This window comes from Koromonas soli (assembly GCF_059726265.1).
On the sequence record NZ_AP040872.1, the window covers coordinates 4,094,699 to 4,152,369 of the forward strand.

The following is a 57,671-nucleotide window of genomic DNA, read 5'->3' on the forward strand; positions in this document are numbered from 1 at the left end:
CTCGGCCGGAGCAGAAGCTTTTGGCAGCATGGCTTCCACTGTGCTGATGCGCTCCTGAAGTTCTTTCTTCAGAGCTTCCAGCTCGGCATGCAACTGTTTCAATTCCGCTTCCGACGGGCTCTTGGTGGCTCCCTTATCTACTGCTGTCGATGCCATTCTCAGTCTCCTCGCCGCGATTAGAGCGGAATCAGTCCGTGCTTCTTGGAAGGCCGCAGTTCGCGCTTGGTCTCGAGCGCATGCAGCGCCTGGGCCAACGAACGCCGCGTCTTCGAGGGCTCAATCACATCGTCCACCAGGCGACGCCCGGCGGCTACGAACGGATTGGCGAACGCATCGCGATACAGGCCAATCAGCTCCTGACGCTTTGCCTTCTTGTCTTCAGCCGCATCGATTTCCTTGCGGAACACGATCTCGGCCGCGCCTTCTGCGCCCATTACGGCGACTTCCGCAGTCGGCCATGCAAGCACGCGGTCAGCACCCAGGTCCTTGGAGCACATCGCCAGATACGCGCCGCCGTAAGCTTTGCGCAGAATGACGGTGATCTTCGGGCTGGTCGCCGCCGAGTACGCGAACAGCATTTTCGCGCCGTGGCGGATGATGCCGCCGTACTCTTGCTGCACGCCAGGCAGGAAGCCCGGAACGTCCACAAAGGTCACGATAGGAATATTGAAGGCATTCAGGAAGCGGATGAACCGTGCAGCCTTGTCGCTGGCATTGATATCCAGCGCGCCGGCAAGCACGCTCGGTTGGTTGGCGATGATTCCGATCGAGCGTCCCTCGATGCGGCCAAAGCCGATGACGATGTTCGGAGCAAAGCCCGGCTGCACTTCCATGAAATCGTTGTGATCCAGGATGCGAGTCAGGATTTCGCGCACATCGTATGCCTGCTTGCCCTCGACGGGAACAATGCCGTTCAGGGAAGCATCGTCTTCCATCGAGAACTCGTACTGCAAGCGCGGCGGATCTTCCAGGTTGTTCGAGGGTAGGAAGCTCAGCAACCGACGGCAGATGTAGATGGCGTCGGCATCGCTTTCGGCGACAAAGTGAACCACACCCGAGTTGTTCATCTGTGCAACAGGACCGCCGAGGGCCTCGCCAGTGACCACCTCGCCAGTGACCTGCTTGATAACCTGTGGTCCAGTGATAAACATCTGGGCCTGCTTGGTCTGGATGATGAAGTCGGTCAGCGCCGGGCTATAAACTGCACCGCCCGCGCACGGTCCGCAAATGAGTGAAATCTGCGGCACGATGCCGCTCAACATCACGTTGTTGTAGAACACGCGGCCGTAGCCACCCAGGGCGTCGATGCCTTCCTGAATGCGGGCTCCGCCTGAATCGTTGATGAAGACGAAGGGCGATCCGGTCTTCAACGCCAGCTTCATGACGTCAACAGCCTTATCATTGTGAACTTCACCGGCAGCGCCGCCCGCGACGGTGAAGTCCTGGCTGGCCAGGTGCACCAAGCGGCCGTCGATCTGCGCGCATCCGGTCACGATGCCGTCAGCAGGAAGCTCTTTGCCTTCCATGCCAAACAGCGTGGCGCGGTGCTGTGCGTAGGCGCCGATTTCCTCGAACGAATTCTTATCGACGAGTTTTTCGACGCGCTCGCGGGCGGTCAACTTGCCCTGCGAGTGTTGTTTTTCGATACGTTGTGCGCCGCCACCCTGCTCAACTTCCGCGCGCTTTGCGCGAAGGGCAGCTACGCGCTCTTCCATTGTCTTGCTATTCGGCTTGGCCGAAACTGAAGTAGCCATTCTGTACCTGATCCCTTTCCTTTATCGCCCCGCGGCGACGGTGACGTTGTGCGTCTGTCCATTGATGGTGACCGCGTACTTGACCGGGTCGGTTGGCTTCGCCGCTGCTGCTGCAGGCTTCGGCGCTCCCGCCGTGGCTGCCGCTGCTTGTGCTGCCGGATCCTTGCCCAGGTTCTTCGGTCCCTGCTCGCGCGTGCCGAAGAATTTCGGCGCGACCTGCGGGAACATCGCGTAGGTCAGTACGTCTTCGTCGGTGCCGTTGCAGCCTTTGAGCGCAAGAGCATCGGAACGCAGCGCCTCCCACTCCGGCTTGAGCAAGTCCGCCGGACGGTTGGTAATTGCGTCCTTCTTCGCGTGCGCCTTGGCCTTTTCGAGAACGTCGGGATTCTTCGGTCCGATCGTTTCGCCGTAGTAGCCAAGCATGAGGTCGGCAAACTCGCCGGTCAGCACCTTGTAATTGCCCATCAGCACGTTGAACACCGCCTGCGTGCCCACAATCTGTGAACTCGGCGTCACCAGCGGCGGATAGCCCGAAGCTTCGCGCACGCGCGGAACCTCGCGCAGCACTTCGTCGAGCTTGTCGCCCGCGCCCTGCTGCTTCAACTGGCTCTCCATGTTGCTGATCATGCCGCCAGGGATCTGGCTCTGGAAGATTTCCGTTTCGACGCCCGTGATGTCGCTGAGGAATTCCTTGTAACGAGGGCGAATGGTCTTGAAGTAGTTGCGAACCTTCAGAAGCCGATCCATGTCGAGCCGTGTTTCGACGCCGGTTCCTTCCAGCATTTCCACCAGGCTCTCGGTGGGATTGTGTCCCGGTCCGAGGGAGAGCGAGCTGATCGAGGTATCGACGATGTCCACTCCGGCCTCGATGGCCTTCATGTAGCTGACCAGCGTGACGCCGGTGGTCGAGTGGCAGTGCAGGTGGACCAGCGTGTCCTTGCCGCACTTTTCCTTGATGCCCTTGACGATGTCATAGGCCGGTTGCGGCTTCAGGAGGGCGGCCATGTCCTTGATGCAGATCGAGTCACAGCCCATCTCCTTCAGGTGCTGTGCCATGTCCACAAAGGCTTCGACCGTGTGCAGCGGGCTGACCGTATAGCAGATGGTGCCCTGTGCGTGCTTGCCGGCCTTTTTGACGGCGGCAATCGAGGTCTTCAGGTTGCGGATATCGTTCAGCGCGTCAAATACGCGGAACACATCCATGCCGTGTTCAGCTGCCTTGGCCACAAAGCGCTCGACGACCGAGTCCTCGTAGTGCCGATATCCAAGCAGGTTTTGACCGCGCAGCAGCATCTGCAGCTTGGTCTTCGGCAGCAGCTTGCGGAACATCTTCAGCCGCTCCCACGGATCCTCGTTGAGGAAACGGATGCAGGAGTCGAAGGTAGCTCCACCCCAGCACTCGAGCGACCAGTAACCGGCGTTGTCGAGATCTTCGCAGGCAGGGATCATGTCTTCCATGGCCATGCGAGTTGCGAGCAGCGACTGGTGCGCATCGCGGAGGATCAAGTCAGTGACTTCTAGTATTCGTGTCATAATTGCGTCGTTTTCCTTATTAGATACATCCCTGATTACAGGTAACGCCTGTGGTAGTGATCCCGGCTGTGATAAGGGTCACAAAAATGGGCGACATTCGTGCCTTAGTCCTTTGGAGCCATCACAAAGGAACGTTTAATTGGCGATGTTTCTTGCTTGAGACTCTACCACTGGATGGGTGATTCAGGGCTGGATTTGTACAAAAATCGAGCACTTTTCGCAGCTCCCCGTTCCAAAAAGCAGCTACTTTCCCCTCCGCCTCCGACGAACTTCGAACACCTCGTTGTCTAGCCCCACCCAACAAACAAAAACCGCGCCCCCGAAGGGACGCGGTCGTTTACGTCAGCCGGGCTACGGCACAGTCACGGTGATGGTCATCGGCGCGGGATCGGTCACGCTTCCGGTTCCGGTCGGCGTCACGGTGACGGTGTAGATGCGAGGCGTCTTCTGCGTTGAAGTGGAGGACGAGCCGCCTCCTCCACCGCAGGCCATGGCAAATCCAGCGAGACTGATGGCGGCTGCGGTCAGCAGTACCGCGAGCGCACGCTTGCGGCGCAGTGTGAAAGGCGCGCCGAGCAGTACGGTGCAGAACAGGATCGCGCCGCCGCTCTTCCACGGCGTGGCCGGAGGATGGGTCGCAGCGCTGGCTGTGGTCGTGATGGTCAAGTTGGCCGTTGCCGTGCCACCGCTGGCCAGCGTGACGGAAGGCACTGTGGCCGTCACGTTACCCGCCGGGCTCACCGATGCGGTGAATGAAACGGTTCCGGCGTAGCCGTTTACCGAGGTGATGGTCAGCGGAATGGTCCCGCTGCTGGAGGCACTGATGGTAGTAGTGGTCGAGGCCGCAGTTGCGGTATAGGTCGGCCCCGTGGCAACCGTCAGACTCGCGGTGCCACTGGAGGCGGCGTACGCGCTATCGCCGCTGTAGGTGGCCTTGATGGTGTCGGTGCCCGCGGAGAAGCCTTTTACGGCTGTGACTGCCACGCCGCTCAAAGTGGCTGTTCCGCTGGAGAGGGTAGCGGTTCCCAGCGTGGTGGTGCCGATGGTGAATGCAACGGTCCCGCTGAGCGTGCCAGGAGTGGCGGATGAGACAGTGGCAGTGAGGTTGATCGAGTCTCCAATGGTGACCGAACCGGCAGAAAGCGCAAGAGTCGTGGTGGTGGCAGCCAGAGTGTTTGACGAGCCAAGCGCTGTATCAAATGCTCCCGCATCCAGCGAGCCAAGTCCGGTGGCCAAGTCATAGCCGGATCCCGATGAATACCCGACCATTCCGCCTACGCAACCGGTTCCGGAGTTGCAAGGCTGCTTGTTATCGCCTGCTGTTACGTCGTGGAAGACCGTGGCATACGTAGTCGCATTCTTGGCGAGTGAATAGAACGTCGGGTTTAAGTTGCCGAGCTTGCCATACTTCTGAACCAGGAGGGTGACCAACCCTGCGAAGGACGGCGAGCCAGCGGAGGTTCCGCCAAAAACCGTCAGGCCATTGTTGGTGTTGGGATCGGTCGAGACATAACGGAAGCCGTTGACGCAGGAAGAGCCCGTGGACTGCGACGCGCTGGTGGCTCCGGTAGGGAACACCTGCGTGCAGACGAGGTATCCGTCGTGATCAGCCGAGGCTGCGAAGGAAATGTCAGGGATGTAACGCTTACCCGCTCCGGTGTAGTCGCTCTGCCAGCTTGGGAGACTGTAGATCTGGCTAACGCCGCCTCCGCCAGAAGCCAGTGTAGCGGTTGAATCTTTGCCCTGTTCGAAGGCGGTGTCGTTCCAACTCGTTTCCGGGATGTACTGCTGTGCGGAACTGATGATGTCTGAGCCTGAGGTGTAACTCCAGTATTGATTGGCTCCCGTCTGGGGACTGGCCGCTGTTCCATCGGCGCTGAAGGTCGTTCCACCTACACCGGTCACGTTGGGGCTGGAGGCCGGCCAATCGGCGATTGCGCCTTTATTGCCGAGCGTACTGTTCTGATCGCATCCTGCCGCACCCGCGTCTCCGGAGGAGTTCAGGATTGTCTGTCCCTGCGAAGCCGCCTGCGCCAGGTAAGTGTCCATCTGCTGCCGGAATGCTGTGGCTCCGTTGGTGGTTCCGATCAGATCGGTTTCGCAGTTGCCATAGCTCATGCTGATGACGGGCAACACGGCTCCGCTCACCTTGTAGGTGGTGATGCCGTAGATAAGCGCTTCATATACGCCCTGGTTGGCATCGGCCGCGCTGGCGTAGATGTAGTCCACGGTGGCATCCTTGGCGATGCCTCCCGCCCATTCCACGTCGAGGTCGGCCTCTCCCATGTCGCTCACGCTCTCGCCCGTAGTATTGGAGCAGTTGGCGCTGCTGATGCAGACGAAGGTGAGCTTAGTGGCGGGCAGCCCGGCGGCGGCACGGAACTTATCAATGTCGGTCTTCGGGAAATAAGTCTGTCCCACTATGCCGACGTGCATGCCCGTGCCTGTCGCGGTGCCGTACACCGACTTGACGTTGTAGATCGTCGCCCAGTCGGCCGGGGTTAGGAAATGGCTGCCCGAGGTGCCGGATGTAAACTCCGCGCTCGGCCTCTTGATGACGCCGTGAGGCTTGGGCCGGAAACTGCTCAGTCCGCCGACATTGTTCACGGCGCCGGAAAGGCTCTTCGGCAGCATGACCTCGGTGGAGTTGGCGATGTGCATCTCGCCATTGAGCTGGTACTGATGAATCTGCGTCCGGAATGCCGACTCGACCTGCGCCACGGTCCCCGAGAAGGTCACCAGGTTGCGCGAGGGCGACACACTCTTGACGGTGAAGCCCTGCCCTGTCAGCCATGCTGTGACCTTAGCGAGGTCGGCATCCGTCAGGCCGAAGCGCGTGCCGAACTCCTCCTGCGTGAGCCACTTATGGTATTGCGCCGACTTGGGGTTCTGCTGTGCGGCGAGCAAGGTTTCCAGCTCTGCCTTTTGTGCGTCGGAAAGGCCGACATTGAGTGACAGCGCTTCGAGATTTCTCTCGCCGCTTACCATGCCCAGGTCTGCTGCACGGCGCGTCCACGGATGCACGCTGCCAACGACCTTTACGGTGGAGACCGTATTCGCGTTGAGTTCTTCGCGAATGCGGTTCGCGCGCGGTGTCGTCTGCGAAACGAGTGTCGTCGAGCAGGCGGCCATGAGGGCAGCCAAAGCGCAGATGCTTGTCACCTTGCGGAGCGTGACATTGAGAAACGTCATCCCTCGCGAGAAAACTTTGTCAGTCATTAACAATCGGCCTCTTAATTTTTGGGGAATAGAGCACTTCGGCAGCCGCACAGGCGAGAGCTGCATGGCTAGAACACTACAGGGGTTTTGGATGAAAGGCAAAACGCAAACACCTTTTACGGCCAAAACGCAAGATGAAAGTAGCCGCTTCTGCCGGAAGCTGCACTTATGGCACTAAAGAGGGATTTTGAAGCAGTCACGCTCGATGAAGAAAGGGGCAGGCCCGCGGCCGTGCCCCCTGTGTTCTGTGAAGCCAGGCTCAGCAGTCGCAAGACTGGCTGCATTGCGTGTGGAGAGCGCAGGCGTCCTTGGTGCAATGCCGCATGTGATCGTGCTTCTGCCGCAGGGCGCTCAACTCGTCGCACATCATCGTCATTACCTGCATGCAGAGCGTTGGCCGCTCGCGCAGGATGTCATTGACCGCAGCGGTATCCAGAAAGATGATCTCGGCGCTGTCGAGAAGTTCGACGTTGAAGGAATATTTGGCGGAACAGAGCGCCGCCGGGAGTCCCAGTACGGATCGCGGTCCCGCGACGTAACAGGCCAATTCGCGGCCATTATCGCTTTCGAGCGAAACGCGCGCCGAGCCATTCACGATGAGATACACGCCAAGAGCAGTATCGCCGACCGAGAACAGACGGTCGCCGCGCTGCCGCGTTTGTTTTTGCCCGAAAGGTTCAAGGGCGCGCATCAACTCCTCTGCCGCCTCAAATGGAGAGCTCGGGCCGCCTTTTGCAATGGTTTCTAATGGATTCAAAACGCCTCACCCCTCCATCATTCCTACCAGCTGCACAAACATGATGGTGTGATGTGTATCACCAGCTCTTGTGATTCATTCTAAAGGGCTGAGAAGCGGATTTTTTCGTAGTCCGGCTGCGGGTGGTTCCCCCAGCGGTAACTTGTCTCGGCTGCCGTACCCGGCTACTCTGAACCAGCATGATCCGATTTTTGCGAGTACTGGCAAAGATGCTGGTGCTGATCATCGTGGCGCTGGCGTCAACGCTGATCAGTATGCGCTTTGCCATCCATGGACGCGAAGTTGCCGTTCCGGACTTTCGAGGCATGGCGCCATCGGAAGCCGAACGCGTGGCCTTTGAACGCGGCCTGGAACTCTCGCGCAGCGATCACTTTTACTCGGCGACGGTTCCCGCAGGACGCATCGTTTCCCAGCAGCCGGAGCCCGGAACCCGCGTTCGTCGCGGATGGCGCGTGCAGGCCGCCGAAAGCCTCGGCCCCCAGATGATCGACATTCCAGCAGTCGTGGGACTCAGTCCGCGCGCGGCAGAGATCAATATTCGACGCCGTGGTTTAGAGGTGGGAGCCGCAGCCGAGTTGCCGACCGAGACTGCCGCACCGCAGTCGATCATCGCTCAGACACCGGCTCCGGGAGCGCAGGGAGTAGCCGCGCCACGCGTGAGTTTGCTATTTGCCGGCGCGCCGGAGGAGGCCGCCTATGCGATGCCCGACCTGACGGGGATGAGTCTCGCGGAGGCTACCGGACTGATCACGCAATCCGGGCTGAAAACCAGTTCCGTTACCACGACCACCGATTCCAATATGAATGCTTCGGGCACCCCGGCTGTGGTTGGGCAATCGCCCGCCGCTGGCACTCGCGTCACCAAGGGTGCAAGCGTCGCACTCCAGGTCACGCGCTCCTGAGTCAGTGATGGCTTCGGAGCTATCTATCTCCTCTGCAGTATGGCTGCGAAGAATCCATCGCAAGGCAGCTTTCCTGGTAGGGTGCGCAGGAATCTTCCGCGTAGCAGATGCGTAGGGTCGGCGAGCAGTTCTCCGCGATGGCTCAACTCTTCGAGGATGCTCGCGCAATCGATGAGTTCGACAGAGTTGTCGGATCGCAGAACACTCTCCACGACGCTCTCGCCTTCTTCGGTCTCGAGCGAGCAGGTTGAATAAACGAGGCGTCCTCCGGGTGCGAGGGCGGCGAGTGCGGAGCGCAAGATTGATACTTGTAAATCTTGCAGCTTGGGGAGGTCGTCTGGTTGCAAGCGCCACTTGATTTCGGGATTAGCAGCGAGAGTCCCGGTGCCGCTGCAAGGCACGTCGGCCAGAACGGAATCGAATTTCTGGCTGAATTGCATCTGGCGCACGTCGCCTTGCAAGACCTCGACGTTTAGCCCAGCGACGCGATCCTTCAGCAGGCGAGCGCGATGCTCATAAAACTCGACGGCTGTGATCTGTGCCTCAGGATTTCGCGCGGCGATGGCGCCGGTCTTGCCGCCCGGAGCGGCACAGCAATCGAGGATGCGCGTTCCCGTTCCGACCAGTGCGGCGACAAGCTGCGAAGCCTCGTCCTGCACGGCTGCGCGATGCTCGCGAAACGCCTTACTATGCGCCAGGTCTCCGGCAATCAGGCGACGTGCGGAACGGAGCAGTGCTCCCGGCCCGAGTTGCACTCCGGCTTCGGTCAGTTCCTGTTCGACCTCGGGCGATAGGAGGCGGAGCGCGGGAACTGGAGCGTGTTGATCGGCGGCACAGATCGCCTGTGCGACGTCATATCCATATGTGTCGATCCATCGCGCGAGCATCCACTCGGGATGTGCGAATTCGATGGCGAGCGCCGATGTGCCCTGTGCGCTGCCTTCCGTGAGCGGAGTCCTCGCGGTGGTCACCAGCTTTCGCAGCACCGCATTGGCGAAAGGCGCAGCGGAGCGCTTGCCTGATTTCTTCACCAACTCCACGCTCTCGTGTACGGCGGCGTGTGCCGGGATGCGCTCAAGATGGTTGAGTTGGCAGGCGCCCATGCGCAGCGCGATCCGCACCTCGGCGTCGAGCCGGGCGAGCTTCTGCGACGAGAACTTGGCGATACGGGTGTCGAGTTCGGATTGCCACCGGAGGGTGCTCATCACAAGCTCGTAGGCAAGTGCGCGGTCCTCGCGCGAGAGGCGGTCCATGCGCGAGGAGTTCAGCAGCTCGGAGGCGTAGGCTTTATCGCGCTCTACTCGAAGCAAAATGTCAAAAGCAACCGTGCGCGCAGGCGATATCGCCATTTCTACTCCTTAATTATTTGTCACGACGAGTGAGAGGAGTCGCATGCTATGCGCCGAACGTCTCTCCTGCTTTGGGCTGATAGCCGTTGATGAACTCTTTGGCGCTCATGCGGCGCTTGCCTTCCATCTGTAGTTCGTCGATCACAATGGCCGTTCCCGCGCCGCATCCGGCAATCAGTTGCCCTTCGACAATCGCAATCTCGCCTGGGCTGAGTTTTTTCGCTGCCTCGACCGCCCTCAGCGCGTGCAGCGTGATCTGCTTTCCGCGAAAGGTGGTGAACGCACCTGGCCACGGCTGGAATCCGCGATGGCGATTGCGTATGGTGGCTGCCTCGAGCGAGAAATCCACGCGTCCGTCTTCACGCTTCAGGATGGGGGCGAGCGTTGCCTGCGAGTTGTCCTGCGGCTTCGGCTGGACGCTTCCGTTGGCCAGAGCGTCGAGGGTTTCGACGAGGAGTTCGGCACCCATCTGCGCCAGTCCTGGCGCGAGCGTAAGGCTGGTGTCGTCGGGGCCGATAGCCATCTCGCGTTGCAGCAGAATGTCTCCGGTGTCGAGTCCTTCGTCGATGCGCATTGTGGTATTGCCGGTTACGGTCTCGCCCATGGCAATCGCCCACTGGATGGGAGCCGCTCCGCGATACTTCGGCAGCAAGGATGCGTGCAGATTGATGTTGCCGTGGCGGGGAAGATCGAGCATCCAGCGTGGAATGATGCGTCCGTAGCCTACGACCACGATGCACTCGGGCGCGAGCGCATCGAGCTGTGCGCGAAACTCGGCGTTGTTCTTGATCTTTTCCGGCTGTGCGATGTTGAGCGACAGCTCAAGCGCCTTCTGCTTCACAGGCGACAGAGCGAGTTCCATGCCGCGCCCTTTGGGGCGGTCTGGCTGCGTCACAACAAGACGCACATCGTGGCCGGCACGTACCAATGCATCAAGCGGTGGCACGGCAAACATAGGAGTACCGCAATAAACGATCTTCACAATTTTGATTGTAGCCGCTGAGAAATCTGGAGGTAAGGGAAGGGGAGAGCTGAAGCCCACCCTGCGACTCGGTTTGAGTTCAGGGTGGGATCGTTATAGTTGCTCTACCACTCGCCTTGACGCTTTAGGCGGCGAATTTTTCGGCGGATGATGTCGCGCTTGAGCGCCGAGAGATGGTGAATGTAGAGCGTTCCGTTCAGGTGATCGATCTCGTGCTGGAAGGCGCGGGCGAGAAGGTCTTCGCCGGTCTTCTCGTACCATTCGCCGTTCACGTCCTGAGCTTTGATGGTCACGCGTTTGCCGCGAGTGAGGTTCTCGCGGAAATCCGGAATCGACAGGCAGCCCTCGCCACCATTCTGTTTTCCTTCGACGTTGATGACCTGCGGATTTGCCAACACCAGCTTCGCTTCCGGATCTTCTTTGAACGAAGTATCGATTACTGCGAGGTGCAGCGAGATGCCGATCTGGGGCGCAGCCAAGCCGACGCCCTGCGCTTCGTACATGGACTCAAACATGTCATCGACAAGCTTCTTCAGATTGTCGCCGAACTCTTTTACGGGTGCCGCAGGCGTTTCCAGCACAGGGTCGCCGTATTTCACAATTGGATAGATCATCGATGATTCCGGTCAAAAATATGAATTACGCTTCTCTAAGAAATGTCGCAGCTCAGTAGTTTCGAAGCTGCTCGCAGTATCCGTCATAGTTGCGGCGAAGCTCTACGAGTGAATCGCCACCAAATTTTTCCAGGGCCGACGCGGCCAGCGTCAACGCCACCATGGCCTCGCCCACGACGCCTGCCGCGGGCACCGCACAGACATCCGAACGCTCATAGGCGGCCTTGACCAGTTCGCGGGTGGCAAAATCCACCGAGCCCAAGGGACGCCGCAACGTCGAAATCGGCTTCAAATGTCCACGTACTACGATATCGCAGCCGTTGGAGATACCACCTTCGATGCCGCCCGCGTGATTGCCTGCCCGGGTGAAGTTCGTGAACTTCGAGCGTAAGACTCCGGTGCTGCTACTCTGTTCCGCGCTGTAGCCGATCTCATCTTGTGCTGCCGAACCGTATGAGGCGGCAGCGAGCACGCCGTCTCCGATCTCAACGGCCTTTACGGCCTGAATGGACATGACGGCTGCGGACAACTTCGCATCCAGACGCTCATCCCAGTTGGCATACGTTCCAAGGCCGGGTGGAACATTGCGCGCCACGACCTCGAAAACTCCACCGACGGTGTCGCCTGTGCGCAGCACGGCATCCACTTCGGCTTTCATGCGCTGCTCGGAATCCTGATCGGCGCAGTTGAGGAGGACCTCGTCTTTTTTCGCCAGAGCCTCGATTTCGGCCCACGTTACGGTGCGTCCCAGTCGTGCGGAGCCGACCTGAATGACGTGGCTCAGAACTTCGATATCGAGGGCTGCCAAAATCTGTTTTGCCACCGCTCCGGCGGCTACGCGGGCTGTTGTCTCGCGAGCGCTGGCACGCTCCAGAATGTAGCGCGCATCGGAGAGGTTGTACTTCAGGGCTCCGGCGAGATCGGCATGGCCGGGCCGGGGAGATTTCACGGCCTTATGCTTCGCCGGATCGCCCTCGCCAACGGGCAGCGATTCCGTCCAGTTTTGCCAGTCGCGATTTTCGATAAGCATGGCAATTGGGGAGCCGATGGTGTGTCCATGACGGACGCCACTCAGGATTCGGGCGTGGTCGCGCTCGATCTTCATGCGGCCTCCGCGTCCAAAGCCCTGCTGGCGACGCCAGAGCTCGCGGTCAATGTATGCCTCGGTGACAGAGATGCCTGCAGGCAATCCTGAGATGTTGGCTACCAGCGCTTCGCCATGCGACTCGCCAGCCGTAGAAAATCGCAGCATTACAGGATTGTAACGGAAGCTTAGGCTTTTGCCGCTGAAGGGATTGAGGGCGAGGAGCAGCTCGGCATGGTACACGTCTAAGGTGTTAAGGTAACGACTTTATAGACAGTTTCACCTAAGTTAGTGATTATTGAGTCAATCACGCGGTGGAATCAGCCAAATATCTAATGTTTATGCTTGTAACCTCTTCAACTTACCCGCTGTAAGCGCTTCATCGTAGGGTGTTTAGTTACTTGTTTCTACATACAAAGCTGCTGTTCCGTTCTGCATCTAAAAGGAGTCATGGTGTCGACCGTATTACCCATCCAGGAGTCGGTCCGAGAGTTGATCCTTGAGGCTACGAACGCCCTGCAGCCCCACTTTGCCGAAATGACCGCCAACTGGCGGCAGCGCATGTTCGAGGAGTTTCAGTTTGAGGGTCGCGCCATGGTCGCCCTCGAACGATTGAATCTAGGTGTGGGCTTTATGCTGTTCAGCCACTCGGACTTCAATCAGTTCACCGACAACCTGTATCACTACGGGCAGCGCCTGGCGAAACTAAGGGTCGATACCCGCGCTGTGGCCCGCGCATTGGAAATCTATCTACAGGTCTCCGCGCCGTTCATTGCCCAGGCATTTGGCGAGCGCCAATTCCAAGTGACGGCCGCTCTGGAAACGCTAGTATCCGCAAGCTTTGTTGCCGTATCGGGCGCGTATTTTGATGTGCAGCAGAGCGCCAGCGACGCGCTGCTGAAGGTTCTGGACGCTGAACTCTCGGCGAAGGATCTGAGCACACTGCTCGAACGAGTTCTGGTCGTCACGACGGGAATCTTTGGAGCCAACGTCGGGGTTGTTCTGCTCGCCGACTCGGAAACGAACAAGTTGCGCGTGTGTAGTGCAACGGGGTTGCCGGCTAATTTTGGCGAGGACGTTTCGATCGACGCAGGGCAGGGTTTTACAGGACACATCTTCGAAACCGGTGAGCCGGACATTCTTCCCGACCTTGCGCGCTCATCGGGTGTGCTGAATCCGGAGTTGCGCGGCAAGGCGGAGTCGCTGTGGGGAACGCCGCTGAAGATCAGTGATCGCGTGATCGGCGTCATCATCATCGGCTTCGAAAAGTCTTACCAGTGGCTTCCGACCGAACTGGAATTGTTCCGCGCTGTGGCAGACCGCTCGGCACTGGCCATTGATCGCGCGCGCATGACGGACGCTTTGCGAGAGCGCGAGATGCGCATCGTGGAGCTGAGTGGGCATTTGCTGAAGGCTCAGGAAGAGGAGCGGAAGCGCATCAGCCGCGAGCTGCATGACGAAACCGGACAGGCACTCATGGTGATTCGCCTGTACCTGGGAATGCTCGACGGCAGCGTGAAGACTCGCGAGGGTAAAGCCAAAATCGGCGAGCTGCTTGGCGTGGTCGATCGCACGATTGAGGGCATTCGCCGTATTATTGGCCGCCTGTCGCCGCTGGTGCTTCAGGAACTCGGGCTGATCTCGGCGATACGCAAAGAGGCCAAGGATCTGGCAAAGACCGCGGGCGTGAAGTCGCGCGTTGCCATTGGCGACGATGTGGGCCGCCTCGATCCCGTGATCGAAACCGCAATCTACCGCGTGGTGCAGGAGTGCCTGCACAATGTGGCAAAGCACGCACAGGCGCAGAACGTGAACATCCAGATGGAGCGCAGTGGCGGGAGCATCAAGCTTGTAATCGAGGATGACGGCGTCGGGATTCGTGCCGTTTCCAATCCTCTACGGCCTTCCTTTGGAATGGCCGGAATGCAGGAGCGCGTCAGCACGCTCGGCGGTCAGATGAAAGTGACATCCCGCAAAGGTGAGGGCACTAAGATCTCCGTCACCGTGCCGGTGGGGTCGCATATACAGGAATCCATGGAAAGCAATGCCAACGAAGGGCGCGCGCTGACGGGCACGCGAAATTAATTAGGTAACAAAAGAAGAATGAACATCAAAACAAATGTAGAAGTGTCGAGGGGTGAGGGCAATGCCGAAAATTAAGTGTCTGCTGGTGGACGACCATACATTGTTCCGGCAAGGCGTTCGCCGCCTGCTTGAGAGCGAAAGCGATTGCGAAGTAGTGGGCGAAAGCCCAGATGCCGGTGACGCCGTCGAAAAAGCGCGCGAGCTGCGCCCCGATATCGTTCTCATGGATATCGGAATGCCCGGCCTGTCTTCTTTTGAAGCTGCGCGGCACATTCGCAAGAATCGCCCCGAGACCAAGGTGCTTTTCCTGACGATGTATGAGGACGAAGACTACCTTGTGCAGTGCCTCGAAGTTGGCGCCTCAGGCTACGTTCTGAAGGACACCCCCGCACAGCAGCTTGTGACCGCCGTGCGCGATGTCTATAAGGGCGGCAAGTATCTGAGCTCGCAGGTGCTTGGCAAGCTGGTGGAAGATTTCCGCGCCCGCGTGCGCGACACCAAGATGCGGCCTCGCATTTCGACCCTCACGCCGCGTGAGCGCGAAATCCTGAAGCTGCTCGCGGAAGGCAATTCGGTCAAGGAAATCGCCGTCCTGCTCGGCCTCAGCGTGAAGACCGTCGAAGCGCACAAGTTTAATCTCATGCGCAAACTCGACATCCACAACAAGGCGCAACTCGTCACCTACGCGATCCAGAAAAAGATCATCAAGATCCCCGTAAACCAGTAGTGGACGTTAGATTAAAAAACGAAAGCCCGGAGCGATCCGGGCTTTCTGCTGTGCGATTATCTCTGCTGCTATCCTCGGTATCCACCAGCCGAATCGGGCAGCCTTGTCGCACGGTCTTCTGAATCTCCGCTGTGTTGTCGGTGAGGCGTATCAAGTCGTTGATCACTGACTCGGGTGCGTCCGCGTGAACTTTGACCCGGTAAGTGATGCCTTGCGCGGCCTCTCCGGGGTTCTCGAGCGTGCCTGTCACATGAACAGCCACCCCATCGATCTCGATGTTGCGCTTTGCTGCCTCGCGGTACAGGTCATTGCAGAAGCAGGTGGCGAGGGCGGCGAATAGCAGTTCTCCGCCGTTGATGCTGGAGCCCTGGCCTGTCGTTCTGAGCTCTATCTCGATGCTCTGACGATGACCATTCGTTGCGACCTCGACGCTATGACCCGAGCGAGAACTGGATAAGTGAGCCTCAATCTTCAAGGGGCTTCCCTCCGGAGCACCGCAGATTAAGTGGCTTCGATGACGTGGAGAGATTGTAAGTTGCTGCTCTCACGTCATTCGATGCGGAATGGAGAGTCGTCCTCTGAGATGTTGATGGCGATGAATTGCCGCCGTCCGAAGGTGAGGGCCTCTTCTGTTTTCTCGAAGAACACGTCCACAACCGGACGCAGTTCGTCGCGAGAGGTCGTGTCCACAAAGCGCGCCAGCATTGCCTTTTCGGTCTCCCGATCGAGCAGAAGGATGTAGTCGTTCAGGCGGGCATGCAGTCTTTGTTGGGCAATGGGGGAAAGAGCGATGCTCAGCATCTTGTCGTCGGGAAGAACGTGTGAGGGAACGGCGTAGGCATGCTCGGTCTTCGAACCGTTGGCGAAGTTGCCGCGCCCGGCGAACGCCGTCACCTGCACGGCCGTGTTGTGATGATTTACGAAGCCAAGCTTCTTTTCGGCGCTCGCGAGAAGATGCACCGTCTGTTGCAGTTTGTGCTGGGTCTGTTGCATTTCGACGCGCTCTTCGGCCAGAACGCGTAAAAAGCGTTTCTTGTCTTTTCTGAATCGAATGGTGTTCGTCAACACCACGCTGAGAACGATCAAGGTCAATACGAGGGCAGTCTTTATGAATGGCCAAACTCGAGAATTCAACAGCTTCCTCTCCGACGAGATACGGCGCTGAGCGGACTTGAGCATCTGTGCGCGTTTGCGTTGCTATCCGACGCACACCGCGCCCGAGCAGAGCACGAATCTCTTTGTTAAGTTTTGGTCTGGCTGTACACAAATCAGCATGTAGGCGGCCATTTTCTGAATCTGCGTTCGGCAACCTGTAACGTGTTGATTCAGAACTGGCTTACTAGGAGGCCTCAACGCGGATGTGCCGTGGCTCGAGTGGCAGCAGTGGGTGTTATTCCACCAAGGAGAGGGTAAGTTTTCCTCAGGCGAAACGCGGCAGGATACTGGGTGTGAATCGGTAGAGGCTGTATGTGGAAGCAGATGCGGTGCGGGGTTTGTTCCGAGGTTCGCGCCAGGAGCCGACGCGAACCTGGGACCCAGCGTAGGTCTATTCCGCGGGAGCGGCTTTGGCTGCTATCTCTTCCTGTTCTTCCTTCTCCAGCGATTTCAAAAACTTCTGCGTGTTCAGCAGCGGACGGGCCAGCGAGGAATTGTATGCCGTCCACGGGGATTCGAGGTCGGCGTCGCGTTCGAACTGTGCGCGCATGGCCTCCATCTTCGAGTCGAGGTCGTCCATGTAGTGCAGCATCAGGGCTTCGGGGAACATCGGCAGCTTGGGCGAACCGAACTCGTACTGTCCGTGATGGCTGATGATCAGGTGCTCGATCAGGATCTTCAGTTGCGGAGGAAAGTTCGGAATCTGCGCCAGCTTGGCGTGCAGCATTTCCAGTTCGATCACCATGTGGCCGAGCAACTGGCCTTCGTTGGTGTAGCCGAAGGAGCGTGCATAGCTCAGCTCGTGCGTTTTTCCGATGTCGTGCAGGAACGCGCCGGATATCAGCAGGTCGCGGTTGATGAACGCATAATTGCGCGAGATGAGGTCGCAGCTCCGCATCAGGGAGATGACGTGCTCCAGCAAGCCTCCGATGAAGGCGTGGTGCATGGTTTTGGCCGCAGGAGCGTTGCGGTAGGCGCGAGCGATGGTCGGGTCTTCCATGAAGAGCTCGAGCAGCCGGCGCAGGCAGGGTTCCTGGAGGCTGGCAACGAATTCGCCCAGCTCCCGCCACAATTCATCGACATCCTTCGATGTTTTCGGCAGGTAGTCGGAGAACTCGATCTCCTCTTCGCTCATCTTGCGGATCTTGTGAATTGTGAGCTGCCAGCGCTGATTGTACTTATTGATCAGGCCCTTGATTTTGACGACGTCGTCCTGCTCGAAGGCATAGGCGCACTCTTCGACGTTGTCCCACATCTTGGCCTGGATAGAGCCGGTGCGGTCGGTGAGAGTGAGGTCGAGATATGGCTCGCCGCTTTTCTTCGCTTTAATTTGCTTATTGCTGACGACGAAGCTGGTGACGACCACCTTGTTTTCCTGCTGAGCCGCGTCGCGAATGTAAAACTCTTTCATGGATGCGCATCCTGCGCCCGGCGGGAGCAGGGCGATAGGCTATGGTATCGCGGAAAGCTCGCACGGAATAGCAGGAAACACCTGTACGGAAACCTTAAGAGTTATCCCTTGGAAGCCGCACCGTGATCGTGGCACCGCGACCTTCACCTTCACTGTAGGCATAGGCGCGTCCACCGTGGCGGCGCGCGATTCCGTTGACGATGAAGAGCCCGAGGCCTGTGCCTTTCACGCGCTGGCGCAGACGTCCGTTTACGCGGTAGAAGCGGCGGAAAATACGTTTCAATTCGCCTTGCGGAATGCCCTGGCCCTTGTCGGTGACGCGCACGAGCAGGTCGGTACCTTCGTCGAGAATTTCGACGGTAATGGCAATCTTGCCGGGCGAGTATTTCACGGCGTTCTCGAGCAGATTGCTGACGGCAGAGCGCAGCTCATCGGGATCTCCCTGCACGACCGGCGCTGCCATGGTGTAGTTCACAAAACGAATATTGGCGTCGTTGAGGTGATGACGCACCTTGGCCAGCGCTTCGCATTCGCGCACGATGTCGGAAAGGTCCACGCGCTGGAAGTTCTTGGTGTTCTTCTGCCCTAGGTGCCCGGCTCGCAACACCTGATCGACGGTGTTGATAAGACGGTCGCTGTCTTCGAGCATTACGCCGTAGAAGCGCTTTCGCTGTTCTTCACTGAGTTCGCGCGATTGAAGTGTCTCAAGGTAGAGCCGGATGGAAGCGATGGGCGTCTTCAGTTCGTGGGTCACGGCATTGATGAAGCTGTCGTGCTGCTCGCTGCGGCGCATCTCGCGCACAAGGAAGATGGTGTTCAGAGTGACGCCCGTGATGATGAAACCGAAGAACAGGACGCCGAGGACGATCATGCCAATCTCGCGCCAGCGTATGAGCCAGGTGATATTCAAAGCCAACGCAAACGCGACCGAGCAGGCGCCCAGCACAATGAAAAACGCGATGGCCTTATTGCGCGAAGAGATCGGCATTTCAGCTAGATAGTAGGGGAGGTCGGCAATTCGAGTAAAGAGGGGGGTGGTCGAAGCCCCGGGCTGAAGCTGCAAAAACGAAAAGCCCCGACCGCGTGGTCAGGGCTTCGCAAGCTCATAACGAATCGCGCCTAATTGCCCGCGACCGCCTGATTGGCATTCGTCTGCCCGGAGTTTACCAGCACCGGGCCGCGCTGAACCTCTTTGACCCTGCCATCAGAGCGAGGCAGCTTGATATCGTGCGCCAGACCGAGAGCCTTGAGGGTCGAGATAACGTACCAGTTCGTGTCGATTTCCCACCAGCGCAGTCCATGGCGAGCCGAGCTCGGATGTGCGTGGTGATTGTTGTGCCAGCCTTCACCGAAGGTCAGCAGCGCGATCCAGAAGTTGTTGGTAGAGTCGTCGCCCGTCGCCCAGCGGCGCGTACCCCACAGGTGCGTAGCGGAATTCACCAGCCACGTTGCGTGCAGACCTACCACGGTGCGCAGGAACACGCCCCACAGCGCCACGTTCCAGCCGAAGAAGTAGAGCACAGCCACGCCCACGACCACCTGCGTCATCCAGTGATACTTGCTGAGCCAGAGGTAGAACTTATCCCGCCGCAGATCGGGTACATAGGGCGCAAGCTGCTCAGTTTCCTGGTGCAGCGCCTTGCCCATCAGGATCCAGCCCATGTGCGACCACCACTTGCCGTCGCGCGGTGAGTGCGGATCGCCTTCCTTATCGGTCAGTTGATGGTGAATGCGGTGGATACCAACCCAGAAGATGGGACCGCCTTCGAGCGCCAGCGTTCCGCAGACGGCAAAGAAATATTCCAGCCACTTCGGACAGCGGAAGCCGCGATGCGTGAGCAACCGGTGGTATCCGACTCCAATGCCTAGGGATCCTGAAATCCACCACAGCACGGCCGCCACAGCCACGCCCTTCCACGTGAAGTGGAACAGCGCCAATACGGCGAGCGCGTGGTAGATGAACATTACGATTGCTGTAAGCCAATTAATCTTGTTGCTTTCTTCTGATCTCACCCGAACCATCCTTTTCGTGGCTTCCCTGCGCGCCGCAGAAGCGGCAGACTGGAGCAGCAGAAGGCCACGCCACATTACTTCGTAAGATAGCAATCGGGCGGCTCAGGCATTGTAAGAGTTTTGTAAGTCGCGCTTGAGCAAACAGGCGCTCGCTCACGAGACGGGAAACTCAGGGCGAAACGCGAGCGCCAGCAGCAATTCAAGTGCAAATCGAATTTTGCGAAGAAACGATTTTCAATTCGGAGTGAGGGATCAAGCCACAGGCAGGGCATTTGCAAAGAAATGTTACGTTTCGCTCTCGGGATAGCCCGGGTGTGAACTCTCCCGCCGAGGATGCGTCTATCTTGGTGTAAGTCTTTGAACAGCCAAGTTCAGCAACGAGGGAATGTAGAATGCGACGCACGATTCTCGGCTTTGTGACGACAGTGGCATTGGCATCGGCTCTTTCAGGCATGGCGATGGCGCAGGATGAGTCTCAGGCTCCACCTCCGGGCGGCGGCTTTGCGCGTGGGGCTCGCGCCTTCAATGGCGTAGGCGGCGAGATTACGGCGATTGATGGATCGATCTTCACGCTGAAGACATTTCGTGGCGAGACTGCCAAGGTCAAGGTCACTTCCTCTACGCGTTTCAGCAAAGATCGTGCCGAAGCCAAGCTTGCGGATTTCAAGGTAGGGGCTCGAGTTTTCGTCGCAGGTCAGCAAGACAAGGATGGCGTGTGGGTCGCTGAGAGAATGAGCCAGCGCACAGGCGGATTCGGTGGCGGCCCAATGGGCGGCATGCAGATGAATCCGGCTGATAACGGCAAGACCTATATTGCCGGAGAACTCGTCAACGTTGACGGCACGCGTCTGACGATTCGCAAACCCGACAACACTGAACAGGTGATCGAAGTGGATGATGACACCTCGTTCCGCAATCAGCGACACGAGAGCATCACGCTGGCCGACGTCAAGGTGGGAGATGTCGTGCATGGAATGGGTGCGGTGAAAAATGGAGTGTTTGTGCCCAAGGAATTGAATGCGGGACGTCCACGTTTCCAGCGTCCTGACGCTCCTCCTCCCGCCGACAGGGTGGCACCTCCGGTCGCACCCGACTCCAACTCCGAACAGAAATAGGGCAGGGAATCGATGATGCTTTCGACCACTGGAGCGGGTAGGCGCGCAGTACTGAACCTTGGCTTGACCATTGCAATCTTCGTTGGCATCGTGCCCGCATGTGCACAGGAGTCTCCAACGCCAGCACCTTCGCCTGCGGCGTCGCAAGCATCGGACTCGCAACCGACGCCATCGCAATCAGCCGCACCGCAAGTTGCACCTCAAATATCGCCTTCTGCTCCCGCTACTGCCTCGGATGCGGCGATGCCGCAATCGTTCTGGATCCATGGCGTGATTCACTCCGGAGCGGCGAAACTCCCAGGTGTTACGGTGACAGCTGCTCACTCGCTCACGGGGCGCAAGGTGATTACATCGACAAATGTCGATGGATCGTTTCGGCTCGATCTGCCTTCGCGTGGACGCTGGGTGTTGCGTGCAGAGTTTCCGGCCTTCGCGGCGCAGTCGGCGGAGGTGATGCTTACCCCCGCGCAGCCAGAGGCGATGCATGATTTCGATCTCATCCTTCAATCGCGCGCTCCCAAGACCACCGACACCGAATCTGCGTCGGGCAGCGAGGCAGGACAGCAGCGGCAGCGTGTGGCGGGTTCCATGACCAACGGAACGCGGAGTTCTCAAAGGCTCACGCTTAGCGCGGACGATGCGGCACTGGCTCAGTCCTCTGGAGACAGCGACACGAGCAGCGCCAACGCCGGTGGATTTGCTGCTAGCTCCGATGCGACGAACCAATCGGTTTCCGTTACAGGACGTGGCGGGAACGCGCAAGACTTTGGATTGCAAAATATGGATGACCTGCGCGACCGCATCGAGGAAATGCGCGCGCGCGGCCAACTCGGCGGGGGCGGCTTCGGCCAGGGTGGACCGGGCGGAGGCGATGGCGTCTTCATTATGGGTGGCGGACCCGGAGGGCCGGGTGGTCCCGGCGGGCCCGGCGGAGGCGGCCGCATGCGCATGGGCTCACTCACTCGTCCGCATGGACAGATCTATTATCAGGCCAGCAACGGCGCGCTCGATGCCTCTCCCTACTCGTTGAGTGGAGAACCCTCGGCCAAGCCGGGCTATGGCGCGAACCGCTTTGGTGGAATGCTTGGTGGGCCGCTGAAAATTCCGCATGTGTATGACGATGGCGGAAAGACGTTCATGTTCCTCAACTATTCCGGCACACGCAGCAACACGCCTTACGATGTGTTTTCACATGTGCCGACGGCTGACGAGCGTAACGGCATCTTCGCCGACAGCGTTACGCTCTACGATCCGCTGCATCCGGGGCAGTTGCTCGGCAACGGACACACGGTGCCCACCAACCAGATCAGCGCGCAGGCAAAGTCTCTGCTCAACTACATTCCTTTGCCCAATGTGACGAATGGATCGCTGCAGAACTTCCGCTACTCTTCGGCTGCCGATTCCAACTCCGACATGCTCGGCATCCGCTTGACCCACAATTTCGGAGCCAACGCTCAGCGAGGCCCCATGCCGCCTCCCGGAGCGCCTGATCTCGGAGGTGGTGGTCGCACCCGCCGCCCACGCAACAACATCAGCTTCGGACTCAACTACCAGCGCAACGAGTCGCAAACGCTCGAACCGTTCCCGACGACGGCTGGCAGCACTCATACGAATGGCTTCAATGCGAATGTTGGATGGGCCTTCAGCAAAGGCAAAATCAGCAATCAGCTTCGCTTCACGTGGAACCGCAGTCGCGCCCACGTGGGTAATCTTTATGCAGGCGGAACTACGTGCGCGCCGCTAGAGGGGATAGGTGGGGTGTCGAGCAATCCGCTGGACTGCGGCCTGCCCAATCTGTCGATTGCCGACTTCACCGGACTTACCGACGTCACGCCATCGCTGCGCGATTCGCAGACCTTCAGCCTGAGTGAGAACCTGGGCTGGGTGCGAGGCAAGCATCACTTCCACTTCGGCGCCGACTACCGCTGGATCGACAACCTTGCCTACGCCAGTTCCAACCCGCGCGGCACGTTTACGTTTACGGGCTCGTCCACGGCGAACTACGTCAACGGAGCCGCCGTCTCCGGAACAGGCTACGATTTTGCCGACTTCCTGCTTGGCTACGCGCAACAGACGTCGCTCGCCTACTCGACGGTACGAGACGAATTCCTTGCGCACAGCTACGACTTCTTTGTGCAGGATGACTGGCGCGTGCGCAGCAATCTGACCATCAACTACGGACTGCGCTATGAGTTCATCACGCCCTTTGACGAGGCGCACAACAGGCTCTCAAATCTGATCGCCAACTACGATACGAATGGCGTCTTTCAGGGTGTCACGCTTGTATCGCCGGGCAGCAGCTTTGGACGTTCGCTCGTGCGTCCCGACCGCAACAATTTTGCGCCGCGTCTCGGAATTGCATGGAAGCCTTTCGGTAACAAGACAGTTGTCCGCGCCGGATACAGCGTGAACTACAACCTGGGGCAATACGCATCCATCGCGCAGAGTCTGGCCTCGCAACCGTGCTGCGGCGACACTCCGGCGGTCATCACCCAAACCAACACTGCTCCCGCAACAGCGCCCAACACGGATCTGACGCTGGCAAATGGATTCACCGCTCCGAATACAGCGGTGATCACCAACAACTACGGCATCGATCCCAACTACCGCATCGCCTACGTGCAGATGTGGAACCTTAATATCCAACACGAACTGACGCCCACGCTGCTGCTGAATGTGGGCTATACCGGCAGCAAAGGCACGGCGCTCGACATGCTGCGCGCTCCTAATCGTTCCGCGGTCGGGCTCAAGATTGCCGATGTTGATCCGTTCAACTGGGAGACGTCGCAGGGCTCCTCCATCCTGCATGCAGGTTCGGTGAGGCTGCGCAAGCGCATGAGCCACGGTGTTTCGGTTGGCGGCACGTACACGTATTCGAAGTCGATCGACAACGCGTCGTCGATTGGCGGAGGCGCGCAGGTGGTGGCGCAAAACGATCTCGACCTTCGCGCCGAGCGCGGTCTCTCCAGCTTCGATCAGCGGCACAAGCTGACGGGAGATTGGATGTACGAGCTGCCTTTTGGCGAGGGCCGCCACTGGCTGACCAAGCCTGGCTTTGCGCAGAAAGCCTTCGGCGACTGGATGCTGCAGAGCAGTTTCACACTGGCTTCCGGCACGCCTTTCACGGCGCGCGTTGTGGGTGATGTAGCGGACGTCGCTCGCGGCACGAATGGTACTCTTCGCGCCGACTACAACGGACAGTCACTACAGATTGGCAATCGCAGCCTTGGACATTGGTTCAACACTGCCGCGTTCACCGTGCCAGCTACTGGAACCTACGGCAACGCTGGACGCAACACGATTATCGGCCCAGGAAGCTTCATCATGAATCTCGCGCTGTCGAAGAACTTCCCGATCCACGAATCGACTGGACTGGAGGCGCGCGCCGAAGCAGCGAACGTGCTGAACCATCCCAACTACTCGAGCATCGATACTGCGGTGAATTCGCCAACGTTCGGGCAAGTGATTTCCGTGGCATCCATGCGCAAGATGACACTCTCGTTGCGTTACAGGTTCTAGGTTCATGAAAGATTTGCTTATGTCGATGAATGAGCGCAGATACGAAATCGTTCGCCGGGCCTTGGCTCTGGTCATCTGCAGTTCCATGTTCGTACCGCAGGGCATGTTCGCGCAGGACGCTCGCTCGGGTGAGAGCGGCTTCACGTTCCGCGTCAGCAGCGATCTAGTGCTCGTTTCCGTTACGGTGCGTGATAGGAAAGGCGATCTAGTCCGCGGTTTGCAGCAGAGCGACTTCACGGTGCTCGAAGATGGTAAGGCGCAGCGCATTCAGAGCTTTGACATTGAGGACGTGGGCAATTTCGCTCCCTCGGCGCCCCAGAGCGGTCCAGCGCAGGCCGAAGCCGCCGCGACTCCTACCGACCTGCTCACCAGCAAGAAGGCACCCGCGCACGAGGCGCTCAAAGATCGGCGCCTCATCGTGCTATTCCTCGATCTCAGTTCTTTGCAGAGCGACGATAGCGATCGTGCCATCGACAGCGCACGCAACTTTCTGAACAAGCAGATGACGCCTGCGGATCTCGTATCGATTGTCACCTTCGATACATCGCTCAAAGTGGCGCAGGATTTCACGACTGACAAGAAGCTTCTCGCCTCTGCTCTCGACCGCATTGCGGGAAACGAAGGAACAGGGCAGGAGGCCGGAACCACAGGCAGCAGTGAAGGCACATCGTTCGACGCGGGTTCGTTCGTTGCAGATGACACCGACTACAACATCTTCAACACCGACCTGCGTCTTCAGGCGCTCTCGACCATCGCCAAGAATCTCGCTGGCATCGATCAGAAAAAGTCGATTCTATATTTCAGCAGCGGCATGACAAAGACGGGCATCGAGAACCAGGCTCAGCTTCGCGCGGCAGTGAACGCAGCGGTGCGTTCCAATGTTTCGATCTATGCTGTCGATTCGCGCGGACTCGAAGCCATGCCTCCGGGCGGAGGAGCAGGTTCGGCGAGTTTGCGCGGAGTTTCCGCCTATAGCGGAGCGGCGGTGCAGAACGATCTCGACTCAAACTTCGCCAGTCAGGAGACGCTTGTCACCATGGCCAATGACACAGGCGGTAAAGCGTTCCTCGACTCCAATGATTTCAGCAAGGCTTATGCGAAGGTGCAGGCCGATAGCGAAACGTATTACGTTCTGGGCTATCGCAGTTCCAACAACAACAAGGACGGCCGCTTCCGCCGCATTCAGGTCAAGCTCAATCGCAAGGATGTGAAACTCGAATATCGCCTTGGCTACTACGGCCCGCGCGACTTCCAGCACTTCACGAAAGAAGATCGCGAAGAGCAATTGCAGGAAGAAATGATGTCCGACCTGCCGAACACCGACCTGCCGGTCTATCTCGCTACCGGATACTTTCGCAACAACGACGGCAAGTTCTATGTGCCGGTCTCGATCATCGTGCCTGGATCGGCCATTGCGATGCAGCGCGACAAAGGCAAGGCATCGCTCGATGTACTCGGCGTCGTGCGCGACAAGGAAACAAAATTCCCCATCGGCAACATCCGCGACACGATCAAACTCTCGGTCGAGCAAACCCAAAGCGTCACAGCCGGAAACGCTCAATCCGACAATGCCGTCGTGCAGCCTACGGCCCAAGCCACCGCACCAGCGAAGCGCAAAAACGTTCAGTACACGACACGTTTCCTGCTTCCCCCGGGCAAGTACCATCTCAAGTTTGTGGTGCGTGAGAATCAGAATGGGCGTGTTGGAACCTTCGAAAGCGATCTGGTGATTCCCGACCTGCGCAAGGAGAAAATCAAGGTCAGCTCCGTTATGCTTTCGAGCCAGAAGATTCCCGCTGCGAAGAAGTCGAACGACAATCCGCTGGTCAGCGACGGGCAGGAGATTGTGCCGAATATCGCTCACGTCTTTACGCCCGATCAGTCGATGACGCTTTACTACGAGGTCTACGACCCGGCGAAATCGCCTGGGAAGAAAGATTCCATTCACCTGCTGACGAACATTCAATTCTTCCGCGGCAAGGTGAAGGTCTATGAGACTCCGCTGGTGGAAGCCGAGCACTTGAATGCCGCCGATCGGAAGGCGGCGTCGTTCCAATTCGAAGTTCCGATGAAGGCGCTCAACCCGGGGTGGTACACCTGCCAGGTCAATGTCATCGACGATGCTGGTGCGTCATTTGCATTCCCGCGGACGCAGGTTCTGGTGCGGCAATAACAACGACTGTATCCTCCATGAATCCCACATCTGTGCTCGATAGCAGATGTGGGTTTTTTGTTTGAGCCGTGCATCAATCGCTCTATTTGCCTCTGTATCCTCCTCGCATTTACCCTTTCAATCCACTGCTGAACTCGAGGTCTCGATGACACACAATTCGATCATCGTTGCAGCTTTGCTGCTCTGCGCGCCGCTTTTATTTGCGCAACAAAATGATGGAGTGAAGAAGTTCAACTATCCCAAGGCTCCCACCAGCGACCAGGTTGATGATTATCACGGCACCAAGGTCGCCGATCCCTATCGCCCGCTCGAAGACCCGGATTCGGCGCCGACGCGTGCGTGGGTTGAGGCTGAAAACAAGCTTACGTTCGGCTATCTCGAGCAGATCCCCGCACGCGAGAAGATTCGTGCGCGGATGAAAGAGCTGATGAATTACGAGCGCTATTCCGTGCCGGAAAAGAAAGGCTCGCGCTACTTCTATTCGCACAACACGGGATTGCAGAATCAGAGTGTGCTCTACTGGCTGCCTTCGCTCGATGGGCAGCCACGTCTGCTGCTCGATCCCAACACTCTCTCTTCGGATGGCACAGTCGCGGTGAGCGGCACTGCGGTGAGCGACGATGGGTCGCTGCTTGCCTACAGTCTCTCCAGTTCCGGCTCGGACTGGATGGAGTGGCATGTGCGCGATGTGGCGAGTGGTAAGGATCTTCCCGACGTGATCAAGTGGTCGAAGTTCTCGGCAGCTTCGTTCACGAAGGATGGTAAGGGCTTTTTCTATAGCCGTTACGACGAACCAAAATCGCAGTCGATGCTGCGCGACACCAACTACTACCAGAAGCTCTACTATCACAAGCTTGGGACTCCGCAGTCGGCCGATACGCTCATCTATAAGCGAGACGACCAGAAGGAGTGGGGCTTCAGTGGCGCAGTAACAGATGACGGACGCTATCTGATCATCCACATCAGCGAAGGCACCGATCCACGCAATCGCATTTACTACAAGGATCTCACCGCTGCCGACAGTCCGGTTGTCGCACTGCTCGACAAGAAAGATGCTGTTTACGACTTCATCGACAACGATGGGCCGGTGTTCTGGTTCGTCACCAATCTCAACTCACCGCTGGGCAAGGCGATTGCCATCGACACGCGCGAACCCGCGCCCGAACATTGGAAGACGATCATTCCTGAGGCCAAGGAAAAGCTTCAGGGCGCGGCGACGCTGGATAACAAATTCGTCGCAAGCTATCTAAAGGACGCGCACAGTGAAGTTCGCGTTTTCAATCTCGATGGCAAACTCCTGCGCACGGTGAAAACGCCCGGTCTCGGCACCGTTGGAGGATTCAACGGCAAGCGCACGGATAAGGAGACCTTCTACGCATACACCAGCTTCTCGAACCCGAGTACGGTGTATCGCTACGACATGGAAACCGGCACCAGCACTGTCTTTCGCCGCCCGGTGGTCAAGTTCAATCCCGACGAATACGAAACGCGCCAGGTGTTCTACAACAGCAAAGATGGCACGCGCGTTCCCATGTTCATCACGGCGAAAAAAGGCGTGAAACTCGATGGCAACAATCCCACTCTGCTCTATGGGTATGGCGGATTCGACATATCGCTGACGCCGGCCTTCAGCGTTTCAAATCTGGTGTGGATGGAGATGGGCGGTGTCTATGCGCAAGCCAACTTGCGCGGAGGCGGCGAGTACGGCGAACCATGGCATCTGGCTGGCACCAAGCTGCAAAAGCAGAACGTGTTTGACGATTTCATCGCGGCTGCCGAGTGGCTGGTCGCGAACAAATATACGCAGCCGAAGAAGCTTGCCATCAGCGGACGCAGCAATGGCGGTCTGCTCGTCGGTGCGTGCCTCGCGCAACGTCCCGATCTATTCGGCGCAACGCTTCCCGGAGTTGGCGTGATGGATATGTTGCGCTTCCACAAGTTCACCATCGGGTGGGCGTGGACGTCTGACTACGGCTCATCCGACAATGCCGAGGAGTTCAAGGCAATCTACAAATATTCGCCTCTGCATAATCTGAAACCCGGCACGAAGTATCCGCCAACGTTCATCGTCACGGCGGACCACGATGATCGCGTTGTTCCCGCACACAGCTTCAAATTTGCGGCGACGCTGCAGGCCGATCAGGCTGGCGATGCACCTGTGCTCATCCGAATTGAGACCAAGGCAGGGCATGGAGCGGGCAAGCCCATTTCGAAGGCCATCGACGAAGTCATGGATGAATGGGCGTTCCTTGTGAAGAGCCTTGGGATGGGCGAAAACCCATGGGCTCCGGCCGAGAACGCAGAAACGGCAAGCGGAACGCAGAAGTAAACGAATTGCGACACTTAGATCTGTGCCCCGTGGATCTGTGCTCCATAGACCTGTGCCCCATGGACCTGACGTGGTCGTGGGGCACGACTTTATCTGCACACCTCAACACTCGCGTCTATGTCTCGATCGAGATGTGCGCAACCCTGCCGACGACGTAGTCCGCGAATGTCTGCCCTTTGTTGATCTGCACGAACCCGAGGGCGCATTTCTGATTCTCCGGGCGCAGCGTCAACTGATTGCCCTGTAACTCGACGTAGCGCACCTTGTACTGATCTCCGCTCTTGACCACGTATAGATTGGGCTCGCGACGCCGATAGCTCTGCAGCGAGTTGTAGTGGCGGTCGATCAACAGGGTCGCGCCCGGGAGCAGCCGGGGACGCATGGCTTCGCCGGAATCCTTATCGGCCTTCATCAGCACGAAGCGCTGCCAACTGTGGCGCTCACTCGCCATCTCGGGACGAATCCTGCGCAGGAAGCTTTTTTTGAAACGCAGGAACTCGACGATCTCCTCTTTGTTGAAGTCGCATTGCAACAGCGCCGTTGGCAACACGACGGGAATGGAATCGAAGAGATTGTTATCAGGGTTTGGTATTTTCATGCGCTCCTCTGGCAGGAGCTCGCGGGCATCGACCCGCAACACCTGCATCACCCGATCCATGGCCTCGATGCTCAGGCCGCGGCGCGCGTTGAGGAAATTTGAAACGTGCGCCTGTTGAAATCCCGCGCGTGTCGCCAGCTCCGTGCCGGTTAATTCACCCTTCTCGATACGCTCACGGACCAGCGCACGCAATCGATTCTGCATATCTGAAATCAACATGTTAGCCGCCCATCTATAGCTTTAAGAAATGTGTATCAAACAGAGTTTCTATACTTTGGTAACTTTTAGAAAATATTTTTCGTTCCACTGAGCCCCATCTCGTGCAATCATTCACCCATCAAGTTCAACGACAACAGCGGGAGCAGTAACAATGGAGCACAGCGGTACCACGAACGAAAACACGTTCGTAGAGTTTCGTCGTAAAGTCCAGAATTCAGAACTTCTTTCCAAGGGCGTTTCAAATCTTCTCCGCGAAATCGGCTTCACGGGTCGTCTCAGTGTCGTCGTTCAAAACGGCACAGTGCTCAAGTCTGGGTACGAAGAAGGCTACTTTACACGTAAGAACGATCATCGGTTGATCTGAGTATCACCACAGTTAAAACACTTGCCGGCGGCGCACTTCATCCGGAGTAGCGCTGCTGCAAATCAGTTCATATCGGACAGGTCGTCGGAAAAACACCGAGCCCTGTCATCGGCAGCAGAGTGAATCCTGCACGAAGCGCAACTTCGGCATGTTTCACGCGCTTCCGGTGGCAGGCTCTTTTTCTTTATGGGGGCGCAGGAACAATGGAAGTTATTACGAAGTTTTCACAGTCGCGCAGTTTGGAGCTGAAGTATTGCGAGCGTTGCGGGAATCTCTGGTTTCGCCGCACTGGAAGCGATCGCGCGGAATGCAAGCCTTGTGCGGAGGCCGAAGTTTCGCTTCGTCTTGGGAATCCCGGATCCTTTCTGCAGATTTGGACCCGCTTTCGCGCGGAGGTGCAGGCATGAGCAAACCGATGGCGAATACGGGATTGCGAATTGTGTCGGGCGGAGGTGATGAGCAGGGACGCGAAAACATTTCGGCATATCGCCCTTATACCCGGGCGCTGCTGCGGCGCTACTTTCGAATGGCGGTGGATATAGGGCGTCTGCCCAGTGTGCTGGGAGGGCTCTGCTTCCGGGCGCGGGTCAGTTCCTACAAACTGCACACCTTCGAAGACGCAGTCATCTTCGTGCATGACATCGAGCGAGTTTTTGATCGGCTCGAGCGGCATGCGCTGGAGATTATCGCCGGGGTTGTGCTGCTCGAGTACAGCGTTCCCGAAGCTGCTCTGCGCCTTGGCATCACGGTGCAGCGCGCGGAACGGCGGTATGCAGCAGCGATAGACTCGCTCTCTGCAATGCTGCTCGAAGTTGGGATGCTCCGGCCTGTTTTCCAAAGCGAAGATGCGCCAGGCGGTGCAATCGAAGCCGCGGACGCTCTTCCTCCGAAGAAGCCGCCGGTTTCGGCTCGCATCGATGCTCAGGCTGCAGCTCATTTTCAGGCTTCCTCGGGAGAATAGGGGAGGGCAGCCGGATCGAAGATGTTGCAGCCTTCGCCACGGCTCGTAGTGAGAAAACTCACGTTTGTTCTTTGTATCTGCATATCTGTTATCATCGGCACCGCGCGCCTGTCGATTAATGCGCGCGGTGCTTCTTTAATTCCAGCTTCGGAGAGTTCCCGTGAGCGATATCCCTGCCATGCCTGTTCCTCCTGCTCCCCCTCTGCGCCGCGATGAAGAGATCGCCCTTGAAATGATGAAGTTCATAGCGACCACCACTGGATACGGTCGCACTGGAACACCGGGCGCCGGATTCCAGGGCGGGACTGTTTCGCGTGCAGAAGACTACGCAAAGCATCTCATCGACCTCTTCGGACAGTGCCTCGACGCAATTCGAGCCAAGCGATAACAAGCGGCGCTGGTGTTGAACTCGCGTAAGCGTGTTGCGGGAGAACCTCGCCTTCGAAACGAGGCTTGCATACTTCGTTCGCGAAGTGATGAATCCTGTAAACTTCATAGACAAGGTTCCATCTCACGCTCATGAAGAAAAGCTCTCCCGCATCCGACGCCACACTCTCGGTTCACGCCGGGGAAGACCGCCATGGCCGCAACGCTCCGATCACTACGGAGATTCAGCAAACCGCAGTATTTGCTCTCCGCAACACGGAACAGTTGCGACGCTATGCTGCCGGCGACCCTGAAGTCTTCCTCTACACTCGATACGGAAATCCAACCTTGCGCGCTGCCGAAGAGAAGATTGCAGCTCTCGAGCAGGGGGAAGATTGCGTTCTGACTGCAAGCGGACTTGCCGCTGAGTTGGCCGTCGCTCTCACGCTGTGCAAGAGCGGCGACGAAATCGTTTCGATGCTGGACATCTATGGCGGCACAACCAAGCTGTTTGCCGACCTGCTTGCGCGCTGCGGCATCAAGACGCGATTTGTGCCGTTCACGGAACTGTCCAAAATCGAGAAGTACTTCACGCGCAAAACGCGCATGCTGTTTCTCGAGACGCCCACCAATCCAACTTTGCGTTGCGCCGACATCAGCGCACTTTCGGCGGCGGCACATCGCCGCAAGATCGCTGTCGTGGTGGACAACACTTTTGCCACGCCGGTTCTTCAGAAACCGCTGACGCTCGGTGCCGACATCGTTGTGCACTCGGCTACCAAGTACCTCGGCGGACATAGCGACCTCACGGCAGGAGCGGTCATCACTTCGCGGCGCTGGGCCGATCCGATTCGCAACACTATGATTCTTTCCGGCGGCTGTTCGGACCCCGGAGTCGCGTACCTCCTGTTGCGCGGGCTCAAGACGCTTGAAGTCCGCATGGAACGTGCGTGCCGCAACGCAAAAGTCATTTCAGAGTACCTTGCCGGGCATCGGCAGGTAGCTCAAGTTTTTTATCCCGGACTCGCTGATTCGCCCGCACATGCACTGGCTGCCGCGCAGATGCGGGATTTCGGGGCTATCCTCTCGTTCGACATTCGCGGGGGAGGCGCTGCCGCAGAGAAGTTTATCGACGCACTGAAATTGTGGTACCTGGCCACGAGTCTCGGCGGCGTCGAATCCACCGTGTCTTATCCTGTGCTGTCTTCGCACTCCAGCCTTCGCCCTCGCGAGTTGAAGATGCTGGGAGTCTCACCGGCTACGATCCGGCTTTCGGTCGGAATCGAGGAGGCAAGCGACTTGATCGAGGATCTGGAGCAGGCGTTTGCCGCTCGTTAAACCCCGGTCAACAGATCTGTTCAGCTCAGGTGCTCAGTAGTATATGGCGCGACGGCACCTTCCGACCATTACTAGGTTAGTAACTAAAGTAGTTAGACGGATTGACCCTTCGGTGAATCGTCCGTAGATTTGAGTGAGTGTGTGTTTCAGGCCGGGTTACATCGGGCCGAAACATGCGCGCTATTAACGATGAATTCTTCCTATCGCATTCTTCTTTCGACGCTGCTACTCTCCTGCATTTTTATCTCTTCCTGTGGGCCGGAGAAAAAACCGGCTGCCGCCGCCACACCCGCGGCAAAGGCACAGGCTCCCACGCTTCAGCAACCGACTCAGGCGACAAAGCCGCAGCAGTCATCTCCGGTACGCTCGCAGGCTGCTCCGCAGCATCCGGCGGAGACGGTCGAGCAGTTGATCGCGCGGGCAGAGGCGGAGTATGCGCGAGGGCAGGCGAACTACAACGCCGGGCACCTGGAGGCAGCGAAGGACAATTTCGATACGGCCTTCGATATATTGTTGCGCGGCCCAATGGGCGTGCAGAGCGACGAGAAGCTGCAGGCCGAGTTCGACAAGATTGTCGAAGCGACGCATGAGCTGGAATTGCAGGCGCTGAAGGCGGGCGACGGATTCACGGAACAGCGCGCCGAACCGGCACCGATCGATGAGGCGAACAATATTACGTTCCCCGTCGATCCATCGATCAAGGCCAAGGCTCAGGCGGAGCTGGCGAATACGCGAAGCGATCTTCCGCTGATGCTGACCGATCCGGTGGTGAGCTACATCAATTATTTCTCCAGCCGCGGACATGGAACGATTGAGCGCGCGCTGATCCGGCGAGGGCGCTACGGGGATATGATCTCGAGGATCTTCCGCGAAGAGGGCGTTCCGCAGGATCTGATCTTCCTGGCACAGGCGGAATCGGGCTTCCAGCCGCTGGCGCTGTCGAGGATGGGAGCGCGGGGCATGTGGCAGTTTATGCCGTGGGACGGCATGCATGCCGGGTTGCAGCGCAACTGGTGGGTGGATGAGCGGCAGGATCCGGAGAAGGCGACAAGAGCGGCGGCACGGTTGCTGCGCGACCTTTATAACCAGTTTGGCGACTGGTACCTGGCGATGGCCGCGTATAACTCCGGCCCCGGAACGGTCCAGCGTGCGGTGCAGCGCACGGGCTATGCGGATTTTTGGGAGCTGTATAAGAGGAACGTGCTGCCGGGTGAAACGCGCAACTACGTCCCGATCATCCTGGCAATGACGATCATGGCGAAGAACCCGGCGCAGTACGGGCTTGATCGACTGCCGTACGATCCGCCGCTGGCGTTTGACACGGTGAAGATTCACTATCCGATCGATCTTCGGTTGGTGGCAGAGTGCACGGAGTCTTCGACGGCAGTGCTGCAGGAGCTGAATCCGAGCCTGCTGCGCATGACGACTCCGAAGGACATGGATTTTGAGCTGCACCTGCCGCGGGGAACCTCACAGAAGTTTGAGGCGGCGGTGGCGGCGATTCCCGAGGACATGCGGGTTTACTGGCGCTATCACCGCGTGCAGAGTGGGGAGACGTTGACGGAGATTGCGCGCCGCTATCGCACGACGGCGAGCGCGATTGCCGAGGCAAACAGCCTGCAGAGCGACGATCTGGCCAAAGATATGAAGCTGATCATTCCGGTGTCGCCTGCCAAGAGCGTGAGCGCAGAGCCCGTGGCGCGGACGGCGAGCGCTGGAAGCGGCAAGGCGGTGCGGTACTCGATACGCCGGGGAGACACGGTGCTTTCGGTGGCCGATGACTTCGGAGTTCCGGCGGAAAGAGTGCGGCAGTGGAACCATCTGAAGGGCAATGCGCTGCGCGCCGGGCGCACGCTGACCATCTACAAGCCCGCCGCGACAACGGCTTCGGGGAAGCGCTCCTCTGCCTCTTCCGACGACGAGGACGCGCCGCGCAGCAAGAGCCGGGCGAGCAGCCGCAAGCACGGCAAGAAGGCGCAGGCTGCCAAGGGGCGGAAGGAAGTGGCGGAGGACGAGGACGCTCCGGCGAAGAAGAAGGGGGCGACGGCTTCCGGCAAAAAAGAGAGCGCAAAGAAAGACTCGGCCAGCTCGAATAAGAAGAAGACCGTCGCCGGATCGAAGAAGAAAGAGGATGTCGAGGAGCCTGCGACAAAGAAGGATAAGAAGGTTCGAGAGGCGTCGAAGCCCTCTTCCACGAAGGGCAGGAGGCATAAGCAGCAAGGTTGAGGTCGAGAAGAAGTGACTGGACTTGCTAGCGTGGTTAGGAATCGACTATCGCGATATCGGGGCGGCCGCTCGGAGATCAAAAAGCCCCACCCTCCGGCGTCGCCGGAAGGAAAGGGCACCCGGTTCGATCGAACCAGTTCGCTCAAACCAGTTCGATCAAAATGGTCGCGCGATGATCGGTTGAGCGTAGGTTGAGGAGGGAACAGCCCCACTCAACGAAAAGAGCGTTGAGGGTGCCACCCAAGTTCTGAATGAGATGAATGGGTGAGCGTAGGCGAGGTGGTGTTCCTCTGACGCAACGAGCAGGTGTGGGTAGAGTGCGCGCATCGAATACGTCAATCCATTGCATCGTACGAAATGCTGAGTTATTGTGTTCGGGTGCAGAGGCGTGCGTGTGCGAGAGCATGTGCAGGCGTTAGCGCAAGAAGCGGGAGCAGTCGTGTTGTACCTGTGCTCAGGAGTCCGCGGGCGCGGAGCGGCAAAAGAAACCAGGAGGAGACATGACGTTCGACGAAACTCTTTACGGTCGCGGCAGTGATGACGGAGATGAATTTGATAATGAGTCTTTTGACGACGTGATCGACGACGAAGAAGAAGAGGAACTCGAGGACGACGAGGACGACGCGGAAGAAGATGAACTCGGAGACACCGAAGATGAAGCGGTAGCTCCCGCCGCAAGTCGTGCTCAACGCGACGAAGAAACCGAAACGGCAACCGAGGAAGTGGAACCGGAGCCGGAATCCGAACCTGAACCGAAACCTGCGAAGAAAGCGGCCAAGAAGGGCGGCGCCAAAAAGGCTGCAAAGAAGGCTGCTCCTAAGAAGGCTGCCAAGAAAGCCACCAAGAAAGCCACCAAGAAGGCTGCTGTAAAGAGCGGCGCGAAGAAGGCGGCGAAGAAGGCTACGACGAAGAAAGCTGCCAAGAAGGCGCCTGCGAAGAAGGCTTCAGCAAAGAAGGCTTCAGCAAAGAAGGCCACGAAGAAGGCGGCCAAGAAGACGTCGGCTTCGACAAGGCCAGCGAAGAAAGCCTCTAAGAAAGCCGTGAAGAAGGCGATCAAGGCCGTGCGGAAGGACAGCAAGGCAGGGAAGAAGTCGGCAAAGGGTAAGAAAAGCAGAAGGTAATTTTTGGAGTTTGGAGAGGCCGCGGAGATACTCCGCGGCCTTTTTGTGTTGGCGGAAAACACTCACCTCTGCCAAAAACGGGCAGAGGTGGGGCACCAGTTGGTGGTAGGGTGACCTGGGGGCGACGGAAGAGATTGGAAGGCCTGCTGGGATCCTTCGCTGCGCTCAGGATGACACCTTAAAAGCAAGAGCGAAAAAACAAGAGCTCAAACCAAGAACACAACCAGCAGCAAAAAGCCCCAGCGGGTGGCTGGGGCGCGGAGTTGATTGGTTTCGGGTTAGGAGGCTGGGGCGGCAGCGGCCTTCAGGTCCTGTTTGCCGAGTTGTTCGATGGCGCGGCGAAGCTGCTCGTCGGGCTGGTTCTTCTTGGGCGCCGAATTGTTGTCGTTCTCGTCGGTTTGCAGGTCGGAGTCGTCGGGAGCGACGAAATCGTCGGCCTTGTCGGCGACCATGACGTTGGGCGTGATCGCTACGTCCTGGATGGCCTTGCCGCCCGGCGTGTAGTACTTGGCGATGGAGAGGATCAGGGCTCCGCCATCCTGCAGATCGATGGTTTTCTGGATGGAGCCGGAACCGAAGGTCTTGTCGCCGAGGACGTCTCCGCGTGCGTTTTCAAGAACGGCGGCGGCGATGATTTCAGCCGGGCCTGCGGTGGTCTTGTTGGCGATTACGACCAAGGGCAGGGTGGTGATGGCCTTGGTGGGATCGGCGGCGAAGCTCTGGCGCGGATACTTCTGGCCCTCAAGGTAGGTGATCTGTCCGTGGTTGAGGAACAGGTTGGCGGTGGCAATGCCTTCGGAAATGTCGCCGTCACCGGAGTTGCGGAGGTCGAGAATCAGCTTCTTCGCGCCGCTCTTCTGGAAATCACGGATGCGGGAAGCGATTTCCTGACTGCGGCCCTTGGGGAAGCCTTCGGCTCGGATGTATCCGATCTGGTTATCGAGCATGCGGTAGGAGGCCGCCGGGTACTTCACGTTATCGCGGGTGATGCTGATCTTCTGCGGCTGTGACTTGGTGGGCCGGACAACGCTGAGGTTCACGATGGAACCGACGGGACCGCCAAGGAAGCCGTTGAGTTCGGCGAGGGACATCTCGCGGGTGCTCTTGTCGTTGAGGGCTTCGATGATGTCTCCGGCGAGCAGGCCAGCTTTGTCGGCGGGGCCTCCGGGAACGACAGAGATGACGTCACCATAGCCGAAACGCTTGGAGATGGCTGCGCCGATTCCGGCGGGAGAGGTGCCGAGCTGCTTGTACTGCTTGTACTCGTCGGCATTCATGTAGCTGGAGTTCGGATCGAGAGCCTCGAGCAGTCCGTGAAGCGCGCCGTTGCTGACCTGCGGAATATTGGGATCCTCGACATAGTCGGTGCGGATGCGCGAGAGCACTTCACTGTACACGCTGAGTTGGCGGTAGGCGCCATCGTTACCGCTGCTCGGCTTGACGCCGACGGCTCCGGCCACGGCGAAGGCGAGAATGAGGAACGACAGGAGGAGGAGAGTTGTTTTTACGCTTTTCGACATGGATCCTTAGCCAGCCTGGACTGGAGTCATTATACGGCGGAAAACGGACGGCCGCCGTCAGGCGCGGGTTCAGCTTCATTAGACGCAGCAGGTTTAGCAAAGGTGAAGATGAATTTTGGGGAATTTAGGGGGGAGGTACTCGGGAAGAGAGGTGGCGACCTGAAGGAAAACCCCCACCTCTGCCAAAGGATAGCAGAGATGGGGCACCGGGGCGGGGCAGGATGTCGTCAAGGCTTGGGGCAGAATCGGGAAAGTGGAGGAGGAGGGGTGAGAGCTGCTCCTATTCGCGGTGCCGGGGCATCTGAAAGGTGTGAGGTGAGGGTCCCCCTGACAATTTGATCTTTGGCTCGACTTGGCCCTGTGTGGCGCGGCATTATTATTACTTGCGCACATATCAGGCGGTCGGCGCAGTGAAGTTTCGGAGCACCTGGAGTCGTCCGGGAGCAGAAAGGCTATTAAAAAGTTAATGTCAGCAAATGCACAGCAACTTGAAACAACGACTTCGGCGGAGCTGGACCAGCTATGCGTAAACACGATTCGTACGCTGTCGATTGATGCGGTTCAGAAGGCAAACAGCGGACATCCGGGAGCCCCGATGGGACTGGCTCCGGTGGCTTATGTGCTTTGGGACCGCGTAATGCGCTACAACCCGAAGAGTCCGCGCTGGCCGAATCGCGACCGGTTTGTGCTTTCCGCTGGACATGCCTCGATGCTGCTGTACTCGATGCTGCATTTGACTGGGTATGAGGTGCCGATGTCGGAGATTCAACGCTTCCGGCAGGTGGGATCGATGTGCCCGGGACACCCGGAATACAACATCACGCCGGGAGTGGAGACCACGACGGGACCTCTGGGCCAGGGCGTGGCGAACTCGGTGGGCATGGCGATTGCCGAACGCTGGCTGGCGGCGCATTTCAATCAGGGCGGCGAAAAGATTGTCGATTACCGCGTGTACTCGATCTGCTCCGATGGCGACATGATGGAGGGGATTTCGCACGAGGCGGCAGCGCTGGCAGGGCATTTGAAGCTGTCGAACCTGATCTGGCTATATGACTCGAACCACATAAGCCTGGACGGGCCGACGACGATGTCCTACTCGGACGACGTGGAATCGCGCTTCAAGGGATACCACTGGAACGTGCTGAAGGTGGAGGACGGGAACGATCTGAAGGCGATTGAAGAAGCGATCCGCAAGGCGCAGCAGGAGACGGACCGGCCGACGCTGATCGTGGTGCATACACACATTGGATTTGGCTCTCCGAACAAGCAGGACAAGAGCGCGGCGCATGGCGAACCACTGGGCGCGGACGAAGTGAAGGCCACGAAGCGCAATTATGGATGGCCGGAAGATGCGCAGTTCCTGATTCCGAAGGAAGCGGGCGAGCATCTGGGCAAGGCCGTGGAGCGCGGAGCGAAGCTCGAAGCGGATTGGAAGAAGGCTTTCGAGGCGTGGGCGAAGGGGAATCCGGAGCTGGCGAAGCAGTGGGACGGCATTATGAACGGCAAGCTGCCGGAGGGCTGGGACAAGGACATTCCGACGTTCCCAGCGGATGCCAAGGGAGTTGCGACGCGCGAGGCCGGAAACAAGGCGATGAACGCGATTGCAAAGCACATTCCGTGGCTGCTGGGCGGCTCGGCCGATCTGGAGACTTCGAACAAAACGAAGATCGATGGCGAGAAGAGTTTTGAGGCGGACAGCTATGGCGGACGGATTCTGCGCTTTGGCGTGCGCGAGATGGGAATGGGCGGAATCCTGAATGGGCTGGCGGCAAGCGGCCTGAGGGTGTTCGGCGGAACGTTCCTGGTATTCAGCGACTACATGAGGGCGGCGGTGAGATTGGCCTGCATCATGGAGCTGCCGGTAACCTACGTCTATACCCACGACTCTATTGCTGTAGGCGAGGATGGGCCGACGCACGAGCCGGTGGAACAGGTGATGTCGCTGAGACTGATGCCGTTCATGCGGCTGATCCGTCCGGCGGACGCGAACGAGACGGCGGTGGCGTGGAAGGTGGCGATTGAGAGCAAGGGGCATCCGACGGCGCTGGCGCTGACGAGGCAGGCGGTTCCTACGTTTGATCGCACGAAGTACGGAAGCGCGGAAGGGCTGAGGAAGGGCGCATACATCTTCAGCGACTGCCAGGGAACGCCGGATGTGGTGCTGATTGGCACGGGAAGCGAGTTGCAACTGGCGTTGGAAGCGCAGGAAAAGCTGGCAGGCGAAGGAGTGAAGGCGCGGGTAGTGAGTTTCCCGTGCTGGGACCTGTTTGAAGAGCAGACGCCGGAGTACAAGGAGAGCGTGCTGCCGAGCGCAGTGCGGGCCCGCGTGGCAGTGGAAGCAGGGATTCCGATGGGCTGGGAGCGCTACGTTGGGCTGGAAGGCCGAGTGGTGGGTCAAAAGCAGTTTGGCGCTTCGGGTCCGGCGAAGGAAGTGTTCAAGCACTTCGGGTTCTCGGCGGATGCTGTGGTGAAGCAGGCCAAGGAATCGATTGCGGTGGTGAAAGGGCTGGGGAAGAGATAGATGAAAGTTGCCGTTGCGGCAGACCACGCGGGGTCACTGTTGTTGACCCCGGTGTTGGACTTTGTACGAAGCCTGGGGCATGAAGCCGTGGACCTCGGGACGCATGATGCGGTGACACCCGATGACTATCCGGACAGGGCTGCCGATATTGCAGCCGCGCTGCTGGATGGACGAGCCGAACGCGGAGTGTTGATTTGCGGGAGCGGTGTCGGCGCATCGGTGGCGGCAAACAAGGTTCGCGGCATCCGTGCGGCGCTTTGTCATGACACGTATTCGGCGCACCAGGGAGTGGAGCACGACCAGATGAATGTGCTCTGCCTGGGCGGACGGGTGATTGGCGAGGCGCTGGCGGTGGAATTGGTGCAAGCATTTCTGAATGCAACGGTCAGCAACGAGGAGCGGCATCATCGGCGGGTAGCGAAGATCGCCGTCATGGAATCGAAATTCTGACGCGGAAGATATGAGGAGATAAGAGATGTCCAGCAATCCTTTACAGCAGTTGAGCAAGGTGGGCCAGAGCCCGTGGTATGACCAGATGACGCGGTCGCTGGTAACAGAGGGCACGCTGAAGAAGCTGATCGAGGAAGACGGGCTGCGGGGACTGACCTCGAACCCCACGATCTTCGAGAAAGCGATCTCGGGCGGCAAGGATTATGAAGAGGCGATGAAGGAACTGGTCGGCAAGGGCGCTGAACTGGGCGAGATCTACGATGGCCTGGTGGTGACCGATATTGCCAGCGCAGCCGATGTCTTCCTGCCGGTGTACGAGAGCACGAAGGGCGCAGACGGATTTGTGAGCATTGAGGTTTCTCCGCTGCTGGCGAAGGACACGGCAGGGACCATCAAGGAAGCCAAACGTCTGCATGCGAAGCTGGCGCGTCCGAACGTGATGATCAAGGTTCCGGCGACACCAGAGGGAATCCCGGCGATCGAGGAGCTGATCTCGGAAGGGATCAACGTGAACGTCACGCTGATCTTCTCGGTCGATGTCTATGCGCAGGTTGTTGAGGCGTATCTGAAGGGCCTGGAAAAGCGCGTTGCGAAGGGCGGCGCGGTGGATCGCGTCGCGTCGGTGGCGAGCTTCTTTGTGAGCCGCATCGATACGGCAGTCGATAAGAAGCTGGAAGAGATTGCCAAGGCAGGACGCGCGGAAGCGAAGGAACTGCTGGGCAAGGCCGCGATTGCAAACGCGAAGCTGGCGTATGAGAAGTTCCAGCAGCTCTTCAGCGGAGCGCGCTGGGAGAAGTTGGCGGGGGCCGGTGCAAAGGTGCAGCGTCCGCTGTGGGCCTCGACAGGCACGAAGAATCCGAAGTACTCGGACGTGCTGTATATCGAGACGCTGATTGGACCGGACACGGTGAACACGATGCCTCCGGCGACCTTTGACGCTTTCCGCAGTCACGGCAAGGTGGCGGTGACGATCACCGAAGACGTGAAGGGCGCGCACAAAGTGTTCGACGAGTTGAAGGCGCTGGGTGTGGACCTGACGGCGGTGACGCTGGAGTTGACGGCAGCGGGCGTGAAGAGCTTTGCGGATTCGTACAACGATCTGATCGCGGTGATCGAGCGTCGCCGGCAAGAGGTAGCACATGTCTAACGCAAGCGAAGTGGTGCTCGGATCGGGACAGGCGGAATTCGAAGCGGCGCTTGAGCGGCTGAAAAAGCAGAACGTGGTGGAACGCATCTGGAAGAAGGATGCGAGCGTGTGGTCGGACAAGCCGGAGCACGCGAAGATCATTGGGAACTCGCTGGGGTGGCTGCGCGTGCCGGGGCAGGTGCTGGAGCGCGTGGCGGAACTGAAGGCGTTTGCCGAGGAGATTCGCAAGGCAGGCTTTACGCACGCGGTGGTGCTGGGCATGGGCGGATCGAGCCTGTGTCCGGAAGTGCTGCGGCAGAGCTTCGGTCAGCAGAAGGGGTATCCCGAACTGCTGGTGCTGGACTCGACGGTTCCGGCGGCGGTGGCTCATATTGAGTCGCAGGTGAAGCTGGAGAGTACGCTGTTTATCGTGGCTTCGAAGTCGGGCTCAACGACCGAGCCGCAGATGTTCGAGCGGTACTTCTACGATCGCGTGAAGCAGGTGAAGGGCGACGAGGTCGGCGAAAACTTTATCGCCGTCACCGATCCGGGAACGCTGCTGGAGCGGCAGGCGAAAGAGCTGAAGTATCGCAAGACCTGGGTGAACTGGGCCGACATCGGCGGAAGATATTCGGCGCTGAGCTTTTTTGGCATGGTGCCCTTTGCAGTGATGGGCGGCGATGTGGAAGGTCTGCTGGAACGCGCAGTGGCTGTGGCCAAACAATGCGAAAGCGCGGACGTGGCGGCGAATCCGGGCGCGACTCTGGGAGCTCTGATCGGTTCACTGGCAAATAAAGGCGTCGATAAGCTGACGCTTGTGATGTCGAAGGAAATCGCGTCGCTCGGGTTGTGGATTGAACAGTTGGTGGCCGAGAGCACGGGCAAGGAAGGCAAGGGCATTGTGCCGATTGCAGGTGAGGCCGTGGGTGCGCCGAGCGAGTATGGCAAGGATCGCGTGTTCGTCTCGATTGCCGTGGGCGATGGCGATGCTGCAACGGCGAGCAAGATGACGGCGCTGGAAAGCGCCGGATACGCGGTGGTGCGGCAGCAACTGGCCGGGCCGATCGATCTGGGTGCGACGTTCTATATCTGGGAATTTGCGACGGCGGTGGCTGGTTCGCTACTGAACATCGATGCATTCGACCAGCCGAACGTGCAGGAGTCGAAGGACAACACGAAGCGGCTGCTGGAAGAGTTTGTCGCGAAGGGTGCGCTGCCGGAGCAGAAGCCTCTGCTCACGGATGGTGCGCTGAAGTTGTACAGCGAAGACAAGTCGCTGGGGTCGAGTTTCGATGCGGCGGTGGCGGCTCATCTGAAGAAGGTGCAAGGGGGCGATTACGTGGCGATCACGCAATACTTCCTCGAAACACCGGAGGTGGAGTCGCTGGTGCAGAGGTTACGGCTGGCGGTGAGAGCGAAGACTAAGGCGGCGACGACGACCGGGTATGGACCACGCTTCCTGCACTCGACAGGGCAGTTGCACAAGGGCGGCGCGAACAATGGCGTGTTCCTGCAATTGACGGTGCAGGATGCAAAAGACGTGGCGATTCCGCGTGAGCCGTTTGGCTTCAGCGTGCTGAAACAGGCGCAGTCGCTGGGAGATTTGGAATCGTTGCTGAAGCACGGACGTCGTGCAGTGCGCGTGGATCTCGGGCCGGATGTGGCAGCGGGATTGAAGCGATTGCTGCAAGCGGTGGAGTAAAGATTGGCGCGGCCTGAGGGCCGCGCCAAAGTGTATAGGCTTCCGCGGGAAGGCAGTGGTGATGAGAGGGGTCCTTCGCCTTCGGCTCAGGATGACAATTCAAAGCAAAGGCAATAACAAGAGCAAGAGCAACAGACCCACCTCTGCCAACTACGGGCAGAGATGGGGCACCACTAGAGATTGGTTAGCACCAGAGAGTAGTTACATCAGAGATTAGTTAGATATGTTGCGTTCCCACATTCGCCAAAAGATGGCGGATGTGGGCCACCAGCAGTTTCCTATATTCGCCAAGATATGGGCGCCAGTTTTGCGCTGTTTGGGGTGGCTGCAGCATCGAACGAGTAGAGTCTCTGGCGGATGAAATAGCAAACACTCAGGCTCCGGCATCACACCACAGGACAATTGAAACGATGAGCACAGTCATTCCCGCTACACCGACCTCGCACACTGAAATTCAGCCTCTGCCTACGGGCGAACCTTGCATACTCGTGATATTTGGCGGCTCAGGAGACCTGGCGCGGCGCAAGCTGCTGCCTGCGGTTTTTGACCTGACGTCGATGGGGTGCACGGAAAAGGGTTTCGATATTGTCGGCGTGGGGTTGCCGGCAATGAGCGATGAGGAGTTTCGCTCGGCGATGCGGCAGGCGGTCGAGATGTCGAACGCGGCGCGCACGTTTAACAAGGAAAACTGGGAGAAGTTTGAAGGCAAGCTGACGTATATCTCGGGCGATCTGGACAAGGCGGACACGTTTCAGCAGTTGGCGAAGCGGTTGGAGGAGATGCGCGGGGCGGGCGCCAGCAGTAATCATCTGTTCTATCTGGCGGTGCCGCCGTCGATTGCGCCGGAGGTGATCTCGGGACTCGGGGCGGCGGGGCTGAGCTGCAACGACAAGGGCTGGTCAAGAATCATCGTCGAGAAACCATTTGGTCGCGATCTGGAGTCGGCGCGAACGCTGAACAAGAAAGTGCTCAGCGTTTTCGACGAAAGCGCGGTGTACAGGATCGACCACTACCTGGGCAAGGAGACGGTGCAGAACCTGTTGATGTTTCGTTTCGGCAACTCACTGTTTGAACCGCTGTGGAATCGCAACTTCATCGACTATGTCGAGATTACGGCGGCAGAACCGCTGGGCGTGGAGAACCGCGCGAAGTTCTACGAAGAGACGGGCGCGCTGCGCGATATGGTGGCGAACCATTTACTTCAACTGGTGGCGTTGACCGCTATGGAGCCGCCTTTCAGCATGGATGCGGACGCGGTGCGCGAACAGAAGGTGCAGGTGCTGAAGGCGATCCGTCCGATGACGCTGGATGAGGTGACGGCGCGGACTGTGCGCGGACAGTATGGGCCGGGCGTGGTGGAGGGAAGCCTGGTGCGCGGATACAGACAGGAGCCGGGCGTGGCCGAGAATTCGGCGGCCGAGACGTATGTCGCGCTGGAACTGCATGTGGACAACTGGCGGTGGGCGGGAGTGCCTTTCTACATTCGGACGGGAAAGCGGCTGGCAGCGCATCGCACGGAGATTCGCGTGCATATGAAGCCGACGCCGGAAGCGCTGTTTGTGGCGGGACAGAATCATCAGCCGGACCCGAATGTGATCTGCCTGCGAATTCAGCCGGATGAGGGAATCACGATTTCGTTTGGAGCGAAGCGTCCGGGCATTGGGATGAACGGAATCACGGTGAAGGCCGATTTCAGCTATCGCGAAGCGTTCGGAATGAACACTCCGGTGGCGTATGAAACGCTGCTGCTGGACGTGATGATGGGCGACGCAACGCTATTCACGCGAGGCGACGAGGTCGAGGCGGAATGGCGGATCGTGACTCCGATTGAGCAGGCATGGGCTCAGTTGCCGAAGCCGCAGTTTCCGAACTATGCCGCGGGAAGCGAAGGGCCGGAGCTTGCGCATGCGTTGATGTGGGGAGAGCGAAGGTGGTCTCCGCTGCGCGGGGACTCGCGGTAACGTTGCTAATTCACTTCGCAATGCAACCAGCAAACAATTTGCAGCAACTAGTCTGTTAGGAGTGGAAGGTCCGCTTGGCTTGGATACTCTTCTTGGTACTGCTGGCGTTGTGGGTGGCAGGCGTCGTACGCGGAGATTCGTTTGGCGGCGCGCTGCACTTTGTGCTGCTCGCGGCGGTGATGATGCTCGTGGTGGGCACGTTGAACGGACGTCCTCCGGCAGAAGATTGATACGCGTCGTTGTGTGCGTGGCTCTGTGTGTGGCGCTCACCACGATGCCCGCGTACTCGTACTCGGTACTGACTCACGAAGAACTGGTGGACCTGGTTTGGGATGACAGCATTCAACCGCTGCTGTTAAGCCGATTTCCGAACGCGACGCCGGAAGAGTTGCGGCGCGCCCATGCGTATGCGTATGGCGGTTCGGTGATTCAGGATCTGGGGTACTACCCTTTTGGAAACAAGCTGTTCAGCGATCTTACGCATTATGTGCGCACGGGGGATTTCGTGCGTGCGCTGTTTGCTGAATCGACAAATGTCAATGAATTGGCGTTTGCCGCAGGTAGCCTGGCGCACTATGTTTCCGATATCCACGGACATCCTTATGTGAATCGCGCGGTGGCCATCGAGTTTCCGAAGCTTAAGCAGCGGTTTGGGCCGGTGGTGACCTATGACGAGGCGAAGATCGAGCATCTGCGAACGGAGTTTGGGTTTGACGTAGTGCAGGTGGCGAAGCATCGGTATCCTCCGCAGGCGTTTCATGACTTTATCGATTTCCAGGTGGCCAAGGAACAACTGGAACGGGCGTTTGTTCGCACGTATGGCGTGCCGCTGAATTCGGTGCTGACGCACGAGGACCTGGCAATTGGGACGTACAGACGCGCGGTGAGCAAGGTGGTTCCTGAGATGACGAAGGTGGCGCTCGCCAGCCGCGGGAAGAGGATGCAGAAGGAGATCCCGAACTTTAACCGGAAGCTGTTTTTGTATCGCCTGTCGCGTGCCGATTATGAAAAGAGCTGGGGGCGCGATTACTCGAAGCCCGGATTGGGCGCGCGGGTACTGGCTTTTGTGCTGCATCTGGTGCCGAAGGTGGGGCCGTTTCGCGGGTTGTCGTATAAAGATCCGACGCCGCAGACAGAAGACCTCTACATGAAGAGTGTGAACCAGACGGTGGATGCCTTGCGCGTGCAGGTGAAACGCGTGCGGCAACCCGGCGCTGGATTCGATGCAATGGATCTCGACACGGGCGCGCCGACTAAGGCCGGGGAGTACGATCTGGCGGATGAGACCTATCGCGAACTGTTGCGACGTCTGCAGAAAGATAAGTTTGCGCACACGGATGAGCATTTGCAGGAGGCGGTGGTGCGGTACTTTGGGAATTTTCATCCGAAGGTGAAGAATGACAAGGACAAGAAGCGCTGGGCCGAGGACGAATGTGCGCTGAATGCACTGAAGGTAATGACGCCTGCGGCGGCTCCGGTGGCAGAGAGGGCGGGGCACATTGACAGTGCAACCAATTGACGGCGCGACCAATTGACAGTGAAAGCAAGGGCCAATAGAATCAGTGATGTTGGTCCACCCCAACAATGAACTTCTGCCTGCCTGCACGTCAGGCCCTTCCGGCAGAAATCCAAGTGGCGGCGTAGCTCAGCCGGTTAGAGCGACGGTCTCATAATCCGTAGGTCAGTGGTTCGAGTCCACTCGCCGCCACCAATGTTTTCAATCACATCCAAAGGAATCGCCGTTTCGCCACTTTCCGGCACTTGCGCGGGGTTTGCGTGTTTTTGCGGCGGAGTGGATATTCTTTCGGGTACGATGTCGAGCCTGTCGATAAACGAAACATTCGCGCTTGGAATCAAATGGGCGTAAGTATCTACCGTCACCTGAATAGAGCTGTGCCCCATCTGCTCCTTCACATAGACGACCGAAGCTCCCGCCTGAATCAATAGAGAGCCGAATGTGTGGCGCAGATCGTGCAGCCGGATCTTTCGAATGCCGGACTTGGCGAGCACTGGCAAGAAGTAGCGATGATACAGATTGTCCGGATCCAGAATGCCGCCATCGGGGCCAGGAAAGACCCGCTCGTCGGAAATGTTGTTCTTCCCCGCCGCGAACGCCTTCAATAGCTTCCTATCCCGCAGTTCGATCAAGACCCTCCGCACTTCCCGGGACATGTCCACTCTGCGTGATTTCTTGCTCTTTGTGGTCGTGTGTTCGCGCTGAACGAAGTTGTGGCTGACCATGAAGAAACGATTGGCGTCATTTTCGTCTCTTCCCACCTGCAGATCGCCCCATTGCAAGGCGACAAGTTCTCCTCGCCGAAGTCCGGCTCTCAGTGCCACCAGAAAGAGTGGATAGTATTCCGGGCAAAGCTCGCTTGCTGCTTCCAGAAAAGACTGAGCTTCCTCCGGAGTCAGCGCGACACCCTTCTTTTCTGCACTCCGGGCACTTCGAGTGAAGCGCCCGAGACGCGACGCCGGATTTGCCGCCGCCACACCTTCTTCTATCGCGTAATTGAACATTGCGCGAATGACACAGATGGCATTGCGAACTGTATTGCGGGTCAGGTTCTTCGCAGTTAGATCGCCGATAAGCTGCTTGATCTCGTCCCGTTTGATCTCATTGAGTCGTTTCGTTCCAAAGCGTGGTCGAAGGTACTGCTCGAGGACGCTCTCATATCCATTGGCTGTCGAAGTCTTACATTCAAGCCGGACATATTCTTTGAGCCACAGATCTGCGTAATCGTCGAAGGAGGGGTGCTTGGGAGTATCGTCCGCGAGGACAGAGAGGTCGCCGAGCGCCAGCTTCGCTTCTACCAGACGACGTACTTCTTCGGCGGCGCGTTTATCGACGCCGATGCTTTTACACTTACGGCGGCCACCGTGGTTCACATAGAGATACCACTTACCGCCTAGCTTTTTGATCGTGACTCCCATCGATCAGCGCGTCCTCGTTACATCTCTAATGACATCATTCACAATCTCTTCGATCTCTGCTTTGTCTCTGACAACGACCGAGTGGCGGCGCAACCAATCGTCGAACTCCGCTCTCTTTACGAAGATCTTCTTCGCAATCTGGTAGGCCGGAAGCGCATCGGAGGGGCGATGAATCCATTCCCGTATGGTCCGCTCGGACGTGCACGCGTAACCGGTGAGCGCTCGAAGGTCCAACCACTCCGCGTCAAACTTACCGGTCTTTGACAGCGTTTCTACTCCTTTACGCGGCTCCCGCACACTAGAACCAGAATGCCTCATCCAAATCGCTCCGCAGGGAATCCCGTCATCGCGGCCATTGAATGGGCGGCGAGTACCCCGTGAGCTTAGAGATGGAACTCGTTCACGTCCAATGCACATACCGATGCGGCGATAACCCAGCGTTATGATTCGTACGTCTGCAGTTCTGAACCGCCGAGAGCGTGTTCAGAAGCCTCAGTCTGCAGGCGAGCCGGAAACCATAACCATCAGGCCAAGGCAGGTTACGGCCTGAACTCGGAAGTCCGGCGAGTCGAAACGGAGATAGGCAACGGCCTCCTCGAAGCTCTCAGCGGCAATCAGGGTTACGCGTGAATGTATTGCTGGCGGGCGCACACCGATCGTAGAGTCTGGTGGCGACCCCTCGCGGAACTCGTAGAGCAAGGCTTCGCAGCCGCCGTGGGTCCCTGGCCTAAACTTGGCCGTTTCCTTCTTTGCATCTTTTGCCATTGCATCCTCCTCGCCGATGCTCTCCAGTCGTGTTCGTTCAGGAAGCTTCTCCCTGCGTTTCATGGCACCAGAGCGCCCAGAAATCGGGTATCTCTTAGGTGTGTCTTGTCCGCCATGAGGTTCGCCTCTTCAGCGGGTGGTAATGACTGGCCACTGTTTGAGCAGCTTGCCGTCACCGGTGGTCCAGTCATTGAACTCGACTCTCAGTCTGGCGGCGGGGATGATCTGGACTGTAAGAGCCGTGCCATCGGTGAAGTCGATATTGACGACGTTGAACTGATCGACCCCACTTACGTATATGGACCGCACCTGCTTGCCGCGCACCTCGCTGGTGCAACGAATTATTCCGCGCGACCTTGATCTCTCTGTTCCTTTTTGCTGCTTTTCATTGCCTGTCATATACTTACCGCTCCAACATCGGCGCACACTTGCGCTGGAAATAGCGAAACAAGAAGCCTATTAGGAAGTCGAAAAGGGTCACGGCGGGCGAGACGAGGCCAGCAAAGGATATTGCTTCCTGCGCAGAGAGACGATAATTTGAGTGGCAGCCATCGTTGCCTCCTTTAAAGGCGACGCTGGTTAGGAACACGTTCGGTGTTTGCGCACCGGCGTGTTCCGTTAGTCAGATCTCGTTGTTAAACGTAAAGCATCATTAGATTCATGCTAGAAGCGCTCTTAGCATAACATTTATGCCATCTAGCATGACCTCTGTCAAGAGAGACTGCGGACTATTTTGATGAAATACTGAGACCAATGAGAAAAAAGGACTTAATCTCGCAGGTAATGCGGGAGATGGGCAAGAAGGGTGGAAAAGCTGGCGGAAGCAAGGGCGGAAAAGCCCGGATGGCCTCCCTCACACCCGAAGAAAGAAGCGAGAACGCACGCCGAGCGGCCCGTGCCCGCTGGGCAAAAGAGAAAAATACCCGCAAGAACGAAGGTTGAGGCCCGCTAGCTTGCGAAAAACGAGCCCGTCTTAGCAAAGGCCGAAAATTCCGGCCTTAGGATTTATATCTATTTCTTCCGATCTATCTCTTTTGTATATAAGTACTGAAGCCTTGTATCTAGAGGCTGCGAACGACATTCCTTGTGATCCGATTGCCCCCATCACTATATATGCGTGAATCAGCGCTCGCTTGAATCAATGCCTTAGCGCCGGGCCTCACTGGGGATTCATGTCTATTCGGAATAAATGGGTTCAAAAAGTTATAAATCGAGACTTCGCTTCTGCCCTATGTTGCTTGGGTGCAGGTGGAGATCGAGTTGCGGTGGATGCGGTTTGTGGTGGCGGTTGCCGAGGAACGCAACTTCACTCGGGCCGCGATGCGTTGCCATATCTCCCAACCTGCACTTTGGCGGAGAGTGAACGAGGTTGAGCCCGTCCTCTGAGCCAGACTCTTCGAACGCCGCACCAGAAGCGTAACCATCACCAAGGCCGGGCAACTGTTCGTTAGGGAAGCACGCCGCACCCTGGAACAGGGACAACGCACAGTCTCCCTCGTGCAGACCTTTGCAAAACAGGAGGAGCCCCCCGTCTCAATTGGACTGTCGGCTCTCGCCAACCAGCCGCGACTATATACTTTGATCGAATTTGCCACCGAACTCCTCGACCAAGTTGCCGTCCGCAGTTGCATCGGCCTGATCCGGCGATCGGCGATGCGCTTCCAGCGCCAGGGCGTGGTCTACAAACCTCCTGCGGAGTCGATACAGGTTGAATGTGCCCTGGCCTGGCGTGCTGAGAATCGAAAACCGGCAGTGCTCGCTCTTCGTGATTCCATGCTGTTCCATGCTCAGCGGCCAAGTGAATAGGCTAGCTTCTCGGACTGCGCTTCGCGCTTCGTTTCTCCACTCCTGCGGGCGAGACAGCCCCTCCGCTAGTGCTCCGGGCCGGACCTTCGGGACAGCGCGGCTGCGCGCCAAACCATGAACCGTGTTTGTCACTTGCCCGCGCCCAGCCTCTCGGCCCTTCTGTCTCGCCCTCGGTCGTTCCTCCTGTCGTCCCTCTGGAGGCGTTTTGTCCGCGGTTGCGGGCGAAGAACAAAACGCCCCAGACGGGCCGATCAGGAGCAAAAACAATGAAAGTAGAAAACAACAGCAACGCCACAGCTTCCGGCTCCACCTCTCAGCAGCAGGTCATCCGCGAGAATCTGCAGGAACTCGTGCAGCAGCTTGAGGCCGGACACAGCGAGGCACTCACTGCATTCCTCAGTGCCATGGGGGCTTTCCGGCAGTATTCCTTCGGAAACGTCTTGATGATTGCGACGCAAAAGCCGGAGGCCACGCGGGTAGCCGGAATCGTTGCATGGAATCAGATTGGCCGCAGAGTGAAACGGGGCGAGAAAGGCATCGCGATTCTTGCACCTATGATCATCAAGCGCCACAGAGACGCGAAGAACACAAGCGAATTGGAAGAGTCCACAAAATCGGCGGTCGTCGGTTTTCGCCGGGTCTATGTCTGGGACATCTCGCAGACGGAAGGCGAGCCCCTTCCGACACTGGGAGAAGTCACCGGCGAGGTTGGTGAATCGCTCGACCACCTTCGGGAGCTTGTCTCGGGAGCGGGAATCGCGCTGGAATATGACGAAAGCATTGCTCCCGCGCAGGGTGTTTCCTATGGCGGCAGAATTGTCTTGTTGCCAGGACAAACCAAGCCGGAGGAATTCGCAACGCTGGTTCATGAGACGGCGCATGAGTTCTTGCACAAGGCAGAGCGTCGTGCAGCCACGACAAAGACGGTACGCGAACTGGAAGCCGAGGCGGTGGCCTTTGTCGTGTCAAAGGCAATCGGGCTGAATCCAACAAGTAGCGCTGACTACATCCAGCTCTACCGAGGCGACGCGGAACTGTTGCTCGAGAGCCTCGAAATCATCCAGCGGACAGCTTCACAGATTCTGGCCGCGATCCAACCTGCGCAGGCCCCCTCCCAGGCCGCATAGAGCAAGGGAAGGTCTCGGGGGAGTGTAACGGAAATATTTCCGTGCACTTCCCAGACACGAATCCGCAAACTCCCGGCGACTTGCTCCCCGAAATGTCGCCGTTCAGATCGGCGTTTATGAGGACGAATCCTGAGGGATGGTACTCGCAGATCGGCAATCAGCGGGACATAATCAAACACGAGCTTCACCAAGCGGGGGTATCGAGGGATCTCGGCGGATCGAAGGAATGGCCCCATTTCAATTTGTTCCAGAGCGCACGGTCGGAGAAAATCGTAATACGGTGTCCGGGTAAAATGTGTAATACGTCGAATGGAGGGATATGGTGGATAGTACATTGCTGGGAGCGATCCTCGGTGCGATTGGTGCTGGCGCACTGGATGGAACCAAAGACGTTACAAAGAAGGCCCTCTCTGACGGATACGATAGGCTGAAGGCCACTTTGGTAAGCCGCTTTGGGGAGAAAAGCGACGTTGTTGATGCACTTAAGAAGGTGGAGGAGAAGCCCACTTCCGAAGGTCGGGCGAAGGTATTGGAGGAAGAACTCTCCGAATCTGGCGCCGCCGAGGATCATGAGCTTTCGAGTCGAGCCATCGAACTCGCGGAAATAGTCAGGAGTCTGCAGGGCACCACAGGAAGTCAGGTCGCGCATGGGACCGGGATAGCCCAAGCTGACCGGAGTAGTACGGCGAAAGTAACCATGATCCACAACGATAAGTGAGCGACGATTTTAAGCGGTCCGGGCAGTGGGCCAGTGGCACAGGTATCGCCCAAGCGAGCGAGGGCGCGACAGCTATTGTCTATTATGGCCCCAGCATGAGCGATATGATCCAAGCTTTTTCGGCCGCCATGCCGCTTGGTCTGAATCGCCTCTCTGTCGCTGTCCCCCAGCTTATTTCCGGCCCTCCCATCGCACCCGACCTTCCGCTTGGGCGGAAGGAGCTATTGGGGCGACTCAAGCAAGTACTTGAGTCCGAGCACGTTGCTGTGCTTAAGGGTGATACCGGTTCAGGACGATCCGAACTCGCAAGAAGTTACACGGAAAACCTCCAACGGGTATTCTGGCTTGACTTGGAAGCAAACACTCAGCTTCCCCCTTCGCTTGCGCTTGAGCTTTTTCTACAAAACCTCTCGGGAGTGTCTGTCTCCCGCGCAGTTTCTGTTTCGCTGTATGACTCGGTTCCGGCGGCGTCCGTGCTGGTAATAGAAAACGTGAGTCAAGCTGTGCGCGATACCGGGTTTCTTGCCCGGCTAGGCCAGATCATTTCGGGCGCTAAAACAAGAGACTATTTTGTCATTCTCTCAGCTATTCACCCGCTGCCGAATCCATTAGAACGACTAGTTCCCGAGGTCGAGGTGGGGCGATTCTCGGAAGAGGAAGTGCGCGAGCTCCTATCGCTGTACGGGGCTCCGGATGTCGTCGTACGATCTGGTATCAACAATCTTGTCTGGGGACTCACCTATGGGATGCCGGATTTGGTGGAAGCTATCCTGCGTAGTTTGTCGCGGAGGAACTGGAAGCTCGACAGCGCTGCGATGGGCGAATTGCTCGACTCAAATTACTTGTCGGACTTGCGCGCTGGTACCCAACGTCTCCTCTGCGCAACTGAATCCGATGATGCTCGCGAGCTACTTTATCGATTGACCCTCCTCGTTCGCGCGTTTTCAGAAGCCGAAGCGCTCGCGATTGCCGGAATCATGCCGTCGGTGACGAAGCCTCTAGAGGTGTTTCAGGGGGTCGTTGGCACATGGCTTCACCATGCCACCCCTGATCGCTGGCGGACGTCACCGCTGCTCAATGGCATGGGGCAAAAGAATCTCGACCGCTCCACGGTTATCGCGGTTCATTCTTTGGCGGCATATTGGATTCTGAGGGATCATTCGATCAACCAATACTCTGCTGCTGAAGCAATCACTCACCTCACCCAAGCAGAGCGGTACAACGAGGCTGCAATTATTCTGATCCAGGCACTTCAAGGCTTGATGGAAGAACCAGTGAACGCCGATGCGGGCCTTTTGATGGCACTCTGGAATGATTTGCCATTGCCGACAGCAATCGGACATAGCTTGCGGTTATTCATCAGGGCATTGCAAGTGGCTAACGCTGTTAGGAGAAAGCAAGACTATAGCTATGCGCTGGCCGATATGACTGCTTTGGTCGCCTCTGCCAAAGAGGCGATTGAGCATATCGGCGTTTTCACAGCGTGCACGATGGTCGCCTTTCACCTCGTGGATCAGGAACCGGCCCGGTCTCTACCCTTTATCTCACTCGCTGCGAGCAACGAAAAGCATCTACCCCCAGAACTTCGAAAAACAATCGGTGGCCATTCGCCTATCGAGATCTTTTGGGCTGCCGCCATGAAGATTAAAGGAGTAGATGGAGTGGGACAATGGCTGAAGGAAGTAAGCAAGCTTTTACCAGAGCAGATCGAATACATGATGCAGACGGAATATGCGGCCGATTCCGCCATGTTCATGTTTGATAGGCTTTGGATGCAGGAGCAACTCAAGGAGCCATCGGAACGCAATTGGCCGGACCTTCTCCAATTCCTGGATCGGAGCGACCGACTGATAGTGAACTGGAATGCTCCACTGATCGCAGCCTGCATTCTTCGTGCCAGGCAGGCCATCCGTATCGTTCATACCGGGAACATCGCCGAAGCGTTGTCCGACGGCGAGCACTTCTATTCGGAGAATGAGCGATTTGCAACCGCAGCTTTTCTTGTAGCTGCAGGAACTGCCACTTGGCTAATCGATATGGAGCGTTGGGATTTAGCTCCGGTTTGGCTAACGAGAGCCTATTCATTCCAGGAGCCCCGGCTCGCTCTGTATCGTTTCCAGAACGCGATTCGATACGGGGAGATGTTGTTCCGACAAGGAGCGCCTACGGAGATCCCGTTTGAGTTTGCCGTTTCTCTGAGTTCAGAGAACGAATACCTAAGCGACCTGAACCACTTGGAGGCGAAAGGGGAGTTGGCGACCTACTACTACAAGACACGGCGAATCGACGCTCTCTATCGCGAGTGGTCAACTGTTGTACAGGAGGTTTTGAAGAACAGACACAAGTCTAAACGGTGGAAGCATTTCTTTATGTTGGTTGCAAACCACACCGCCTACTACTCCGGCGGATTTGGTCGCCCTAACCCTCGCTCTGCGAGCGTGACTGAACCGGCTCTCGGTATGTTTATCGGGGATCTCAGAGATTTATCCGACCGCTACTCAGAAGGTATCGTCTTCCTGCAAGCGGGAGCAATGGCTCGATTTGCCGATGGCTTGGGAAAGGCCAAAGAAGCCTATGAGTGGGCGATTGAAGCAGCGGAACTAGGTGCGACTGCCTCCAACAATACTTCGGCAGAGCACTTTCTAACGCAGGCGATTCCATTCGATATTCAAAAAAAGCGGTATACGCTCGCGCTCGAGCATGCGATTCGTGCAGCACGCGGCTTCGCATCAAGACAGCCCTTGGAACTTTCCGAGGAGGTGCGAATTGAACGCCAGCGAGAAGGTACCTCCGAACCCGATTCCTTGAGTGATGATTTTTCGCACTTTGCTCCGATCAATGTTGGTCTTATTCCTGTGCTCATCGATATAGCAGCGGGTGCTGAGCAGAATTCTGCGTTTACAAGAGAAGCAGTTCTTTCGGTTCTCGACATTTGCCGGAGCCAACATGAATCAGTCGGCGATCCGCTGATGTGGGAGATCGCGATTGACGCTCTGGAGCACGGAACTGAAAGTGCTTTTCCAATCTCCGCATTCCGTGAAACAAATCTCGAATGGTCGGTGCAGCATCGGAGAGAACGCCAAGTTCTCTGGACCTACGCGGCCGTAATTGCCGGCAATTCATCGCCGCGAGAGTTATGGCTTGCGCAGGGTAATATCGCCCAATGGATCAGTGGCTTCTATCGACATCTAGGCAACCTAGGGAGAACTGTATGCTCCTCTATCGCACAGATGTGGCTTGCACGCATTGCTCGAAGTGCCTATATGTTTCGTCTCCCTCGATACACCGCAAAGAGGATCAAGGAAGCTGCAGAGGAGGTTCATCTCGGTAGAATTCTACTTGCCGTCTCCGAATCACTCGACCTCAAGCTTTCTGACGAATATCGGGAGATCCTCTCCGGTTGTGCAATGACACAAAGCGATTAGAGTTCGGTAATGAACAGTCGGCTAGCGTTCGGGATTCCACATCCCCTCGTGTGCTCCCGGTCTCCGACTGGATCGGCGTTTTTCGGGACTGATCGGCGGTAAATTCGCGAGTGCGAACCACGAAAGTTCCCAGACTTCATTTCCTGTCGGGAAACAACACCGCGTCCTTCGGGTCCTGCATAACTGAGAGAACACTTTCGGCAATCTTTTCAATCAGTTTAGTTCCCCAAAATGGATCGTCTTTGTCGTAGTAGATAACGCGCACATGACGGAGATCAAAGGGGACGTCCTCCTCATTCGCCTTGGAGCACACGAGTACGACAGGCTTATGTAGCGCGTGAGCAAGGCCAAGTTCATAAAGAACGTTGGCGTTGCGATTTGTCAACTCAGCCAACAGTACTCGGGCAGAAGTAATGCCCTTCCATATCTGGTCGATGATCTTCCCCGTGCCATAGATCTCCGCATCAGCACGGTCGGCTTTCAGCTTGGCCTTTTCGATCGCAGGCTTATAGATGTGTTCGTAGTACCCGCCGATGGGGTTCATGAAAGGCATCATGACGAAACACACGTCGTCAGCAGCTACCGTTACTCCCTTCGAGAGTTTCTTAATTTGCTCCACACCGGTCGGGGTGCTAGTTTCGCTCGGAGATGAAACGTCCAAGACGCGGAACTTGCCATTGCTGAGTTCTTCCAGAAGCTGTGCATCATTGAGTGTCGCCATGAATACCTTGATGAATTCATCAACCTGTTCACGTGGAACGTTGAATGAATCAACCAAGGTGTTGACAAGAAACTCGGTATCTGGAAGGTTCTCGCTGCGATATTTCGTGTAGACCTCAGAGATGACCGGAGCATTCATCGCTGCCTGCCGCAACGCGCCGAGTTTGTCCTTTGGGTCTTGGGGACGCACAATCTTGCGAGTAAGATCTGTGGGGCTGATATGGCCCGGAGAGGGACGCTCCAGTAAGCCATACTTGATTGCAGAGCTGATTTCAACGCCGATCTCACCCGACCAACCTATCTTGGCGAAACCTGCGCCTTCCCGGTCGGTGCAGGCCTCACCCGCGTTCTGATCGATGATCGCTTGCGGGATTCTAATGCAGCCAAGAATGGAGTGTTTGGGGTACTTCACCCGGGCGGTGCCACCCCTAGCCACCCCTGAGGCGACGTCCTTCTTCGTAGTAGTCCGTTTCTTCCTCACCTTGGCTCTCTTCTTGCCTTTCTTGACAGGCGAAGTCGCCGTAGTGTTAGGTTCGGGGTCGAGCACGGCGGCACCTGATGTTTGCTCTCCGTTATCACTTTCAGCCATGAAGACACTCCTCCGCTGCAACAGGCTTCTTGGGTGGGCAATTCGAGGAGAATTCTACTCTGCTTTGGAGAGGCGACAAAGGATTAATCCCTACAAGTCGGCCAGGGTCCACGAAAGCGAGCGTCGGCAAGACCAGCTCGCTTTTGCTCACCTCCAGAGATGAGGAAGTAGTTCTAGACTACGCTCTCGATTCCGCGCCTAGGTCCATCGGCCCCAAACGCCGCTCTCCATTCCCTAGCGGAATAGTCGCGTCTGAAACAGCATGATTCCCTTGATTGATTGGCTCGTAAGCTTCCGGCGGAGGCAGAGCCATGAAGATCAGCACCAGCCAGTCACCAGCTCCCGAAGAACCGAACAACAACAAAGCCAAGGGAACAGAGAGCCGACAGCAAA

At 57.8% G+C, this 57,671-nt stretch carries 47 protein-coding genes, 1 tRNA gene and 1 pseudogene (2 of these 49 running past the window's edge); 28 read left to right on the forward strand and 21 right to left on the reverse strand.

The window, feature by feature from the left end:
- The 5 genes from AC6IY8_RS17865 to AC6IY8_RS17885 all read right to left on the reverse strand — a co-directional run.
- A protein-coding gene (locus tag AC6IY8_RS17865) for a hypothetical protein (RefSeq protein WP_497776087.1) crosses the window boundary here: on the reverse strand, positions 1–156 show its 5' end (the start). 162 nt of this gene lie to the left of the window's left edge; 156 of the gene's 318 nt are visible here — the first part of the coding sequence; its start codon is at positions 154–156; its stop codon lies off the left edge, out of view.
- A gap of 20 nt (positions 157–176) precedes the next feature.
- Positions 177–1,754 carry an acyl-CoA carboxylase subunit beta gene (locus tag AC6IY8_RS17870; protein ID WP_497776088.1) on the reverse strand — a complete coding sequence of 526 codons (1,578 nt, stop codon included), beginning with the start codon at positions 1,752–1,754 and terminating at the stop codon, positions 177–179.
- Between the two features lie 21 nt (positions 1,755–1,775).
- Positions 1,776–3,287, reverse strand: a complete 1,512-nt coding sequence (locus AC6IY8_RS17875; RefSeq protein ID WP_497776089.1) for a methylmalonyl-CoA carboxytransferase subunit 5S — start codon at positions 3,285–3,287, stop codon at positions 1,776–1,778.
- 351 nt (positions 3,288–3,638) lie between these two features.
- Positions 3,639–6,506, reverse strand: coding sequence for a protease pro-enzyme activation domain-containing protein (locus AC6IY8_RS17880; RefSeq protein WP_497776091.1), 2,868 nt, complete (start codon positions 6,504–6,506; stop codon positions 3,639–3,641).
- A 259-nt stretch (positions 6,507–6,765) separates the two neighbouring features.
- On the reverse strand, positions 6,766–7,263 hold the full coding sequence (locus AC6IY8_RS17885) for a Crp/Fnr family transcriptional regulator (protein ID WP_497776092.1): 498 nt from the start codon (positions 7,261–7,263) through the stop codon (positions 6,766–6,768).
- 179 nt (positions 7,264–7,442) lie between these two features.
- Here AC6IY8_RS17885 and AC6IY8_RS17890 point away from each other — a divergent pair, with 179 nt between their 5' ends.
- Entirely contained in the window at positions 7,443–8,165 is a 723-nt protein-coding gene (locus tag AC6IY8_RS17890; protein WP_497776094.1) for a PASTA domain-containing protein, read from the forward strand.
- Between the two features lie 23 nt (positions 8,166–8,188).
- On the opposite strand, the gene rsmB is transcribed toward AC6IY8_RS17890, so the two are convergent.
- From rsmB to aroC, 4 genes are all read right to left on the reverse strand, one after another.
- Positions 8,189–9,514, reverse strand: a complete 1,326-nt coding sequence (gene rsmB, locus AC6IY8_RS17895; protein WP_497776096.1) for a 16S rRNA (cytosine(967)-C(5))-methyltransferase RsmB — start codon at positions 9,512–9,514, stop codon at positions 8,189–8,191.
- Between the two features lie 46 nt (positions 9,515–9,560).
- Positions 9,561–10,496, reverse strand: a complete 936-nt coding sequence (fmt, locus tag AC6IY8_RS17900; RefSeq protein ID WP_497776097.1) for a methionyl-tRNA formyltransferase — start codon at positions 10,494–10,496, stop codon at positions 9,561–9,563.
- Between the two features lie 104 nt (positions 10,497–10,600).
- Positions 10,601–11,110 carry a peptide deformylase gene (gene def, locus AC6IY8_RS17905; protein WP_497776098.1) on the reverse strand — a complete coding sequence of 170 codons (510 nt, stop codon included), beginning with the start codon at positions 11,108–11,110 and terminating at the stop codon, positions 10,601–10,603.
- Between the two features lie 52 nt (positions 11,111–11,162).
- Positions 11,163–12,362: a chorismate synthase gene (aroC, locus tag AC6IY8_RS17910; protein ID WP_497776099.1), complete on the reverse strand. Its 1,200-nt coding sequence runs from the start codon at positions 12,360–12,362 to the stop codon at positions 11,163–11,165.
- Positions 12,363–12,644: 282 nt separating this feature from the next.
- Here aroC and AC6IY8_RS17915 point away from each other — a divergent pair, with 282 nt between their 5' ends.
- A complete protein-coding gene (locus AC6IY8_RS17915; protein WP_497776100.1) occupies positions 12,645–14,279 on the forward strand; it encodes a GAF domain-containing sensor histidine kinase in 1,635 nt (544 codons plus the stop codon).
- A 61-nt stretch (positions 14,280–14,340) separates the two neighbouring features.
- Positions 14,341–15,006, forward strand: a complete 666-nt coding sequence (locus AC6IY8_RS17920; RefSeq protein WP_497776101.1) for a response regulator — start codon at positions 14,341–14,343, stop codon at positions 15,004–15,006.
- Here AC6IY8_RS17920 and AC6IY8_RS17925 read toward each other — a convergent pair.
- The 5 genes from AC6IY8_RS17925 to AC6IY8_RS17945 all read right to left on the reverse strand — a co-directional run bounded on the left by AC6IY8_RS17925 (position 14,984) and on the right by AC6IY8_RS17945 (position 19,594).
- The gene (locus AC6IY8_RS17925; RefSeq protein ID WP_497776102.1) at positions 14,984–15,481 is read right to left on the reverse strand and encodes an OsmC family protein; all 498 of its coding nucleotides are present in this window, start codon (positions 15,479–15,481) and stop codon (positions 14,984–14,986) included. The two genes, AC6IY8_RS17920 and AC6IY8_RS17925, sit on opposite strands and share 23 nt — an antisense overlap.
- Before the next feature lie 74 nt (positions 15,482–15,555).
- Positions 15,556–16,140: a hypothetical protein gene (locus tag AC6IY8_RS17930; protein ID WP_497776104.1), complete on the reverse strand. Its 585-nt coding sequence runs from the start codon at positions 16,138–16,140 to the stop codon at positions 15,556–15,558.
- Positions 16,141–16,552: 412 nt separating this feature from the next.
- Positions 16,553–17,572 carry a 3'-5' exoribonuclease YhaM family protein gene (locus AC6IY8_RS17935; RefSeq protein WP_497776105.1) on the reverse strand — a complete coding sequence of 340 codons (1,020 nt, stop codon included), beginning with the start codon at positions 17,570–17,572 and terminating at the stop codon, positions 16,553–16,555.
- Positions 17,573–17,666: 94 nt separating this feature from the next.
- A complete protein-coding gene (locus AC6IY8_RS17940; RefSeq protein ID WP_497776106.1) occupies positions 17,667–18,560 on the reverse strand; it encodes a sensor histidine kinase in 894 nt (297 codons plus the stop codon).
- A 131-nt stretch (positions 18,561–18,691) separates the two neighbouring features.
- Entirely contained in the window at positions 18,692–19,594 is a 903-nt protein-coding gene (locus AC6IY8_RS17945) for an acyl-CoA desaturase (protein WP_497776108.1), read from the reverse strand.
- 383 nt (positions 19,595–19,977) lie between these two features.
- On the opposite strand from AC6IY8_RS17945, the gene AC6IY8_RS17950 reads away from it, so the two are divergent.
- From AC6IY8_RS17950 to AC6IY8_RS17965, 4 genes are all read left to right on the forward strand, one after another.
- Positions 19,978–20,700, forward strand: coding sequence for a DUF5666 domain-containing protein (locus tag AC6IY8_RS17950; RefSeq protein ID WP_497776110.1), 723 nt, complete (start codon positions 19,978–19,980; stop codon positions 20,698–20,700).
- A 12-nt stretch (positions 20,701–20,712) separates the two neighbouring features.
- Positions 20,713–24,219 (forward strand): TonB-dependent receptor, encoded by a 3,507-nt coding sequence (locus AC6IY8_RS17955; protein WP_497776111.1) that lies wholly within the window; start codon positions 20,713–20,715, stop codon positions 24,217–24,219.
- A 4-nt stretch (positions 24,220–24,223) separates the two neighbouring features.
- Entirely contained in the window at positions 24,224–26,392 is a 2,169-nt protein-coding gene (locus AC6IY8_RS17960) for a VWA domain-containing protein (RefSeq protein ID WP_497776112.1), read from the forward strand.
- A 145-nt stretch (positions 26,393–26,537) separates the two neighbouring features.
- Complete coding sequence (locus AC6IY8_RS17965; protein WP_497776113.1) at positions 26,538–28,721, forward strand: prolyl oligopeptidase family serine peptidase; 2,184 nt, start codon at positions 26,538–26,540, stop codon at positions 28,719–28,721.
- A gap of 115 nt (positions 28,722–28,836) precedes the next feature.
- Here the strand turns inward: AC6IY8_RS17965 and AC6IY8_RS17970 are convergent, their stop codons facing one another.
- Positions 28,837–29,538, reverse strand: a complete 702-nt coding sequence (locus tag AC6IY8_RS17970) for a hypothetical protein (RefSeq protein ID WP_497776114.1) — start codon at positions 29,536–29,538, stop codon at positions 28,837–28,839.
- Between the two features lie 151 nt (positions 29,539–29,689).
- On the opposite strand from AC6IY8_RS17970, the gene AC6IY8_RS17975 reads away from it, so the two are divergent.
- The 6 genes from AC6IY8_RS17975 (at position 29,690) to AC6IY8_RS18000 (ending at position 35,914) form a co-directional block, all read left to right on the forward strand.
- Positions 29,690–29,902 (forward strand): hypothetical protein, encoded by a 213-nt coding sequence (locus AC6IY8_RS17975; RefSeq protein ID WP_497776115.1) that lies wholly within the window; start codon positions 29,690–29,692, stop codon positions 29,900–29,902.
- 403 nt (positions 29,903–30,305) lie between these two features.
- The gene (locus AC6IY8_RS17980) at positions 30,306–30,863 is read left to right on the forward strand and encodes a hypothetical protein (protein ID WP_497776117.1); all 558 of its coding nucleotides are present in this window, start codon (positions 30,306–30,308) and stop codon (positions 30,861–30,863) included.
- Between the two features lie 160 nt (positions 30,864–31,023).
- Positions 31,024–31,251 carry a hypothetical protein gene (locus AC6IY8_RS17985; protein WP_497776119.1) on the forward strand — a complete coding sequence of 76 codons (228 nt, stop codon included), beginning with the start codon at positions 31,024–31,026 and terminating at the stop codon, positions 31,249–31,251.
- A 131-nt stretch (positions 31,252–31,382) separates the two neighbouring features.
- Positions 31,383–32,567, forward strand: a complete 1,185-nt coding sequence (locus AC6IY8_RS17990) for a trans-sulfuration enzyme family protein (protein ID WP_497776120.1) — start codon at positions 31,383–31,385, stop codon at positions 32,565–32,567.
- Positions 32,568–32,756: 189 nt separating this feature from the next.
- Positions 32,757–34,793 (forward strand): lytic transglycosylase domain-containing protein, encoded by a 2,037-nt coding sequence (locus tag AC6IY8_RS17995; RefSeq protein ID WP_497776122.1) that lies wholly within the window; start codon positions 32,757–32,759, stop codon positions 34,791–34,793.
- A 500-nt stretch (positions 34,794–35,293) separates the two neighbouring features.
- Entirely contained in the window at positions 35,294–35,914 is a 621-nt protein-coding gene (locus AC6IY8_RS18000) for a hypothetical protein (protein WP_497776123.1), read from the forward strand.
- 278 nt (positions 35,915–36,192) lie between these two features.
- On the opposite strand, the gene AC6IY8_RS18005 is transcribed toward AC6IY8_RS18000, so the two are convergent.
- Positions 36,193–37,434, reverse strand: a complete 1,242-nt coding sequence (locus tag AC6IY8_RS18005; protein WP_497776125.1) for a S41 family peptidase — start codon at positions 37,432–37,434, stop codon at positions 36,193–36,195.
- A 466-nt stretch (positions 37,435–37,900) separates the two neighbouring features.
- On the opposite strand from AC6IY8_RS18005, the gene tkt reads away from it, so the two are divergent.
- The 8 genes from tkt (at position 37,901) to AC6IY8_RS18045 (ending at position 46,905) form a co-directional block, all read left to right on the forward strand.
- Complete coding sequence (gene tkt / locus AC6IY8_RS18010) at positions 37,901–39,955, forward strand: transketolase (RefSeq protein ID WP_497776126.1); 2,055 nt, start codon at positions 37,901–37,903, stop codon at positions 39,953–39,955.
- Positions 39,956–40,405: an RpiB/LacA/LacB family sugar-phosphate isomerase gene (locus AC6IY8_RS18015; protein ID WP_497776127.1), complete on the forward strand. Its 450-nt coding sequence runs from the start codon at positions 39,956–39,958 to the stop codon at positions 40,403–40,405.
- Positions 40,406–40,430: 25 nt separating this feature from the next.
- Positions 40,431–41,552 (forward strand): transaldolase, encoded by a 1,122-nt coding sequence (gene tal / locus AC6IY8_RS18020; protein ID WP_497776128.1) that lies wholly within the window; start codon positions 40,431–40,433, stop codon positions 41,550–41,552.
- Positions 41,545–43,233: a phosphoglucose isomerase-related protein gene (locus AC6IY8_RS18025; protein WP_497776130.1), complete on the forward strand. Its 1,689-nt coding sequence runs from the start codon at positions 41,545–41,547 to the stop codon at positions 43,231–43,233. Before tal ends, AC6IY8_RS18025 begins: the two co-directional genes overlap by 8 nt.
- Positions 43,234–43,643: 410 nt before the next feature.
- Positions 43,644–45,194 carry a glucose-6-phosphate dehydrogenase gene (zwf, locus tag AC6IY8_RS18030; protein ID WP_497776131.1) on the forward strand — a complete coding sequence of 517 codons (1,551 nt, stop codon included), beginning with the start codon at positions 43,644–43,646 and terminating at the stop codon, positions 45,192–45,194.
- Between the two features lie 74 nt (positions 45,195–45,268).
- Positions 45,269–45,424: a DUF5670 family protein gene (locus AC6IY8_RS18035; RefSeq protein WP_497776132.1), complete on the forward strand. Its 156-nt coding sequence runs from the start codon at positions 45,269–45,271 to the stop codon at positions 45,422–45,424.
- The gene (locus tag AC6IY8_RS18040) at positions 45,421–46,713 is read left to right on the forward strand and encodes a zinc dependent phospholipase C family protein (RefSeq protein ID WP_497776134.1); all 1,293 of its coding nucleotides are present in this window, start codon (positions 45,421–45,423) and stop codon (positions 46,711–46,713) included. The genes AC6IY8_RS18035 and AC6IY8_RS18040 overlap by 4 nt, the downstream gene beginning before the upstream one ends.
- Positions 46,714–46,828: 115 nt before the next feature.
- Positions 46,829–46,905: transfer RNA gene (locus AC6IY8_RS18045), tRNA-Met, on the forward strand.
- 203 nt (positions 46,906–47,108) lie between these two features.
- On the opposite strand, the pseudogene AC6IY8_RS18050 reads toward AC6IY8_RS18045, so the two are convergent.
- Positions 47,109–48,011, reverse strand: a pseudogene (locus AC6IY8_RS18050) (tyrosine-type recombinase/integrase); the annotation flags it as partial.
- Here AC6IY8_RS18050 and AC6IY8_RS18055 point away from each other — a divergent pair.
- Entirely contained in the window at positions 47,949–48,107 is a 159-nt protein-coding gene (locus AC6IY8_RS18055) for a hypothetical protein (RefSeq protein WP_497776136.1), read from the forward strand. The pseudogene AC6IY8_RS18050 and the gene AC6IY8_RS18055 overlap by 63 nt on opposite strands.
- A gap of 24 nt (positions 48,108–48,131) precedes the next feature.
- Here AC6IY8_RS18055 and AC6IY8_RS18060 read toward each other — a convergent pair whose 3' ends face one another.
- From AC6IY8_RS18060 to AC6IY8_RS18070, 3 genes are all read right to left on the reverse strand, one after another.
- Positions 48,132–48,446, reverse strand: a complete 315-nt coding sequence (locus tag AC6IY8_RS18060; protein ID WP_497776138.1) for a helix-turn-helix domain-containing protein — start codon at positions 48,444–48,446, stop codon at positions 48,132–48,134.
- Positions 48,447–48,620: 174 nt separating this feature from the next.
- On the reverse strand, positions 48,621–48,893 hold the full coding sequence (locus AC6IY8_RS18065) for a hypothetical protein (protein WP_497776140.1): 273 nt from the start codon (positions 48,891–48,893) through the stop codon (positions 48,621–48,623).
- A gap of 129 nt (positions 48,894–49,022) precedes the next feature.
- Entirely contained in the window at positions 49,023–49,292 is a 270-nt protein-coding gene (locus AC6IY8_RS18070; protein ID WP_497776142.1) for a hypothetical protein, read from the reverse strand.
- An 870-nt stretch (positions 49,293–50,162) separates the two neighbouring features.
- Here AC6IY8_RS18070 and AC6IY8_RS18075 point away from each other — a divergent pair.
- From AC6IY8_RS18075 to AC6IY8_RS18095, 5 genes are all read left to right on the forward strand, one after another.
- Positions 50,163–50,279, forward strand: a complete 117-nt coding sequence (locus tag AC6IY8_RS18075; protein WP_497778646.1) for a helix-turn-helix domain-containing protein — start codon at positions 50,163–50,165, stop codon at positions 50,277–50,279.
- Between the two features lie 111 nt (positions 50,280–50,390).
- Positions 50,391–50,699, forward strand: coding sequence for a hypothetical protein (locus tag AC6IY8_RS18080; RefSeq protein WP_497776143.1), 309 nt, complete (start codon positions 50,391–50,393; stop codon positions 50,697–50,699).
- A gap of 266 nt (positions 50,700–50,965) precedes the next feature.
- Positions 50,966–51,826 (forward strand): ArdC-like ssDNA-binding domain-containing protein, encoded by an 861-nt coding sequence (locus AC6IY8_RS18085; protein ID WP_497776144.1) that lies wholly within the window; start codon positions 50,966–50,968, stop codon positions 51,824–51,826.
- A 334-nt stretch (positions 51,827–52,160) separates the two neighbouring features.
- Complete coding sequence (locus tag AC6IY8_RS18090) at positions 52,161–52,544, forward strand: Het-E N-terminal domain-containing protein (protein WP_497776145.1); 384 nt, start codon at positions 52,161–52,163, stop codon at positions 52,542–52,544.
- Complete coding sequence (locus AC6IY8_RS18095; RefSeq protein WP_497776146.1) at positions 52,541–55,969, forward strand: hypothetical protein; 3,429 nt, start codon at positions 52,541–52,543, stop codon at positions 55,967–55,969. The genes AC6IY8_RS18090 and AC6IY8_RS18095 overlap by 4 nt, the downstream gene beginning before the upstream one ends.
- A 136-nt stretch (positions 55,970–56,105) precedes the next feature.
- On the opposite strand, the gene AC6IY8_RS18100 is transcribed toward AC6IY8_RS18095, so the two are convergent.
- Entirely contained in the window at positions 56,106–57,278 is a 1,173-nt protein-coding gene (locus AC6IY8_RS18100) for a hypothetical protein (RefSeq protein ID WP_497776147.1), read from the reverse strand.
- A 311-nt stretch (positions 57,279–57,589) separates the two neighbouring features.
- Here AC6IY8_RS18100 and AC6IY8_RS18105 point away from each other — a divergent pair, with 311 nt between their 5' ends.
- Positions 57,590–57,671 carry the 5' portion of a hypothetical protein gene (locus AC6IY8_RS18105; protein WP_497776148.1) on the forward strand. Its footprint extends 221 nt past the window's final position, so 82 of the gene's 303 nt are visible here — the first part of the coding sequence; the start codon lies at positions 57,590–57,592; the stop codon falls past the right edge of the window.

What these genes read in the sequence shown, in the direction of transcription:
- zwf (WP_497776131.1), top strand. Translation starts at nt 43,644, where the DNA reads ATGAGCACAGTCATTCCCGCTACACCGACCTCGCACACTGAAATTCAG.
- AC6IY8_RS18085 (WP_497776144.1), top strand. Translation starts at nt 50,966, where the DNA reads ATGAAAGTAGAAAACAACAGCAACGCCACAGCTTCCGGCTCCACCTCT.
- tal (WP_497776128.1), top strand. Translation starts at nt 40,431, where the DNA reads ATGTCCAGCAATCCTTTACAGCAGTTGAGCAAGGTGGGCCAGAGCCCG.
- AC6IY8_RS17980 (WP_497776117.1), top strand. Translation starts at nt 30,306, where the DNA reads ATGAGCAAACCGATGGCGAATACGGGATTGCGAATTGTGTCGGGCGGA.
- AC6IY8_RS18015 (WP_497776127.1), top strand. Translation starts at nt 39,956, where the DNA reads ATGAAAGTTGCCGTTGCGGCAGACCACGCGGGGTCACTGTTGTTGACC.
- AC6IY8_RS17875 (WP_497776089.1), bottom strand. Translation starts at nt 3,287, where the DNA reads ATGACACGAATACTAGAAGTCACTGACTTGATCCTCCGCGATGCGCAC.
- aroC (WP_497776099.1), bottom strand. Translation starts at nt 12,362, where the DNA reads ATGCTGCGATTTTCTACGGCTGGCGAGTCGCATGGCGAAGCGCTGGTA.
- AC6IY8_RS17935 (WP_497776105.1), bottom strand. Translation starts at nt 17,572, where the DNA reads ATGAAAGAGTTTTACATTCGCGACGCGGCTCAGCAGGAAAACAAGGTG.
- AC6IY8_RS17965 (WP_497776113.1), top strand. Translation starts at nt 26,538, where the DNA reads ATGACACACAATTCGATCATCGTTGCAGCTTTGCTGCTCTGCGCGCCG.
- AC6IY8_RS17975 (WP_497776115.1), top strand. Translation starts at nt 29,690, where the DNA reads ATGGAGCACAGCGGTACCACGAACGAAAACACGTTCGTAGAGTTTCGT.
- AC6IY8_RS17970 (WP_497776114.1), bottom strand. Translation starts at nt 29,538, where the DNA reads ATGTTGATTTCAGATATGCAGAATCGATTGCGTGCGCTGGTCCGTGAG.
- AC6IY8_RS17950 (WP_497776110.1), top strand. Translation starts at nt 19,978, where the DNA reads ATGCGACGCACGATTCTCGGCTTTGTGACGACAGTGGCATTGGCATCG.
- AC6IY8_RS18070 (WP_497776142.1), bottom strand. Translation starts at nt 49,292, where the DNA reads ATGACAGGCAATGAAAAGCAGCAAAAAGGAACAGAGAGATCAAGGTCG.
- AC6IY8_RS17990 (WP_497776120.1), top strand. Translation starts at nt 31,383, where the DNA reads ATGAAGAAAAGCTCTCCCGCATCCGACGCCACACTCTCGGTTCACGCC.
- AC6IY8_RS17955 (WP_497776111.1), top strand. Translation starts at nt 20,713, where the DNA reads ATGATGCTTTCGACCACTGGAGCGGGTAGGCGCGCAGTACTGAACCTT.
- AC6IY8_RS18000 (WP_497776123.1), top strand. Translation starts at nt 35,294, where the DNA reads ATGACGTTCGACGAAACTCTTTACGGTCGCGGCAGTGATGACGGAGAT.
- AC6IY8_RS17880 (WP_497776091.1), bottom strand. Translation starts at nt 6,506, where the DNA reads ATGACTGACAAAGTTTTCTCGCGAGGGATGACGTTTCTCAATGTCACG.
- AC6IY8_RS18060 (WP_497776138.1), bottom strand. Translation starts at nt 48,446, where the DNA reads ATGAGGCATTCTGGTTCTAGTGTGCGGGAGCCGCGTAAAGGAGTAGAA.
- AC6IY8_RS17945 (WP_497776108.1), bottom strand. Translation starts at nt 19,594, where the DNA reads ATGGTTCGGGTGAGATCAGAAGAAAGCAACAAGATTAATTGGCTTACA.
- AC6IY8_RS17940 (WP_497776106.1), bottom strand. Translation starts at nt 18,560, where the DNA reads ATGCCGATCTCTTCGCGCAATAAGGCCATCGCGTTTTTCATTGTGCTG.
- AC6IY8_RS17995 (WP_497776122.1), top strand. Translation starts at nt 32,757, where the DNA reads ATGAATTCTTCCTATCGCATTCTTCTTTCGACGCTGCTACTCTCCTGC.
- AC6IY8_RS17920 (WP_497776101.1), top strand. Translation starts at nt 14,341, where the DNA reads ATGCCGAAAATTAAGTGTCTGCTGGTGGACGACCATACATTGTTCCGG.
- def (WP_497776098.1), bottom strand. Translation starts at nt 11,110, where the DNA reads ATGATCTATCCAATTGTGAAATACGGCGACCCTGTGCTGGAAACGCCT.
- AC6IY8_RS18065 (WP_497776140.1), bottom strand. Translation starts at nt 48,893, where the DNA reads ATGGCAAAAGATGCAAAGAAGGAAACGGCCAAGTTTAGGCCAGGGACC.
- AC6IY8_RS18025 (WP_497776130.1), top strand. Translation starts at nt 41,545, where the DNA reads ATGTCTAACGCAAGCGAAGTGGTGCTCGGATCGGGACAGGCGGAATTC.
- AC6IY8_RS18005 (WP_497776125.1), bottom strand. Translation starts at nt 37,434, where the DNA reads ATGTCGAAAAGCGTAAAAACAACTCTCCTCCTCCTGTCGTTCCTCATT.
- AC6IY8_RS18075 (WP_497778646.1), top strand. Translation starts at nt 50,163, where the DNA reads ATGCGGTTTGTGGTGGCGGTTGCCGAGGAACGCAACTTCACTCGGGCC.
- AC6IY8_RS17960 (WP_497776112.1), top strand. Translation starts at nt 24,224, where the DNA reads ATGAAAGATTTGCTTATGTCGATGAATGAGCGCAGATACGAAATCGTT.
- rsmB (WP_497776096.1), bottom strand. Translation starts at nt 9,514, where the DNA reads ATGGCGATATCGCCTGCGCGCACGGTTGCTTTTGACATTTTGCTTCGA.
- AC6IY8_RS18100 (WP_497776147.1), bottom strand. Translation starts at nt 57,278, where the DNA reads ATGGCTGAAAGTGATAACGGAGAGCAAACATCAGGTGCCGCCGTGCTC.
- tkt (WP_497776126.1), top strand. Translation starts at nt 37,901, where the DNA reads ATGTCAGCAAATGCACAGCAACTTGAAACAACGACTTCGGCGGAGCTG.
- AC6IY8_RS17915 (WP_497776100.1), top strand. Translation starts at nt 12,645, where the DNA reads ATGGTGTCGACCGTATTACCCATCCAGGAGTCGGTCCGAGAGTTGATC.
- AC6IY8_RS17890 (WP_497776094.1), top strand. Translation starts at nt 7,443, where the DNA reads ATGATCCGATTTTTGCGAGTACTGGCAAAGATGCTGGTGCTGATCATC.
- AC6IY8_RS17870 (WP_497776088.1), bottom strand. Translation starts at nt 1,754, where the DNA reads ATGGCTACTTCAGTTTCGGCCAAGCCGAATAGCAAGACAATGGAAGAG.